Origin of the sequence: Armatimonas sp., assembly GCF_043757465.1 — a bacterium.
Taxonomy (GTDB): Bacteria; Armatimonadota; Armatimonadia; order Armatimonadales; family Armatimonadaceae; genus Armatimonas.
The window spans coordinates 1-55,184 of record NZ_JAYVPL010000025.1; the positions used below are offsets into that span (position 1 = coordinate 1).

Below are 55,184 nucleotides of genomic sequence, written 5' to 3' on the forward strand. Positions count from 1 at the left end.
CCTTCACAGGGTTATGGAGTACAATCCGTATGAAAATGCTTCACTACACATTTTGCAAGGCGGGAATTTTGCCCCCGCTCAACCCATGACTGGAGTTAAGTTATCGAGAGCCGTGAAACCGCCATGTTTTTCGGCGATGATATGGTCTATCTCATGAGAGATATTGGTATCGTCCTCGTGAATAAGACAGTACTCGCAACACCCTTGCGCTCGCTGCCACACTTGCCGACGGTATGCTTGAGAAATGTACGTCCGGCTCACGACTTCACGCCGCTTTTGCGGGAATAGGAGAGGCCCCGGTCTGGATCATTCGTGCACGAATTTTTGCCATTCGTACCAGATGCTCTAGCTGGACAAAGTAGCTCAACTCACTCTCTTCCTCAGGAGTAAGACTACCTTCTCGCTTGCGATCTACAAGCTCATAGGCACGGTGCTGCGTCGCTTCTGAGGGCCGGAACGAAACAACGGTTTCTGGCCCCCCTCCCTGCGCGATGAGCTGAATAAACTCATCATACACCATTCCCTTGGCTCGCCCTTTGTCGTCCATGATCGTATTGTATCGCTCAACACACAGGAACCCCATTTATTGCCCCCGTCCCACGTCAGGTAAGATACGCGCATGAATCTTTATGAGAAACCACGCGGGGTCGAGACGCGCTGGGCGAGCTTTGAGAATTTGACGGCGGGACGAGGCGAGGGTGGCCAGGAGAATCGTGGTGCGAAAGGCCATGCGTTCGACTCGCTGGAGCCGGGCGAGACGAAAACACTGCTGGATATTTCAGGCAGCGGAACACTCACCCGCATCTGGATGACCGTCAGCGACCGGAGCCCGGAGATGCTACGGGCGCTGCGCTTGGAGATGTTCTGGGACGGTGCCAGCACTCCTGCCGTCTCCGTGCCGCTGGGGGATTTCTTCGGCATTGCACTGGGCCGCAAGACACCGTTTGAGTGCGCTCTCTTCTCCGACCCTGAGGGTCGTAGCTTTAATGCTTTTGTACCGATGCCCTTCCGCACGGCGGCGCGGGTGACACTCACCAACACGTCGGAGGCGCGCCTGCCGCACCTGTTCTACGATATTGACCTCCTGCTCGGGGTAACCCACACGCCGGAGACGCTCTACTTCCACGCACAGTTTCGCCGGGAGTCGCCCAATGTACTCGGAGAAGACTTTCTCATCCTTGCCCAGATCTCGGGCAGCGGGCGCTTTCTGGGCTGCAACCTCGGGGTCATCGCCGACGAGCGCTACGAGGGCGCTTGGTGGGGCGAGGGCGAGATGAAAGTCTGGATGGGTGACGATACCCACCCGACACTTTGTGGCACCGGCACGGAGGACTACATTGGCACGGGCTGGGGACAGGGAGCCTACGCCCAGCGTACCCAGGGCTGCCCCATCGCCGATAGCGCCCAGCGCCAGTGGGCGTTTTACCGCTACCATCTGGACGATCCGATCTACTTTGACGGAAGCTGCCGCGTGGCCATCCAGACCATCGGAGGCACGGCAAAAGAAAAAGTGATCGCCCTGCAAGAAAAAAACGTCGCCCTCACCCCTGTCAGCATTGACACGGGCCAGCCCGGCGGCTTCCTCCCGCTCATGGATCTGCCCCAGCCCCTAGAGCTCGCTACCCAGCCCGACGGCTGGTGCAACTTCTGGCGTCAAGATGACTGGTCTGCAACGGCCTACTTCTACCTTGATACCCCAGAATAGGAGCGCAAAAAACAAAAGCCTCCGCAGGATACGGAGGCTCATAGCCCGTGCGGGATTCGAACCCGCGATCTCCTGACTGAGAATCAGGCATCCTGGACCCCTAGACGAACGGGCCACAAGTGTTTTGGAGAAAACACACGGAGATGACGGGGCTCGAACCCGCGACCTCTGCCTTGACAGGGCAGCGCTCTAACCAACTGAGCTACACCTCCACAAACCAGCAAACCCCCATCCACAACACAATGGGCGAGGAGGGATTTGAACCCCCGACCACCTGTTTGTAAGACAGGCGCTCTACCGCTGAGCTACTCGCCCTGAAGCAGACGCGGAGGGTATTTTAACATGGGAGTCTTCTCTTGTCAAGTAGTGTGCTTTGGATTTCTTGACAGCGACCCCGCGAGACAGTACACTCCCCAGTATGCGTCTCTCCGTAATCACCGATGAGATCGCGCAGGATCTGTCCCATGCTCTGGCTGTGATGTCAGAATATGGCCTCAAAGAGGCGGAGCTGCGCAATGTCTATGGTAAGTATATTGTTGATGCCGATGAGGATCTGCTGCGCCGTGTCGAGCAGGATCTCGCGGCCGGTGGGTTTACTGTCCCGTGCATTGATACTCCTCTCTACAAGTGTGATCTGACTGGGCTGGCCGCCGCAACCGGGGCGACCCACAATGCCCAGGAACGCACGCTCGAAGACCAGATCCCACTTCTGGAGCGGAGTATTGCTCTGTGTAAGCGCTTCAATGCTCCTTATATTCGTATCTTTGCCTTCTGGCGACGTGGCCCGCTCACCGACGAGATCGAGGATCGGATCGCGCAGGAGCTAGTGCGCCCGTGCCAGATCGCGGAGGCGGCAGGGGTGACTCTGCTCCTGGAGAACGAGCATGCCTGCTATCTGGGAAGCGGCGTGGAGACCGCACGGATGATTGCGCGGGTGAACTCTCCGGCCTTGAAGATGCTCTGGGATCCGGGCAACGCGCTCCATGCGGGTGAGCTACCTTTCCCCACGGGCTGGGAAGCCGCCCGCCCTTATACCGAGCACATTCATATAAAAGATGCGCGAAGGCTTAGCGAAGATAAGCTAGCTTGGACGGTGGTAGGCGAGGGAGATATTGACTATAAAGGTCAGATCGCGGCACTCAGAGCCAGCAACTACTCCGGTGCCATCGCGCTGGAGACACACTATAAAGCCCCCGACGGCGACTCAGAAACCTCGTCGCGTGCCTGTTTGGAAGGGATGATTCAGCTATGTCGTTGATGGGAATGAAGCAGCATATCCAAAAGTTTTCCTTGCCTATTGTGGCGTTTATTGGTGTCAGTATGCTTGGCACGTCGGTTTACAGTGGGCTGGGGCGCAACTCCGGCAATGCACGTACGCGTAGCGAGGCGAAGGCCGAAGCCACTGTTGCGCAGGTGGGCAGTCAGGCTGTCACCCAGCGCATGCTGGACCGGATCATGGAGCCACAGCTCCAGCAGTTCAAGATGTTCGGAATGCCTCCTCCCCCTGCGGAGGCACTGGATGGCTACCGGCTCCGGGCACTCGACGACATCAAGTCCCAGGAAGCACTGGTTGTCGCCGCCCAAAAAGCGGGCATCACCATTAGCGATGCGGAAATGAAAACAGGCACCGATGAGGTCTGGGAGACACAGGTGCGCAGCAAGATCGCCCAGCAGCTCACGCTGAGCGAGAAGGCGACGGATAAAGAGATCAACGACACCCTTGCAAAGCAAGGAGCCAATATTAGTGTCGCAAGCCTTAAAGAGCAGCTTATTCTTCCTGATTCCCTCAGGATCAAGCTCTTCAACGACAAGCTCACCAAGCAACAGGCAGAAAAGCTTGTCGCACTTGAGACCTATAAAGTGCGGCATATTCTCATCAACTGGGATAGCAAAAAGACCACGGAAGCTGCCGCCAAAGCCAAGGCTGAGAAGCTCCTCGCCGATGTCAAGGCGAATCCTACCAAGTTTGCCGAGCTTGCCAAGGCCAATAGCGACGATCCGGGCTCCAAGGACAAAGGCGGCCTCTACGAGTGGAAAAAAGAAGAGCTGACGGGCCTGGTTCCTGAGTTCAAGGCGGCCATTGCGACTCTCAAGCCCGGTGAGACGACGCCCGCGCTGGTACGTCACGCCGACCCGAAAAGCTATAGTGGTTTTCACATTATCCATCTGGATGCGATCAGCAAGGCCACCCCGGAGAAGCGAGAGGAGCTGGCACGTGGCGAGATCACCAAGCTCGTGGATGCGGCGGCTCCGGGGATCAAGGTCGAGGTGCTAGATCCGGGCATGCGCTCAATGCAGCTCTTCCAGGATGCCTCTAAATATCCCGCGAAGCCGGATGAGAAACTGCTCAACCAGGCAATAGCGGAGCTAGATAAAATCAAAAAAGAGGACGACCGTGCAGGAATTGTTCCCTTGCGCAAGGCCGCGATTCTGGAGAAGCTCAAGCAGCCAGAGAAGGCTATCGTGGCTCTCGAAGACGCGATTCAGTCCAATGGGGACAAGGTTGAGACACGTATTCGCATCACCACGCTTCTGATTGCCAAGGGCGATAAGGCGGGTGCCATCAAGCAGCTCGCCGAGGCGGAGAAGCTCGCCTTGCCTGAGCCCGGTATCTGGGGACAGCTAGGGCAGCTCTACAAGCAGGCGGGCGATACGGTGGGCGAGCGGCGGACACTGGAGAAGAACCAGGCCTACACCCTTCGTCAGCAACAGCTCCAGGCTCAGGAGCAGGCGCTCGCGGCCAAAAATGCGCCGCCGAGTCAAAATGCGCCGCCGAGTCAAAATGCGCCGGGCAAGAGCACAAACGCACCGGGCAAGAGATAAATGCCGCCTCGCGCCGGGGTGCTCTACCTAATCGCCACACCCATTGGCAACCTGGAGGACATCACGGCGCGGGCGCTGCGCCTCTTGCGGGAAGTGGATGTGATTGCTGCCGAGGACACGCGGGTAACCCGTAAGCTCCTGGCGCACTTTGACATCCACACACCGCTGATCTCCTTCCATGCACACTCATCGGCGGGGCGGCAGGATGCCCTCCTAGGCCGACTTCTGGCAGGCGCGGCGGTGGCGCTGGTCTCGGATGCAGGAACACCGTGCGTCTCGGACCCTGGCGCGGATTTAGTGGCGGACGTGGTGTCTGCCGGGGTGCGTGTCGAGCCGATTCCGGGGGCGAGCGCTCTGCTCTGTGCCCTGATTGCCTCCGGGTTGCCCACCGGCCGTTTTGTCTTTGAGGGGTTTCTGCCCCGCACCAAGCCGGACTTTCGGGAGCGTGTCAAACAGCTTGCCCGCGAGGAGCGCACGACCATTCTTTTCGAAGCGCCGCCGCGTCTGATTGAGACCCTGAAGGCGCTGGCGGCAGCGTGCGGCGAGGATCGTCCGGCGAGCGTGGGCCGTGAGCTGACCAAGAAATTCGAGGAGCACGTGCGCGGCTCGCTCGCCGAGATTATCGCGCACTTTCAAGAGACTGCGCCCCGGGGTGAGTGCGTGATTGTGATCGGTAGTGCCCCGCCACAGCCCGACGTGGCTCCTAACCCCGATGCCTTGTTGCTCCAGGCGCTTGCCGAAGGAAGTTCGCCGAAAGATGCCGCCCGAAGTGTCGCCACTACCACAGGGCTTGCCAAGAACGCCCTCTACCAGCGGGTTCTGGAATTACGGGAGCCAACCCCCTAACCCCCGCCGAGCGGGGGAATAGTAGGGACTATTTCACGTAGATCGGGTTGGTGAAGGCCCAGGGGCGCGCTCCGAGAAAGAGCGGCCCGCGCTGTATCCCGACCCGATAGGCTTCAATCCGATAGGCGCCGGGTCTATCAGTGCGGTAGCTCAGGCTCCCTTTGCCCGCCGCCACAATACCCCCTCCGGCCCGGTAGAGCCGCAAGAGCGCCGTCTCCGGCCCCGTCGCCGTAAGCATTGCACCAACGGGCGCACCATCGCCCATGAGAATGGCCCCCTGGCCCCCGCCGGGCGGGGGAGTTGCATGAAAATCTAGCGCGATCTCCCCAAGGCAGTCGTAGGCAAAGAAGCAGTGCCCGGCGCGAATGGCTGTGTGAATGGCTTTGGGGGTGCGTGTCTCGGCAAGAACATGCGTGGTGACAGCGCGGAATGAGTTTTCATAGCTCGGAATCGGGTGCTTTTTCTTGCCGATCTTCAGGAGCGCATGAGCATCGAGTGCGCCCAGACCAATTTGTTTCTTGCCCTGCGCGAGCAAGCGATCCCAGCTCGCCAGCGACGCGTCCGGGCGGGTGCAGAGGGCTTGGAGCACAGTGAGCTCACCTTTGAGCCTCCAGAGTAGCAGGAGCCAGGTGAGCGAGAGCGGGTTGATGTGCTCACGCGCCACGGTCGAGAGATTGAGCGCCTCCAGCCCCGCGCAGCCCGTCGCGTCCCAGGCATCCCAGGGGTGCTTCATGTCATCGGGCAGCGAGACCAGCGGCAGGCCCCCCACGGCCAGAATTGCGTCTATAGCCACTTGCGGCGGCTGGTTGGGAGCAAACTGGAAATCCCCCGGCAGGTCCAGTGCCAGCAGAAACGCCCCGCCTTTGACCGTGATCTCATCGCCAACAATCAGAAACGGGGTCTGCCCGGCGTAGCGCTCCTCTAAACCATCGGCCTTGGGGCGCATCGTGTTGTGATCCGTAAGGAGCACGAAGTCTACGCCCGCCGCTTTGGCCGCGCCCATCACCTCTTCAATCGTGCCCGCGCCATCGGAGTAGGTGCAGGTGTGGACATGGAGCGCGCCGCGAAGCCAGCCCCCCCCGCCCCCGCCCAGCGGGGGGGCCTCCAGAATTCCCCCGCCCGGCGGGGCCCCGGGGGGTGGCTGCCACAAGAAACGCCCGGCGAGCGCGTCCCAGAAGCCACGTGCACCCAGCACGGTGGCGGCGATTCGGAGCCTGGTGCGAAGAGACGAAGCCATACAATCATACAAAACCCCCTCTCGCGCCCGCGAAGCGGGGAAAACGGCGAGAGGGGGTGGCGCGAAGCGCCGGGGGAGTGCCCTAGAACGTCACCGTCTGGCCGGACTTGCTGGAGGCGTAGATGGCTTCCAGAACCTCGGAGACGACGCAGGCTTGCTCGGGAGTGACAATCAGCTTGCCATTGCCGCGCACGGCTTCGATCCAGACGCGGGCCTCGACATCCTCGGCCTTATTGGACGCGCCATCATAAAACGCGACGCCGCCCGCTTCGGTCTGGACTTTGGTGTCGTAGAGGCGCGAGTGGTGCTCGCCGTTGATCCACAGACCGCCGTTCATGTCCGCGCCCGCCTCGGTGCCAAAGAGCGTGCACTTGGCCTCGCCCGCCTCGCGGACATTGAGTGCCCAGCTCGACTCCAAATAGATGGTGGAGCCGTTCTTCATCTTGATAAAACCAAAGGCGCTATCCTCGACGGTGTACTCTTTAGGGTCCCACGGGCCCCAGGCATTGGCGGAGTTCGGTCGGTCAGCCAGCTTGCGGAAGACCGATCCAGTGACAGACGCCACTTCGTAGTTGCCCATCAGCCAGAGCGTCAGGTCCAGTGCGTGGGTGCCGATATCAATCAGCGGCCCGCCACCCTGCTTCTCTTCGTCTAAAAACACGCCCCAGGTGGGGACGGCGCGGCGACGAACCGCGTGGGCCTTGGCCATGTAGATCTCGCCCAGCTCGCCCGCGTCAATGCGCTGCTTGAGAGCCTGGCTATCGGCGCGGTAGCGGGACTGGTAGCCGATGGTGAGCAGCTTGCCGCTCTTCTTAGCCGCCGCGACCATGGCGCGCGCACCGTCGGCAGTCTTGGCCATAGGCTTCTCGCACATCACGTTCAGGCCGGACTCCAGCGCCGCAATCGCGATCTCATGGTGCGAGCTATTGGGGGTGCAGATGTGCACGGCATCCAGTCCGCCCACACTGAGCAGCTCTTTGTAGTCCGTGTAGACTTTAGCGCCCGCTGCGCCGTACTCCTTGGCGGCTTTCTCCGCCTTTCCCCCAACAATGTCGCAGAACGCGACCATCTCGACACCTGGCACGGTCTTGAGGCTGGGCATGTGCTTGCCATTGGCGATTCCGCCGCAGCCGATAATTCCAACTCTGGTAGTGGACATAGATTCTCCCCGACGTATTTCGTGTTTCTACGCGACGGCAACGCCGCGAAAGTTCCCGACTATGTTACCCACAATCGCCCTTGATTGCTATCTTCCCTTGATAGCGCCGAAGGTCATTCCACGCAGGAGATGGTTGCGCATGAGGAACGTGAAGACGGCGGCGGGGAGCAGAAAGACCATGGCCTTGGCGGCGACGGCGTTCCAGGGGATCGAGCCGCCACCGATCACGGCAGTGATGGACGGCGGCGCGGTGAGAGGCTCCAGGCCGGAGAGGAAGTAACCAAAAGCGTACTCGTTCCAGGCGTTGAGGAACACAAAAACGGCAGTGGTGGCCATGCCGGGAAGCACTAGGGGCAGGACGGTTTTCTGCATGGCACGCAGGCGCGAGTAGCGGTCCAGGAGCGCGGCCTCTTCGTACTCCGGCGGGACATCGTTGTGAAGCCCTTCATCAGCCAGGTCGCAAACGCCACCCCGACCGTGGTGTAGAGCAGCCCCAAGCCAAAAAGCGTGTTGAGCATTTTGATGCCCGTTTTTTGCTCGATGAGCTGGTACATCAGGTACACCGGCACGAGCACCACAACGGGCGGGAGCATACGGGTCGAGAGAATAAAAAAGAGCGCATCGCCCTTGGCCTTGATCTTGAAGCGCGAAAACGTGTAGGCCGCGAGCGTTCCCATAAAGACCGCAATCACGGTGGAGACAACGCTCACTAAAAGGCTGTTGCCCATCTGGCCCATGAACTTCTTGCCGTCGTCGGTAGTGAAAATAGCGGAGTAGTTCTCGCCCGTCGGGGAAAAGGTGAACTTGGGCGGCATGGCATTGACATCGGTGTACTGCTTCAGCGAGGTCACAATCATCCAGCCCAGCGGGAAGAGATAGGCAAAGAGCGCGACACCGATCCCGATAAAGGCCAGAACCGACCGAATCTTCCGGGGCACGTAGAATGTCCCGGCGATCAGGGCCACCAGCAAGAGCAACCCGCCGACGAACATCCCGCCCCCGGCCTTGTACGCTCCCCAGAGCAGAAGCAGTCCCAGTGTCGGCGGGGCGGCCTTCTGGAGCCCGACGAGCCACGGAGTCTCGGGGGCGAAGAGCGGGGCGGCATCGAGCTTGGCCTCGCCACGGACGCGGGCCATCATCATTAAGTAGAGATTGGTCAGCCCGATAATCACCAGCAACACAATATAGGCCAAGGCGCAGGCCTTGCCCGTGTTCCAGTTGCGGAGTGCCTCACGGAAGACCTGAATCGAGACAGTCTCCACGGTCGCGCCACGCTCGGTCATGATCCAGGCCAGATCGAACATCTTGAAGCTATCGAGCGTGCGAAAGAGCAGCGCGATCAGCAGCAGCGGCGTGATGAAGGGCATGGTGATGAACCGAAAGCGGAACCACTCGCTTGCCCGATCCACACTCGCCGCTTCGTAGAGTGTTTTAGGGACGCTCGCTAGCCCCGCCAGCGCGATGAGCATCACAAACGGAGCCCACTGCCACGTATCCGCGATCACCACGGACCAGAGCGCATGGTCTTTATCGGTCCAGTTGATCGGCTTCTTCGGATCCATCAGCCCCACGGAGCCCAGCAGCCAGTTGATCACGCCAAAGTTGGTATCCAGCAAGAAGCGCCAGAAAAGCCCTACCACCACGGAGCTCAGCATCATGGGCAGTAAGAAAAGCGTGGTGATGATTCCCTTGAGCTTGAAGCTGCGGTTCAGCAAGATCGCCAGCCCGAAGCCCACGGCAAGCTGCAAGCCCACGGCAAGCAACACAAAAGCCGCCGTGGTTGTAAACGACTGCCAGACCTGCTCCCGGCTCATCATCTCGGTGTAGTTGGCATTACCAATCCACTCCGCGGGCTTGTTGGCATTGGCCTTGAACTTGGTAAAACTCAGGCCCAGTGACCAGAACAGCGGGAAGATATTCATGGCTACCAGCAATAAAATTGTGGGTAGCAGAAAGAGATTCGCGACCGCACGGTCGGTGAGCGCTTTTTTCGGCGCGGGGGAGTCAGTCTTCGGCACGGCTCAGTATACCAAATGTAGATTCGTCGGGAAACGTGTAGACGCCGCCTTTGCGTGTCTTGAGGAAGGTCACCCTCTCACCGATGCGCACGTAGCACTCGCCGCCGTTTAGGGATGTCAGTGTGGCGTGAGTGAGCTGGCTGTCTCGCCACTGGAGGCTGACCAGGTATCCTCCTCGGGCACGCAGGCCAGAAACACTTCCCTCTTTCCACTGCGGCGGCAGAGCGGGCAGGAGATGAATCTCACCGCCGTGGCTCTGGAGCAGCAGCTCACAGATGCCGCTCACGGCGCCAAAGTTGCCGTCAATCTGGAAGGGAGGATGCAGATCAAAGAGATTCGGGGCCGTGCGCTCGGGGGTGAGAAGATTCACCAGAAGTGCGTGCGCCCGCTGGCCGTCGCCAAGCCGCGCCCAGAGGTTGAGCTTCCACGCCAGGCTCCAGCCCGTCGCTAGATCGCCGCGCAGCTCTAAAGACTTGCGGGCAGCGGCGAGCAGCTCTGGTGTCTCCCGCGTGATCTGTGCGCTCGGATAGAGCGCATAGAGGTGCGAGACATGCCGGTGATCGCGCTCCGGGGCGTCTAAGTCCCAGTCCTCCAGCCACTCCTGGAGCTGGCCCGCGCTTCCGATCTGCAGAGGCGGGAGCTGGGCACGCGCCGTGCGAACGCGGGCAACAAACTCGGTGTCGCGCTTGAGAATCTCTGCCGCGCTCGCCAGATTATCAAAGAGATCCCCAATAACCTGGCTGTCCATCGAGGGGCCGGCGCAGAGGCTCACGCCCGGGTGGTGGGCGTTTTCGGGGGAGTTGCTCGGGCAGGTAACCAGCCAACCACTCTTAGGATCGGTCACCAGAGTGTCTAGAAAGAAATCCGCCGCCCCGCGCAGGATCGGGTAGTACAGGGCGAGCGCACGCTTATCGCCGGTGAACTCGTAGTGATCCCAGAAGCTCTTACACAGCCACGCGCCGCCGCAAGGCCACATTCCCCAGAAGGCACCGTCCACGGGAGCGGTTCCCCGCCAGCCATCGGTGTTGTGGTGACAAACCCAGCCGCTCGCTCCGTAGTGTGCCTTCGCGGTGCGCCTCCCCGACTCTGCCAGATCCCCGATCAGCCGAAAAAGCGGCTCGTAGCACTCCATAAGATTCGCGGGCGCGGCGGGCCAGTAGTTCATCTCCGTATTAATATTGACGGTGTACTTGCTGTCCCACGGCGGGGTGAGCGAGTCATTCCAGAGCCCCTGGAGCGTGGCCGCCGAGCCGCCCGGACGGGAGCACGCGATCAGTAAATAGCGTCCGTAAGCAAAGTGCAGCGCCGCCAGCGCGGGATCCGTGCCGGTGGCGAAGTTGCGCACGCGCTCGTCGGTGGGCAGCTCCAGCTCCGGGCCAAGATCCAGTGCCACTCGGGAATAGAGCTTCTGATAGTCCGCGACATGGGTCACCTTAAGACGATCCCAGGACTTCTTCATGGCCTTGGAGAGTGCCTTCACGTTTCGAGTCGCGGAGTCGTCGGAGGTATCCTGCCAGCTTGCGTAGCTGGTGGCCAGGGACAGGAAAATCGTGACACAGCGCGCCCGGACATTCAGCCGCCCTCCCTCGGCGGTTATTGTCCCATTTCCCTCCAGACGCACTTGTGCCCGCGCCTCAAACAGAACCGTATCGCTCATGCCCGAGAGAAGCAGTGTCTTGCCCGAGGCGCGGCTCTCGTGGGCGAGGTGAGGACAGTGCATCCCTAGGCTCAGGCTCATGAGTGCGATGGACGAGAGCCTCATAATAATCAGACCATCGGGCTGGCTGGCGAAGACCTCGCGGGTGAACTCCACGCCGCCCTGGGTGTAGCGCACCCGAGCAACGGCTTCGTCTAGGTCAAGCTCCCGCTCGTAGTCCTGGATCTCTGCGCCTGAGGCAGGCGGCTGGACGCTCAGCAACAGGCTTCCCAGCGCTTGGTAGGGCATCTGGCGCAGTGGCTGACTCAGGAAACGCTCCTGCACCAGCGCCTGGGCATCCTCGTACTCCCCGGCAAAAATCAGCCGACGGATCTCCGGGAGCGCTTTGTGCGCGTCGGCGTTCGCGTAGTCGTGGGGACCACCGGCCCAGAGGTTGCCGTGGTTGAGTGCGAGCCGCTCGTTTTCGACTCCCCCATAGACCATCGCCGCGAGGGTTCCATTGCCCAGAGGGAGTGCCTCCAGCCAGTCCTGTGCGGGCTTGTCATACCAGAGTCTCATGCCATTGTCTCCAACATCTCCAAAGTGACGGCATAGCGAAGGGTTTCCCCTGCTTGCCAGCACTCAAACTCATCGAGGCACCAGTCGGCCATGCGGCGGGTCTCGTCGTTGACGGAGCCCGCGATATGACTGCTGAGCCGCACACTGGGCAGCTCCCAGAGCCCCGAATCTGACGGGCAGGGCTCAGGCCACGTGACATCGAGCAGTGCCGTGAGATCAGGCCGAATTTTAAGCACAGCGACCAGCTCGCTCTCGATTACTGTCTGGCCACGCCCCGTATTGATAAAAACGGCACCGGGCCGAAGTTTTGCAAAGTGTGCCCCCGTCAGCATGGCCACGGTCTGCGGGTTATTGGCCAGGTGATTTGATACCACGAAGCCGCGAGAGAACGCCGCGTCGAGGCTGACTTTCTCCACCCCGAGAGCCACCGCGTCTTCCTCGCTTAAAAACGGATCAAAGACAAGCACTTTCAGCGCAAAGGGCTTCAGTAGCGCGATCACCCGTCGCCCGATGGCCCCCACGCCCAGGAGCGCCACCTCCTCGCCGTAGCTGCCGGGGCCACGAAAAGCCGTACGCGTTTTTACATCGTGGAACTCCCAGGTATTGCGGAAGTAGCCCTTAGTCGCCAAAAGAATCTGCGCCAGTGTGAACTCCGACACCGGCACGGCATTGGCCTGCCACGCGCTCACCACCGTGATTCCCCGCTCTAGCAGAGGTCGGGCAAAGCTCTGCACCGAGCCTGCGGCGTAGAAAACCGCACGCAGGCTTGGCAGCGCATCGAGCTGGCTCTCGGTGAGACACGGCATTCCCCAGGTGGAGAAGATCACCTCCAGCGCACTCAGCTCCGGCAAAATCGCCTCCAGCTGGGCGGGCGCGATGATCTCGGGCCGAAGCTGTGCTAGCCGTGCCAACCTCTTCACACGCGGGGCATCGAAGAGGCGGTGTATAGTATCGGGCGGGGCGAGAAAGGCGGCTAAGGTCACGGAGCCAGCGGATCCAGAGCCACCCAGCGGCGCTCTTCCCAGGACTTCAGGCCCGCCTCGGCAAGCTGGACACCTTTGGCGCCCTCGCGTAGATCGTAGACCCAGGGGGTATCCAGCACGACATGCTTTAAGAACATCTCCCACTGGATTTTAAAACCATTGTCCAGAATCTGGTTGGTCGGAACCGTCATCCAGTTCTCGGCGAAGTCAATCGGCGAGTCAATATCCGGGTTCCAGACCGGTCTTGGTGTCGCACCGTACGGCTGGATCGTGCAGCCACGTAGCCCCGCCACAGCGCTGCCCTGCGTGCCATCCACTTGCAGCGTGAGCAGATCATCACGGCGCACGCGCACGGTCCAGCTAGAGTTAAACTGTGCCACTACGCCGTTTTCCAGCTCGAAAGTGGCGTAGGCCGAGTCGTCGGCGGTGCAGGCATACGGCTTCCCGCTCTCGTCAATGCGCTCTTTCACGTGGGTCGCCCCCAGACACGAGACAGCTTTGACCTCGCCAAAGAGATTGTCCAAAACATAGCGCCAGTGGCAGAGCATGTCCACAATAATCCCGCCACCGTCTTCTTTGCGGTAGTTCCAGCTCGGGCGCTGCACCGGAATTGCATCGTGGCCGGTAAAGACCCAGTAGCCAAACTCGCCGCGCACCGAGAGAATCTCGCCAAAAAAGCCGGAATCTATTAAGTTTTTGAGCTTCACCAGCCCTGGCAGAAACAGCTTATCCTGCACGACCCCTTGCTTGACACCCGCCTTCTTCGCCGCTTCGTAGAGCTCGTACGCCTCCTTGGTGGTCGTCCCCGACGGCTTCTCGCAGTAGATATGCTTACCCGCCGCGATGGCCTTCAGCACCGCCGGGCCGCGCAGCTGCGTGAGTTGGGCATCGAAGTAGATCGGGTAGGCTGGATCGGCTAAGACGCCCTCAAGGTCCGTCGTGTACTTCACGCCTCCCGCACGCGCCGCCAGCTCCGCGAGTTTTTTCTCGTTGCGCCCCACCAGAATTGGGTCGGGGACAATACTCTCGCCGTCGCCGATTTTGACGCCGCCCTGGTCGCGAATCGCCACAATGGAGCGCAGCAAGTGCTGGTTGGTTCCCATGCGCCCTGTGACGCCGTTCATGATCACACCGATCTGCATACAAAAAACCTTCGTTTCAAAAGAATTACGAATGATTGTATCGCAGACCGGTGTTTGATTTAATCAACCGATTTATAAACCCACTCAAAGTTCCAGCGAGTAGACCCGACGAGATCCCAACGCACCGGCCCACCGCACGAGCAAGACCCGCTTACCATCCGGTGACCAGGAGAGAATCCGCCAGGTTGGATCGCCGTCGGGGATATTGGAAACGTCGTCGGTGGCGAGGCAACGGCTTTGTTTTCCCTCGCGTGAAACCAGCCAGAACTCCCGGTGCTTCTCCGAAAAGTTGTGGTTAAAGAGCGCTACCCAGAAATCCTGATATGGGATTGGCTTGTTCTTTACGGTGAAAATCATAAAACGGCTCTTTGTATCGTAGCTCAAAGCCTCGTCAGTGACAGAGGAAGCTAAGGGAGACTCGTATTGGTCCGGAAGGGCTTCACAGGCATCAAAAGAATCGGGATGGCAGAGGACAATGGCATCGAGAAACCCCCTGTGAACCAGACGGCCATCTGCCTGCACTCCCTTGGGGTTTACTTTAATCCGTTGCGATGAGACTCTCTTTCCCGATAAGTCATGTCTGTCCAGCCAGTTTTTATAGCTCGCATCCGAGCCCGCAACGCCTCGGTAGTTGCACCAGAACACGTACCAGCCGCTGCTGTCGGGGAACCAGAAGGTCTTTCGATCCTCGCGATCCTTCTCCGTTGTCGGTGCGGAGAGTCTACGTTTCTCGCTGCCATCGCTGCGAACCAGAAGCCACCCCGTCCGACGGTCCCCTTCGTGATTGGTAATTCCCTCTTCATAGAGAAGCCACTTTCCGTCGGGTGAGGGAATGGGGCCATTTCGGTAGGGACTGTCGAAAACCAGGCCGCCTATCTTAGTTGGCTCAGGCACGACGGGCAAAGGGCGCTCTTGGTTGGTTGCGAGATCAACGATGCGTGGCACGATGTGAGTCGGAGCCGTGTGGCGTGTGGAGCCCACGATCACCTCGTGGTTGGAAAGCCAGTAAAGCTCCTCGTCGCAGTTGTCTAGGCGGGGCACACGGCGGGCGATGCGCTCAATCTTCGGCAGCGGCGCGGCCTGCCAGAGGGCGAGCATGGTGGTTGCGGCGACGAAACCTAGTGCGCCCAGAAGTAGCTTTTTGCGGGTGCCCATGAGGGATTGTACCGCAGATACCTACCGCCGCTTGGGAAACGCCTTGTTCGGATACGGCGGCACAGTTATCTTGGGAATCGGGTTCTTCTCTAGCTCCCTGAGCAAGTGCTGAATCGCCGCGTCGAGCTGGGCGTCTTTACCGTCGTAGGTGGCACGGGGGAGGTTGTCCACGACAATATCCGGCTCGACACCGTGGCCCTCGATCAGCCAGTTGCCCTCGGGGCCGAAGACACCAAACTCTGCCGCGCTGGCGATTCCCCGGTCCACTAGCGTGTTGGAGGATGTCAGCCAGACCTCACCGCCCCAGGTGCGGGTTCCGATCACCTTGCCGAGGCCCAGGCGCTTGAAGCCCTCGGCGAACGCCTCGCCATCGGAGGCGGTGTTTTCATCGCAGAGCACGACCAGCTTCCCACGGAAGGCGTACTGCATGTTCCAGGTGGGAGCGCCCACGGGTGCTTTCCAGAACATCCAGGCCTTGCGCACGAGTTTTTCTAAGATCCAGCTATCAATATTGCCGCCGCCATTGTGGCGCACATCAATAATCAGACCGTCGCGGTTGAAGACCGGGTAGAACTCCCGCTCCCACTGCGCGATATCGCCGTCGCCCATCGCCCGCAGGTGGACATAGCCCAGCTTGCCCGCCCCTGCTTTTTCCACCGCCTGTCGCCGTGAGAGCTCCCAGTTGCTGTAGCGCAGATCCCACTCCTGTCCGCCAGAGATCGCCGTGACAATCACATCCCGCGCTTTAGTCGCATCGCCGCCCGGGTAGAGCCTCAGACGTACTTGCTTGCCCGCTTGTGCCCGCAGAAGCTGCGCGGGATCGTCCACGGAGAGCGTCGGGACACCGTTGAGCTGCGCGATCACATCGCCCTCGCTCGCCTCGACACCGGGTTTGAGCAGAGGCCCGAGCTTCTCGGGGAGATCCGGGTCGGTGCGCCAGAGCCGCGTAATGCGCCAGCCGCCCTTTGCCTCCTCTTTTTCCCACTCCGCCCCCAACCCGGCGACCGTGATCTGATCCGTCCCGCCGCGCTGGTCGCCGCTGCTCACAAACGTATGGAGCACCGAGAGCTCGCCCATGAGCTGCGCCAGTACATCGGAGAGGTCGGCGCGGCAGGCGATGCGTGCGGCCAAGGGGCGGTACTTTTCGCGCAGGGCTTTCCAGTCCACGTTATGCATCTTGGGATCGTAGAAGTAGTCCCGGTGGAGCCGCCAAGCCTCCTCGAACATCTGCCGCCACTCTTCTTTCGGGTCGAGCGAGAAGCTCCAGCGGTCTACAAGCACGACGCGGCTCTTGGCGGGATCGGGGCCACCGCTTGCCTCGAAGACCAGCAGCGCGTTTCCTTGTCGGATAAGCACTTTCTTGCTATCGGCGCTCAGCTCGTAGCTGCTCACATTGCTGGCAACGGGCTCCAGCTTAATGTCCTCGCTGCGAATTGCGAGAGCCACCAAACTCGCGCCACTGTCATTATTTGAGAGTAAAAAGAGCTTCTTGCCATCGGTCTTGAGGCCGCTGTAGTTTCCGGCGGGAACGGGTACCAGGCTCAGGCGCTTGGCAATTCCCTCGGTCAGAATTTCGGGGAGCACTGGATCGGCTTTCTTTTCCTCAGGCTTCTTTGGCTCCGCTTTCTTCTCAGCTTCCAGCTCATCGTCGGGGAGAAACGGCGAGCGGTTGCCGGGCTGGAGGCTCAGCGCGAAGACCTGGGTTTGATTTTCAAAGTAGGGCTCGGGCTGGCGCGGTCCCCACGGCGAGCCCACTTTGGAGTGAAACGAGCGGTCGGAGAGAAAGTAGAGAAACTTGCCGTCGGGGGAGAACGCCGGGTCGGAGCAGTCGTAGCGGTCCGTGGTCAGCTCAGTCGTTTGTCCCGTCTTGGTATCGTAGAGGCGGAGCGGGTTGAACTGGTTGGCGCACGGGTAGGTGAAGGCGATGTAGCGGCTGTCCGGGGAGAAGACAACGCTCCCGATAGTGCCGTCGTCGCTGGTGGCGATAATCTTGGTGATCTTGGCCGTGGCATCGTAGAGGTGCAGGCGGTAGAACTTATCGGTGTGGGCGATCCACTTGCCGTCGGGGGAGGGGGTCGTGTCCCAGCGCAGGACTTCGCCGTCTTTGGTGAGCTGCTCACGCGGCGCGTTCACGTCGCCAGTTGGGGGAAGCTTCCAGAGCTCCACTTCGCCGGACTCATCCGAGAGCGCCACAAGGCCCTTGCCATCGGGTAAAAAGCGTGCCTCACGGTAGCGCACGCCCGGCTTGCGAGTGGCCTCGACAAGCCGACCGGTGTGTGCGGTCGGCACCACAAAGACCTGCCCGCGCGCCGTCAGCACCACTTTATCGCCGCTCGGGGAGAGGTGTGCCGCCGTCACCCACTCCATGGGCTTCGTGATCCAGCGCTCGCGTAGCTGGTCGAAGTCCGAGCTGAGCGAGATTGCAAGCTTAATCGAAGTGCCCGTGGCGGCATCCGCGACCGAGAGATCCGCGCCGTGCTGGTAGATCAGCTTGCCATTGTCCATTTGCGGGTTCTGGACATCAAAGCCCGTCTCGTGAGTGACTTGCTTAAGATTCTTGCCGTTGCTGTCCATGCTCCAGACATTCATCACCCCATCACGATCCGAGAGAAAATAGACTTTCTCTTTCCAGACCATCGGGCTGCGGCTCGTGCCCTTGAAGTCCGCCGTCAGGGAGACCGCTTCGGGCGCATTGGGGGCAAGTTTCCAGAGGTTCTGTGCCGTGCCGCCCTGGTAGCGCTTGGTCTGGCTGCCTTGAAAATCCAGGCGAGTGAAGAAGAGATTCCCAGCCGCATCGTAGACACCGTCGCTGGCCTGGGAAAGAGGAATTCGGGTGCGCTGCTTCGTCTTCGGGTCAAGAGCAACCAGCTGCGTATTGGGCAGTGTGGCGTGCTTTCCCGTGGCGTAGAGCACTCTCCCCTCACCCGTCCAGCCGACAACCGTCCCGCCCGCTCCAAACGTCAACCGCGTCGGTTCGCCGCCGGTGAGCGGCATGATATAGACCTCGCCGGAGCCCTCGTAGGCCGCCGAGAACGCCACCCACTTGCCGTCGGGAGAGATTGCAGGATCCGACTCCTCGCTCGGGTGCGTCGTCAGTCGCGTCGCCAGCCCGCCGCTCGCAGAGACGCGCCACAGATCGCCCTCGGCGGCAAAGACCACGGTATCGCCACGCAGGCTGGGCGTCCGAAAGTAGCCCCGTGTTGTCGGAGCTTGCGCAGGCTGCATGAGGGCGAGAGCCGCCATAAAGAAGGGGGGAAAGAATATCATGCGGAAAATATACCCAATCACCTAGGCTGAATGAAGTCCGGCATAAGAAAGAGACTCTGAGTGGCTATGAACCGACTAATTTTGCGCGATGCGCCCCTCCGAACCGCGCTGGAGCTCTACTTCCGAACCGTCGGAATTAAAAACTACGTCATTGATAACCGTGTGCTTGGGCTTGTTACTGCAACGGGCTCCGTCACGGGCGATGCGTTCCCCACGGCGCTCTTTCCGGGCGTTGCCTACAAAATCGAGAACGGTGTCTGGGTTATCCAAGGGGCGCAGCCTGATGAGCGCTCCCGTGTGCTCCTGCAAAACAAACTGGCCTGCCCGACGTTTTTTGGAGAGCCGCGCCGTGTGGCCGGGGTGGCGCTGCGTTCCCAGGGCAGCCCGCTGGCAATTGTCGAGCATGGCTCGCCGCCCGATTCCGAGATTCGTGTCGTGGCCCGGGGCGATCACTTTGGCGAGGCGCAGGTCAGCGCGATCACGGAGCAGGGGCTGGTTCTGGCAGAGCGAGCACAGCGACTTGAGATTCCCCTCACCGGGCTTGTCCCACGCCCCGACGGCTCCCCTCTGGCGATTCCTGGGGTGGAGCGTGCCGTCTTCTCCGACGCTCCTCTGGCATCCGTGCTGGAGCTTCTCCTCAAGGCGGGCGGGCCGCGTTTCCAGTTCGAAGGCACTGCTGAGGGCTACGTCTCCGGCGAGACCACGCATTCTGTGCTGCCGACCATCTGGGCGTCCCTTCCGATGGCCTTAAGCTACCGTAAAGAGAACGACATCTGGCACGTGACCAAGCGCGGGAATGCCCCACCCCCCGCGCCACGTTTTGTCTCGCAGGAAGATATTCAGCAGGGCCGCGCGCAGCTTCCCGTGATCTTTGGAGCCCCCCGCCGTGTCGCCGCCGTGCTGCTGGGCGAGAAACCGCTGGCGCTGCTAGAGACCGGAAATCCCCCGCAGACAAAGCGCCAGACAGTGACAGAAGGCGATACCTACGAGAGCTTCCGTGTCGAGAAAATCACGCGGGAGGGCATCGTTTTTAACGACGGCACACGGCGCTTTCTGGTGCCACTGACACCGCTCAGCCCTAAGCCGTAGAATAATCACTATTTCCCTAAAGCCCAAACTCTAGCACAGTGACAGAAGCTCCTGAAGCCGTGCGGGCCAATTTTTGAGCTGGAGGCCGTGCTCCGCGAGCAGTGCCAGCGCGAGGCGCTCCATGCCAAAGGCGAGGCAGGCCGTGTGCGCCGCCGCGCCGTCCGGGGTGTGAATTTCAAAAAGACGGCCAAAGTGATCCTGGTGGTAGCTCGACGATATCACGGCTGTCGGACGCTCGTTGGAGGCGACGGGAATGCGCAGCTCGAACTTGCAGGCCTGAGCATCCTGTGGGGCGAGCGTTGCGTTCAGACCGATGCTTGCGAGAAATTCCTGTGCCCGCTCGATCCCGTTATCGCGAAAGTTTAGCGCCTGCTCGGGCGTGCCCGCGTGGACAAACTCCCGCATCCGAAACGAGCGCATTCGCAGGGGATTGAGCGACGGCTCATGGCGGTAGCACCAGTTCTCAACATCGGTCGTCTTGCCTGCCGCAGGAAGGGTCCCCGTGAGATACGGATAAACGTAGTAGCAGGCCGCCGGAGCCATCACCACATCCGAGATTTCCCGGTGCGGCAGCTCGCCCGCGTCCCCCACTGCTATCAGGGCCTCTTGCTCCGCCATCCCCTCGGTGAAACAGCACAGACAGCCCAGAAGCTGCGCACACTTCTCCACAGTACTACGAGGCAGCACAGGGGGGCAGCGCAGTACAAAAGTGCCTTCGGTGCGCCCAAGGCGCGTGATGTGGTGCTCCAGCCCCTCCATGAGCTGGGTAAACGCGACACCACGTGCGTAGATGCCCGGCAGGCTGGTAGGCAGGAGCAGACGTGCCACGAGGAGGCGGTCGAGATAGGCTTCCTCCGCAGTGATAGTGTGAGCAGTGGCCCTAGGAAATTGAGCGTGAGAGTCCTTGCGGAACCGCCCCGGAGCGAGCCGGGAGCGGTTTTGCACCGGCTTGATCCTCACCCGCACGACTGCCAACGACTTCAAGCCCACCTGGCAGGGGTCGGCGTTGAGAGAGAGCGGCTTGGCACCAGCCCCCATACTTTTCATCATGCTAGGACGAATCTGTTCCATCATTGAAATCTCCTGTACAGGGAGAACTTGTGCAACAATCGCGCCAGAACCGAGTGCGAAGCGCTTTTGCCTGGGAACGTGGACAGTGGCTCACGACGTACAGAACCTGATGCTTGATCTTGCCCGTTTTCGTCTGCTTGTCGCTCTCAGTGCGAAACTCACGCTGCGGGGCTACCTCAACAGCAAACCCGCTCTGCTCGGCGCGGCAGTGATACTCTTACTGAGCATTCCAGTGATCCTACAGCTTGCGCTCCGTCTGCAACACTTCTCGCTGAGCGTGATCTTTTTGTGGCTTTTTGTGGATCTCACCGCCACACCGCTCCTGCTCACGTCGCTCCTGCCTGCCTCCGGCGACCCAGCGCGGCTCCTGCACTACCCGATCACGCCTCGAACACTGGCTGCGGCGCTGGCCATGGGTGCGTTTCTCGAACCCGTCGGGCTGCTTATTCTCTCCCCGATTCTGATCGCACTGCCCGCGCACTTTGGGTTGAGCATACTCATTCCCGTCGTGTTACTGATCCTTACTGCACTTCTCTTAGGGCAAGCCCTGCTCTTTCTGGGCGGGGCGCTGGCACGCAACCGCCGGGTGCGAGAAAGTCTCTCGCTGGTGGTTCCACTCCTTGCGGCGGGAGTGTTTTTGCTCTTGGTACGTGCCCCGGCAAAGGCCGCCGTCCCGAGCCTTCCCTCTGGCCCGCCGCCTGTGGTTCTCGCGCTCAGCCCTCCCGGCCTGGCGGCGCAGCGGAGCATTGTCGGCTGTCTGGGCTTGCTGGCCTGGGGGGGCGGAGCGCTGCTACTCGCAGGAAAGCTGGCGGCGGCACGAGCGGGTACAGAAACAGAGCGCAACAACGGGGAGAAAGTGGGTATCTCGCCCCTAAAGTACCTGGCACGTGGCCCCGCGCTGACACTTGCCGCCAAGGAGCTCTCGTACTTCTTGCGCGAGCCACGGCTTCGGGGAACACTCAGTCGCTCCAGTATTGTGATGGTGGTCGTGGGTGTCCTCACACTCTACCCAACCAACGCCCCGCGCCTGCTCTGGGACTCGATTCTCGGCACAGGCACCCTGTTCTACCTACTCTTCTGGCTCCTGGAGCGCGCCTGCAACCAGTGGGGCACGGAGTCGGCGGCGGGGCGGCTGCTCTGGAGCTTTCCAGGGAAGCGCTGGCACTGGATTCTGGGCAAGAATCTCGCCCTTCTGCCGCTGCTCGGGGGCTGCGTCGCCTTCGCCCTCACCGAGTACGGCTTCCTCGCGCATCCCCCGGCAAAAGCCCAGGCGGGCTACTTTCTCACAGGCAGCCTGTGGATCTTCGGGATGCTCGCACTGGGTAACTTTGTCAGCCTTTTCTTATGCTTCCCGGTGCTGGGAAAAGCCACGCACTCCAACACGGGCCAAGACTTCACCACAGCCATTCTCTATGTTATTGTTGGGGTAGCCGCCGCCTACCTCACGACTGAGTTCTGGCTTGCCCCGCTTGCCTGGGCCGTCTCCGTTCCGCTCGCAGGTCGCTTACTTGCGAGGCGTGAGCCACAAATCATCGAGGCACTAGAGTAGCCACAAGAGATCATCGAAGGCTCCCTCGCGCACCAAGGGCTCCACTTCGCTAAAAAAAATAAACGTCTGCCCATGCTGCCCGATCTGGCTGTTGATCCGATAGCTGATGACCAGCTCCCGCAGTCGCCCTTGAATCGCCTCCAGCACCACCGGGTCGCGCGCGTCTGAGCGGCGCGGGGTCGCACGAGAGCTTTCTTTGAGCAGGTCGTATGTGCGCAGTGCTGCCGTCGCGATTTTCAGAGACATGACGCTATTCTACGCCACAGAAGGCTAGCGATGCGCCCCCTGTGCGATCAGCCAGTGAGACAGAAACAGAATCACGTCCACAAGAATAAAGATCGCCTGCTTGACCAGCCCTTGGGCGGCGTTGTGGCGCTCCGATTGAAGCGCAGCGGCAAACGATGCTTCTCGCTCTCGGGTTAGCTCCGTCTCGCTGGGCCGAACACGCTTCAAGTCGTTCTTGGTGGATTCTTTCTCCCAGTAGGCATCGTTGGAGAGGTGCTGGCGAAACTCCCAGCTTCCCAGGGCAAAGAGCGGGCTGAGGAAGCGAACAACGGTGTAGAGCGCGGTTCCCAGCGCGATTGCCAGAGCAATCGCTGCCACAAAACACACCGACAGGCCGTAGATTTCCAGAGGTGAGGCTTTCATGCCTTGCATTGAACCGCTGTGCCACGCCGTGCACCTGAGACGTTTGGCCCATCTCCGGGGCGTTGGCTTCCGGCAGCTAAAGCTGCCCGAGACGCAACGGCTCGTAAATTACCACAGCGTTGCAACGGAATACAGCCAGAAGCAATTTCATTTGTCGCCCAACCAAAATGAGTCTGGTAGTGGGTCGTCAAAGTCAGGAGCGATATACGTCACAGCCCCGCGCTGCTGGCCCAGCAAGCGTCCGGCAAGTTGGAGGGGCAATTTTTCAGTAGGTTTCCCAAGGGGACGATCCGCTGTCACGCTCACGATAGTCTCCAACCACACGCGAGCCGCCGCTAGACTACCGAAAAGCTCCAGAAGCCGCGCCTCCCGCTCTGGGGTAAGTTCGATGGTTATGCTCATGTGGCTATTTTACGGCATGTAATGGCGTTACGTTTCGGGCGGCTAAAGCGGCTCGCTGTTTCGGCAAGCAGGCTAAAGCCCGCTCAGTCGCATTCACCGTAAATGTGCTTGCCACAGGTATCATGCTCAAACATTCGTCGCCCAAGAAATCAGTGAGCCTTTTTCACGAATCGCTTGACTGCCCACAGAACGTGGGCATCACTAGGCGTTCCGCCAAAAAGCCGCTCCGCGACTACCAAATTTCCCATTTCCCCAATCGCGGAGCGATTTCTTAGCCGTCGGCTTAATGACGCCCACGTTCTGTGGGCGGAAAGACTATTCACATCTCTCCTCCAGCTTCCTTACGCCATTGGGTGGCGGTTGTAGGCGGCGTAGCGGCCCGTGATGTGGTGCTCTAGCTGGCGCTCGATGTCGGAGAGAAGCGAGGAGGCTCCGATTCGGTAGCGGTCGGGCTTGGTCCACTCGACGCCGAGCTCCTCTTTCATGAGAATCAGGCCGTCGAGGGATTGTTTCGCGGTGCGGATTCCCCCGGCGGGCTTGAAGCCGACCACAAAGCCCGTGCGCTCGAAGTAGTCACGGATCTGGCGGGCCATGATGAGGCTGTTGCCCAGAGTTGCGTTGGTGGGCTCTTTGCCGGTGCTGGTCTTGATGAAATCCGCGCCCGCCATCATACAAACCAGGCTGGCCCGCGCGACATTGGTGAGCGTGCCGAGCTCGCCGGTTGCCAGAATGGTCTTGAGGTGCGCGTCGCCGCAGGCTTCGCGGAAGGCGCGTACTTCGTCGTAGACGCCTTGCCAGTCGCCGAGCAGCACCTTGCGGCGGGAGAGCACGATGTCAATTTCTTGCGCTCCCGCTTTGACAGACTCTTTAATCTCGGCGATGCGCAGGGGAAACGGGGAGAGCCCGGCGGGAAAACCCGTGGAGACGGCGGCGACGGGAATGCCTGAACCTGCGAGCGCGAGGGCGGCAGGAGCGATCATGTCGTGGTAGACACAGACCGCACCGACGGTGATACTTGGCACTTCGAGCGCGTCTAAAATATCCTGGCGCACGGGCTGGCGGGCCTTGGCGCAGAGGCGGCGGACATTGCCGGGCGTGTCATCGCCCGCAAGCGTGGTCAGATCCATGCAGGTGATGGCCCGCAGGAGCCACGCGGCCTGCCAGTCTTTCTTGACACTGCGGCGGCCTGGGAGAGACGCCACGCGCCTCTCAACCGCCGGACGGTTCACGCGGGTCTCAGCGACCCACTCCAGATCGAGCGGCGCTCCGGGGTTACGACTTTCCATCCCACTCGCTCCAGAGACGATGCGCGTAGGCCGCCGAGGGTGAGGTCGCAGCGCAGGCGATAATCATCCCGATCTCCTCAGGGAGAAACTCGCGCAGGGCCTTTGCTGACTCTTCGTCGTCCACGGGCAGGAGCAGCGCATTGGCCCCACACTCCACAGCCAACCGTACCAGCGACTGACGCTCCAGCGGTTTAAGCTGCTCCCACGGTAGCCAGAGGGTCACTTCCGCGTCGGTGGGCGCGGCGGCATCCACTACCGTCTGTACGGCGTCGGCTACCAGAAGCTCCACGCCCGATTTTAGCGCCGAGAGATTGGGAAACAGAATTAGCTCCGTCGCACCATCAGCCGTTGCCATCGCCGCTTCCACCCCGAGCGCCTGGGAGTTCGCGGCCCCGTGCGGCCAACCGATCACGGTCGCCACTTCAAGCTCACTCTCCAAAACATCGGCGACCCAAGTGGGCAGAACGCACACCGAGTCCGCCATCGGGGCATATTTCTCGCAGAGAGCCATTGCCTCGCGACGTGTCGAATCCGGGCGCAAAAGGGCCACGGTTAGGGGTTGATTACTCACGGGCTATTGTACCAGCCTCGTTTACGAGGGGGCGGAGGTAAAATACGCTCATGCGCTTTCTCTCAGCCTTGCTACCGATGGCGGCTCTTGCAACAGTAGCTCTTAGCCCGACAGTTCCCTCCGATGTGGTGGGCGGTCTTACAGGGCCGGACGTGCGCGAGACTCAGCGCGCCGCCGATGCGTTCGCCTGGGATGAGTTTGTGGCGCTGAACTGGCCCGCACAAACTAATCCGCAGCTGCGCGGGGAGCCAGAGAGCGACAAGCCTTTTGGAGCCGAGGGTCTGCGTGTCTGGGAGACGTGGAAGACCCCCGAGGAGATTTTTTTACCGGGCGGTGTAGAGCCCGCGGAGTGGAACGTGCCTCTGCCACGCGAGCGCCGTCTCACGGACAAGATCCAGGCGGTGCAGAGCGACGGCACGCTGCCTGCCACCCTCACGGATCGCTTTGGGCATATCGTGCGCTACGAAATTCGGGTCAATAAAATTCTCTTTGAGTACCTGCGTCGCCACAAGCTCTACGACAGCCGACAGCAAGTTTTGGCGGAGAGCGTGCAGTATCCCGATGGCGCGATGGTGGTCAAGGCAAGCTGGCGCGAGCTGGAGCCTGGTGAGGAGGCGCAGTTTCTCACCCGCGAGTGCGTGGTCTTTGACACGAAAAACGGAAAGCCGGGCCGCAAGCGACGGCGTAAAATGGGGTTAGTGGGGCTACACATTGTCCAGAAAACGCCCTCGGCCCCGCAGTGGGTGTGGGCGACCTTTGAGCATACGGGCAACACCGAAGGCAGTAATGCATCGTTCTGCCTGCCGTCGGTTCCGGAAGCGCGGGCCAATAAGCAGACCCAGCCGGGAACACCCAATCTCGTACGCCGCGAGAGCCCGCTCCGGGCGCGGCTCCAGCAGCTCAACCGGACGCAGCAGCAGGCGCTCCATGCCACCAGTAGCCCGCTCCAAAACTACGAACTTATTGGGGCGCAGTGGCCCGCACCGGGCAGCCGCGTAGAGCCGACTTACCTTGCCAACACCACCATGGAGAGCTTTGTGCAAGAGAGCTCGTCTTGTTTGGGCTGTCACACGTCGGCCCGCACCCTGCGCTCTGATAAATTTATCGCCTCCGATTTTCTCTTTCTGATCCGCCGTGCCCAGCCCGACATAAAAGAAAAGCCAGTGATTGGTGCGCCAACCAAGCCCGTGACGGAGTGGGACAAACAGAACTGGCGGGCGATCCAGCGCGGCCATGCGATTTCGGAGCGTACCTACGAGCTGCTCCCCAAGTTCGTGGGAAATAAGCTACACTGCGGGAGCTGTCACTTAGACATCGGGCGCAGCCCAAGTTCATCGTGGTGGGTGGGGATGTTTGCAGAGGGCAAGTACGATACCTCCCAGAAGTTTTTTGATCGTATCAACCAGTGCATGCAGCGCAGCATGAACGGCAAGCCTATTCCCACCGATGGGGCAGATATGGCCGCTTTCAATGCCTACTTCCGCTGGCTGGATGAACAAGCCCAGTCCCTCGCGCTGCCGCCCCAGCCCACGGGGATGCCGAAAATAGAGCCCCGCACGGGCAACACCGTGCAAGGGAAGGCGCTCTTTGCCCAGCGCTGCGCTGCCTGTCACGCCACCGATGGTCAAGGGCGCTACGAGAGCAAGACCTACTACCGCCCCGCGCTCTGGGGGCCGAACTCCTTCAATACTCTCGCGGGGCTTGGGGCCAAGCCGGAGAAAATGGCGGGCTTCTTGAAGCACAACATGCCCTTTGGCGCGGGCGGCTCACTGACGCTTCAGGAGTCCTGGGATCTCACGGCTTATATCATCGCGCAACCCCGGCCCAAAATCACACCTTAGGCAGTGCCCACTGCGGTCGGCGCTCGCGGTCGAGCCACTGGTTGGCCTCTTTATCCCCCACAAACTCCCACTTCTTCGGGTCCCACTTCAGGCGACGGCGGTGCCAGTAGGCAAGGTTGGCAAACTGCACCAGCGCCACTGAGCGGCAGCCGATCTCGACATCACAGAGCGGCTTCTCACGGCTCTTAATGCAGTTGATCCAGTTGCGGTGGTGCCCTGGTGAAACAAAGAGATGCGTCTCTTTGTCGCCCAGCGGCGTTTTTGCCAGCTCGGGCGGGTCACTCTTAAGCACACCACGATCCAGATGCAGGGTGCCATTGGTGCCGGTGAAGAAGCAGCCGCTGGGGCCACCATGAATCACCTCAATTCCATCGGCGTAGATCAGCTTTGCCCCCTCCATCGCCATCGGGTCGGTGGGGGGGATGATCTCCACGGGATCCGTACCGTCTTTGCCGAGCGCCCACTGCGCGATATCGTAGTGGTGTGCACCCATGTCGGCGTGGCCCCCGCCGGAGTACTCGCGGTAGCTGCGCCAGGCGGGAAAGTGATTGTGAACACCGCGCGGAGAAAGTGCGGCGTTATACGGGCGTAGCGGGGCGGGGCCAAGCCATAAGTCCCAGTCGAGGCCTGGCTCTGGCATCTCCTCCTTCAGATCGCACCAGATACTGGGCGCAGCAACTCCCACCGTCACGGATTTAATCGTTCCCAGACGACCGCTGCGTACGAACTCGCAGCCCTCACGGAAGCGCCCAAAGACATTGGAGCGCTGCTGGCTGCCGGTCTGCAAGACACGCTTGTACTTGCGCACCGCCTCTATGCAGCGCTTGGATTCTGCCAAGGTGAGCGTGAGCGGCTTCTCACAGTAGACATCTTTCCCCGCCTTGCACGCCTCAATAATTGGGATGGCATGCCAGTGCTCTGGTGTCACAATCACGACCGCATCTATGTCTTTGCGTGCAATGACATCTCTAAAATCATTATAAGCTGAACACGTTCGAGTGGCACGCTCCTCGCCTTCGTACTGCGTCTCGACACGCTTCTTGGCACGCTCCCGCCGGGTCGTGTCCACATCGCACACGGCAAGTATCTGGACGTCCTCAAAGTTAAGTAAAGTGGGCAGATGGAACTCGTTTGCCATCTTCCCACAGCCAATAATGCCCACGGTGATGCGCTCACTCGGCGCGGTGTAGCCCGCCCGTCCCAGCACGGAGCTGGGCAGAAAGAGCGGCGCGGCAGCGGCTCCTTGAATAAATTGTCGTCGGTTCATGCCGTCATTGTAGCGGAAAAACCCGTAGAATAGGCCATGATTCGCATTGCTGCCTGCCGCCTGCGCCTGCAAGACCTGCACCTGCGCCTCCCGTTTCGCTACGGAATTGCCACTGTCACCGACCTCACGCACGCTTTTGTGGAAACCGATGTCGAGATTAATGGAAAAGTCATCACCGGAATCTCCGCTGAGCACCTCTCGCCTAAGTGGCTCTACAAGCGCCCGGACACGTCGCCCGAGGCCGATAACGCCGAGCTGATTGCCCTCATTGAGGCAGTGCTAGAGTGGGCGACAGATCTCTCTGCCGAGACAGCGTTTGGGCTCTGGCAGGCGCTCTACGAAAAGCAGGCTACCTACGCAAAAGAGACGAGCTTGCCAACGCTCTGGACACACTTTCCAGTAACGCTCGTGGAGCGGGCCGTGATCAATGCCCTCGGGAACGCCACGCAGCAACCCTTTCACGCACTCCTCAAGAGTAATGCCTTTGGAATCGAGCTCGCCTCTATTCATCCCGAGCTTTTCGGAACGCAGCCCGCAGATTGGCTCCCTGAAGCGCCTCGCAAACAGATGATTCTGCGCCACACCATCGGGATGGCCGATCCACTCACAGGCCTAGAACGCATGGACGCGCTTCCCAAGACTCTGGAAGATAATATCGCCGCCTACGGCCTGAAGCACTTCAAGCTCAAGCTCGGCGGTAATGTCACGACGGACATCGCGCGCACTACGGAGGTTCTCGCCGTCTGCGCCGCCCATGCGCCTCCGGACTGGGCGTTTACACTGGATGCCAATGAGTCCTACACCGACTTTGCCACCGTCCGCGCCTTCTGGAACGGTCTGCAGGACACTCACAAAGCCCGCTGCCTCTTTATCGAGCAGCCCCTTCACCGAGACCAAGCCCTCACCGATACTGCGGGAGCGGGGCTGGCTGGCTGGGGAGACCATCCCCCTATCCTCATAGATGAGTCCGACGGCGCTTTGGGTGACTTTCCCCGCGCACTGGCACTCGGCTACACGGGAACAAGCCATAAAGGGTGTAAAGGTGTCTTCAAGGGCGTCGCCAACGCCTGCCTGGCGAAAAAACGCGGTGCTCTACTCTCAGGCGAGGATCTCACCTGTGTCGGGCCGGTGTGTTTAGAGCAAGATCTCGCCGTCATGGCCGCCCTTGGCATTGAGAGCGTCGAGCGCAACGGCCACCACTACTTCGCGGGTCTCTCCATGTTCGATACCGCCGCCCAAAACGCCGCTCTGGCCGCGCACCCCGAGCTCTACCACCGCTCGCCAGCGGGCTGGCCGACACTCACGATCACCAACGGGGCGATACAATTTATGGCATGAGAATCACCCATGAGATCGGGCAGTGGATTGGGCTGACAGACGATAATGGCATCGAACGTCTGCGCTACGACTACGCCTCGGCCCCTAAACCTTTCATACACCCTCTGAGGCTCCCCGATGGTACCGTGATTACCGAGCATGAGCCCCCCGACCACACCTGGCACCGTGGCCTCTGGTTCGCCTTCAAGTTTGTCAATGGCATCAACTACTGGGAAGAGCGCGACGAGATTTTTGGACGACAAGAGACAATGAGAACGCCGCAGTGTAGTGCGCTCCCTAACGACTCCTTCCGAATCACGAGTGCAACAAACTGGCGTGATCAAGGGCAGGATCGTGTGCGCGACTATCGTGAGTGGCGCTATCAGATAGACCAATCCGGCACGAGCATGCTTGAGTGTTACACGAAGCTGGAAGCGCTGGAAGACATCACGCTCGATCGAACGCCTTTCACTACCTGGGGTGGCTATGGCGGGCTCTTTGTGCGCCTCAGAAATGATCTGCAGGATGCGAAACTCGTCTTTGACGATGGCACTGTCACGACGCGCTGCACCGGTGAGCGCTACAAGTGGGGCGGAATCGAAGGTACCACGCCGGACGACAAGGACTGCGCCGTTGTCTTTCTGCCCTCGCCCCAGAACACACGCTACCCCGAGCCCTTCTACGGCGCCGCCAAGACTGACTACAACTTCTTCGGCCCCGCGCCGCTTTTCAATGGGCCAATTATCTTGAAGGCAGGCGAGACGCTCACCTACCAAGTCAGAGTGCTTATCGTCCCACGCCGCATCAACCCCGACGAGATCAACACATTCCTAACAGTTCCCCCGTCGGACGGGGGATAGGGGGTTGGTCACAGCCACACGGGACGCACCCCACGCCCGAGAAACTCAACTAAGCCCCAGCCGAGTATTCCACCGAAAATCGTCACCAAGCCAGCGGCAGCTCCGATCAGAGCGGCGTTTTTGAGAGATGGGGCACGCAGGGCAAAGTGGCCCAGTAGCGCCAACCCTGAGCCGATCACGGCCTCCGCAACAATAATGTAGACGGGAGTATGCCCCAACATCAGGCAGTCTTTGTAGCGCCACCAGTGTGCTCCCCAAGCCATTTCCTCGTAAAAGGGAATCAGAAGTGCACCAAAAATACCCGTGAGTAGGGCGCCTTTGAGAAGCCCGAAGCGGTGGATCCCGTAGTCTCCTAAAACTCCCACTTGAACCGCCACCAAAGCCCACGAAAGCGGCATCCACCACGGCGACTCCAGCAGCATTCCCGAGTGCGCCAGCGCGTAATCCAGCGTGCGTGTGCAGCGGACACATAGGAAGTCGGCGAGCAGCTCCACAAGCCCGAAAACGCCCGAGGCAGCAAGCAAACAAGCGAGTGCCTTTTCGCGAGTTTTAGTAGTGTACAAAATAAACAAAGTCAGGTTTAAGAGATTCAAGGCAACGGCACTACAGCCATCGGAGTTTGCCCAATGCGAACAGGCAAACGAAAAACCAACGGAGAGAAACACCGATAAGAGCACTACTCTAAGTATCATTTTATACCTATAACTATTTTTTAATATTATTTATCTTAATACTGAACATCTGTTTACCAGGTTCATGGTACCTGTGTTTTAGGCAGTTTGTACAGGTTCAACGAGTATTGTAAGCTAAAAAGTTTAATGCTAGTATTCACGCGAATTTAACACTCCTGACGCTGGCTACACACAGCAAACGACGGTTTCATGCTCCTTGCGGCTAGCCTCTGTGTGGGCTAGAATCCCCCCGTCTCCTCGCCAGAATTTGCCTGGTGGATTTGGGACGGGGAGCACAAAAAGGACGTGAGCGAGCAACTACAATTTGAAGACGAAGAAATCCCCATCGTCTTGCGGCGCGCCTGGGATCGTGCGCTGCGGATGCTTGCATCCCGGGTAAATAAGCCCACGTTTGAGGCACATATTCGAACTCTGAAGCCACTGGCTCTGAACGAGCTCATGGTCGAGGGGCGGATTATCTGCCAAGTGATACTGGGAGTTCCCTCCGCTTTTACACGTGAATGGGTAGAGAAGCGACATACCCCGCTCATCCAGGGGCTTTTAGAAGAGATTCTGGATCGGGAAGTCAGACTTCAGTTTGCCTTGCTGCAACCGCAGAGCCGCACCTTTGCCGAGCAGTCAGGCCAACCAAAGGCGATCACACCAAGCCTGTTCGAGGCACCGACCGACGGTCATTTCCTCGCTTCGACCGAAGCGCTCAACCGCTCCGAACAGGTTTCCGCACCCAATGGGGCTCTGGTAGCCGCACTACCAGAGCCTCAAGGGGAGCCTTTTGCTTTAGAAGCGGAGATCGTGGTTGTCCCCAGTCCCCGGATTCCACTTGCCCCTCCCAAACCCCGAACCAATACTGTCACTGTCTCGCGCCCGCAGACCAGCGCTTCAGCGGCTCAGACACCCCACCCCGATGCGCCACAGCTCAACCCGCGCTATACGTTCGATGCCTTCGTGACGGGCCGGAGCAACCGGCTTGCGGAGGGTGGTGCCCACGCGGTTGCACATGCCCCGGGGGAGGTCTACAATCCCCTTTTTCTCTACGGGCCTCCTGGAATCGGCAAGACTCACCTGATGCACGCTATTGGCCACGAAGTTGCGGCCCAGCGCGGCGCGGCGCATGTCTGCTACGTCTCCGGTGAGGCCTTCACCACCGCCTATGTCAAAGCAAGCCGCGAAGGCAAGATGGAAGAGTTTCGACGGCGCTGGCGCAATGTGGATGTCTTCCTGCTCGATGATATTCAGTTCATCGCGGGCAAAGACAAGACCAACGAGGAGTTTTTCCATACGTTTAACGCGCTGTATCAGACCGGCAAGCAGATCGTGATCTCGTCGGATCGCAGCCCGCGCGAGCTAAAAATGATGGACGAGCGCCTGCGCTCGCGCTTCGAGTCCGGGCTGATCGCCGATATCGCCCCGCCCGACTTAGAGACGCGCCTGGCGATCCTGCAGAAAAAAGCGGAGCTTGAGCGCATGCGCATCCCCGATGATGTGCTGCTCTACATGGCGCGGCTGGTGCAGAGTAATATCCGCACGCTGGAGGGCGCACTCGTCAAGCTGGTCGCCTACGCCTCGCTGGTGAACTCTCCTGTCACGGAAGAGCTGGCCTCAGATATTTTAGAGCGCTACTTTGCCTCGGCTGGAATAAGCCTTCCAGGCGATCCCCAAGGCGGCCCTGTAGCCCTCCTAGAAGCCGCACAAGCAGCGTCTGCGGGGCCACGAGGCCGCATTACTGCGGACATTATCCAACAGGTCGTGGCGCGCCGCTACGGACTCGATCCAGAAGTGCTCAAGGGTAAGAAACGCGACAAGGAGACGGCCCGTGCCCGGCAAGTGGCAATGCTGCTCATGCGCGAGCTCACGGAGACCAGCCTTCCCGGCATTGGTCAGTTCTTCGGAGGCCGCGACCACACGACCGTCATGCACGCCTGCACAAGCCTCCGTGAGCAGCTCACAGGCGATGACACGCTCCGTGAGCTTGTCACGGAACTAACCGGCCAAATTCGTCACGAGTCCAGCTCTTAAACCTCTCTCCGAGCTCTATACATCTTTTCTCTCCAGCAGATCGGCTAATCGCAGCCCGATCTGCTTTTGCATGCCTCTACAGTTCTTTAGAGACTTCTGCATTTATGAGATTGTCTCCTATTTGTCTCAAATTAAATCCTAAAGAAATCAGCTCATTTCACCAATCTCTTAAAAAAAAGTTATCCACATAGCCTGTGGATAACCTGTGGATAACCTGTGGATAACTTGGCCAGCCTGTGGATAACTTTTAGCAAACGCCCATTTGCCTGTGGATAACCTGTGGATAACTTTTAGCTAGCCTGTGGATAACTGCCGAGTTATCCACAGGCTAGAGGGAGTTATCCACAGGCCTGTGGATAACTCTGTTTGCCAAAAAAATTTATTTAGTATGCTAATATTTTTTAAATGTTCTATCTTTGTTTGCTATTTTAGTCTGATTTTTTAACTTTGTATTTCAAAGTGTTTGCCGTATTTTAGGGAGTTATCCACAGGCTAGCCTCTCCCCTACTACTACTATAAGAGTAATAAAAAAAAAGAGATAGCAGAAATAAGAAAAGAGACGCGAAGCGAAAAACGAGGCTCTCTTTTTTCCTTGACAGTCCCCTAAAAGTCATGGCATACTGGAAAGCGTCCCACCCAAGATTTTTAGTACTCGAAAGGAACCTCTCTTGCCCAAAGTCACTGTTACCGTCACGCTCAAGCCTTCCCTCCTGGATGCTCAAGGTCGCACCATTCAGGAAGCGCTCCACAGCCTGGGCTACACCGATGTGAAAAATGTCCGTGTGGGAAAAGTGATCGAGCTGGAGACCCAGACTCCGGCAGACGCCACAGCGATGTGTGAGAAGCTGCTGGCAAACCCCGTGATGGAGTCGTATCGCATTGAGGTAGCTGAGGTGGAGGGGTGAGCGTGTTTACCGCAGGGGTTATTGTCTTCCCTGGCTCTAACTGCGACCGCGATGCCGCAAACGCCTGGCAGGAACTAGGCTGTGGCTCGGCAAAGCTCCTCTGGCACCGCGACACGGATCTGCAAGGCGTGGATATGGTGATCGTCCCGGGCGGATTCTCCTACGGTGATGCTTTAAGAGCGGGAGCAATTGCGCGCTTCGCGCCGATCATGGACACAGTGGCGAAGTTCGCCCAAGACGGTGGTCTCGTCATGGGAATCTGCAACGGCTTCCAGATTGTCTGTGAGGCGGGGCTCTTACCTGGAGCACTGGCTCGCAACGAAGGGCTGAAGTTTGCTTGCAAGCACGTGGATCTGCGTGTCGAGACAGTGAACTCACCGTTCACCCGGGCGTGCGAGAGAAACGCAACTCTCTCGATCCCCATTGCACATGGCGAAGGGCGCTATGTCTGCGACGAAGCGACTCACGCGCAGCTTATTGCGGACGATCAGATTCTATTTCGTTATGCCAATGGGAATCCCAACGGCTCTCAGGATGATATTGCGGGGATTGTGGGGGGGCCTAATCGCAACGTGATGGGGATGATGCCTCACCCGGAGCGGGCTACCCGAGTGGGTTTGGGCTCCGCAGGGGGCGCTTGTCTGTTTCGAGGGATCGTTGCGACCCTGACTGAAGATCAGGTATAACAGGCACATGATGCTAGCAAAGGCACTGGGGGCGGTTCCGCTCTTTTCCGGGCTCACCGATGAGCAGCTGGAGTATGTCGCAAAACACCTGAAGCGGCAAAGCTACGCCGAGCGCGATGTGATCGTCCGGCGCGACAGCCCAGGAGATGCCTTGTTCATTCTGACATCGGGGAAAGCGAAGTGTGCCTACCTCGACTCTGAGGACGAGACCATTATCGCAATCTATCGCCCAGGGGACTTCTTTGGCGAGCTCTCGGTCTTGGATGGTGAGGAGCGCTCCGCCGATGTGGTTGCCCTGGAGCCCACGGAAGTGCTGGTACTGCCTGCTGATGATTTTCATGCCTGTTTGCATGCTGTGCCTGCAATTGCGGTTGAGCTTTTGAAGCAGCTTGCGGGCCGCCTGCGCCGCGCGACAAGCTGGATTCGCTCCCTCTCCAGCCAGGATGTCTATGGGCGCATCGCCAGCCAGCTCCTGCACCTCTCGAAGACCCACGGCACCGATGTCGCCGGGGGCCGTCTGATAGGGCTGCGGCTCACACAAAACGACATGGCAAGCCTGGTGGGGGCATCGCGGGAGTCCGTGAACAAGGCAATGGGCTACTTCAAGCAAAAGGGCTACATCACCGTGGACACGACCTACCATATCACTGTTTACAACCACGACGCCCTGGCCAAGCGCGCACAATAAGTAAGCGCAATCTCAGAGCTGGCGACGAAGCAGAGACGCAAAAAACGGTGCGCCCAAGAGTGCGGTCACAACTCCGATAGGCAAAAGAGTACCCGGGACAATGCTTCGAGAGAGCTGATCCGCCAGCACTAAGAGCGCCGCACCGAGCAGCGCGGCCACGGGCACCAGCGGGCGGTGCGGCGGCCCTAGGAGCGCTCGGGCAAGATGCGGAACGACCAGTCCGACAAACCCGATCACCCCAGAGACCGCTACCGCGCACGCCGTGAGGAGCGCGATCAGGGCAAGCACCCCGAGCTTGAAGCGCTCTACTTCCACACCCACCGAGCGCGCCGTCGCCTCCCCAAACGCCATCGCATCCAGGCCCTTGCCGCAGAGAGAAAGCACCACGGCCCCGACCACGGTGACGGGCGCGAGAATCGCGATTTGTTGCCAGCCCGCGTCGTCCAGATAGCCCATGAGCCGTCGCAGGATCAGGCTCTGGTCTTTTCCAGCAAGGCTGAGCAAGAGATTGACTAGCGCGGCCAAAAAAGTTCCAACGACTATCCCGGCCAGAAGAAATCCTGAGAGGGAGAGCTGCCTGCCTGAGCGAGCGAGTGTGAAGACGAGCCCGGTTGCCAGCAAGGCGCAGGCCAGTGCCAGAAGTGAGAGTAGTGGCTGGCCCGGCGTGTCGGCGATTCCCAGCAGCACCCCCATACCCACGCCGAGCGAGGCTCCCGAAGCAACTCCGACAAGATAAGGATCAGCCAGGGGGTTTCCCGTGAGCCCCTGCAAGCCGACTCCCGCCACTGCCAGCGCCGCACCCACAAAGGCTGCGGCGATAATGCGTGGCAGACGAAACTCCCAGACAATCCTCCCGTGATGAAGAAGCTCCTGCCACGCCGCAGACAAACTCAGAGTTCTCTCTCCAATGAGCGCCGCGAGAACAATGCTCCCGAGGCAAAGCAGGAGCACTCCTGACACCACTGGCCAAAACGGTAGACGCTTCACGGTAAAAGCGCCTGCACCGCCGCCCAGAGCTGAGTAAATACCTCGTCCACCGCCACGGCTAAGTAGCCCTCCCGAACCCACGCACGGCTGGCCGCAAAGAGCAATAACTGGCGCACTTGCTCGCCCACAAAATCGCCTCCTGGCTCTCTCGTGCGAACTGTCTCGTAGCCACGCTCAGCCAGCGCCATCTCAAGACGAGCGATCTGCGTCGTCTTGCCTGTGCCATCTGGTCTCTCAAATGTAAAAAAAATCCCGCGCGTGCTTTCCACGGCGGGATTGTAGCAGATTAACGTCTCCTCTGGAGACTACTTGCCAAAACCAGTAGCCCCTTTGTTAAGGTCTTCCATTTTTTTCGACTTCTCCGCTTCGGAGAGTCCAGGAGCATCGGCTATGTTCTGCGCGGCTTGCTCTTTTGCATCTCCAGCAGCCTCAGGAGGAGCGGTTTCCGGTGCACAACCCAGAGCTCCCGTACCTACCAGTGCGAGAAGAAGTAGAGGGATTTTTCGGATACGGAGCACGCCTTAGTCCTCCCAATAGGTGACATAAGCATTGCGCATTTGCCCGATTGAGGAGCGCTTGACATGTCCATCGCACCAGAGAGCGTTGAATCCATTGTGGTGTGCTTCGTCCCAGTGTCCCCGTGAGGTGGACCAGACATTACAGGCAGGAGTTGTACTGTTGTGCTCCCACATCAGCATGGTGTCTGTGGCATTAATTGCGGAGAGGTTGCGGGTCAGCGGGCCTACATACCCTCCACCATCCGGGGCAATGATACTGGGGCGCAGGTTAGGGAGCTGGTTGACAGAGTATTGCGGATAGCGGCTGGTGGCTCCTTCGCGGCGCTCACTAGGGCAGGCGAGAACCCCTTTACTCTTGAGATAGGGCTCCAGAAGATAGGGGACATTCTGGTTGGTGCTTGAGCGAGCAACGGTCCAGTGGACTAGCATGGAAGCGCCGGTTATGGGATTCCGACCGAGAAAGTAGTTATCGAAGAAAACCTCATCATAGTCCTGAACATACATGAGGCTGGCAGTTCCGATCTGCTTCATATTGGACATACAGACAGTTTGTCGGGCTTTGGCATGTGCCTGAGCAAAGACAGGAAAGAGAATGGCGGCAAGGATTGCAATAATGGCAATCACTACGAGAAGTTCAATGAGCGTAAAGGCGCGACGGTTCATAAATAAAAACCTCCAAACTAAGATGAGTTAATTCTAATATGAAATTTCATCTTATTTTAACATTCACTGAACTATTTTTTTGTCTCTACTTCTGTGGTATTCTCTGGCTCATGGCAACACGAAAAGCACTAGTCGTCTGGGGCGGCTGGGACGGGCATCAGCCCAAGGAAGTGGGAGAGTTATTTGCGGAGGCTCTGCGGGGCAAGGGCTTCGAAGTAACTATCGAGAATACGCTCGATGCGTATATTACCCACGATCTTTCGACATTTAATCTTATCGTCCCTGTCTGGACGATGGGGCAGATCACAGGTGAGCAAGAAAAAGCTCTGGTCAGTGCGGTGAAGTCCGGGGTCGGGATCGCGGGCTGTCACGGCGGCATGTGCGATAGCTTTCGCAACAGCACCGAGTACCAGTTCATGACCGGTGGGCAGTGGGTCTCCCACCCGGGCAACTCTGAGGTGGAGTATACGGTAGATATCCGCGACCCGGATCACTTCATCACGCAGGGCATTCCCACCCCCCTTCACATAAAATCGGAGCAGTACTATCTGCACGTTGATCCCGCGGTTCGCGTCCTCGGCACGACGCGCTTTCCCGTTGCCGATGGTCCCCACGTGAAAAACGGTATTGTGGACATGCCGACGATCTGGACGAAGTACTACGGCGAGGGGCGGGTCTTCTATAACGCACTAGGGCACCGCGCCAGCGATCTCGCTCAGCCTGATGTTCTGGAGCTTTGTGTCCGAGGCTGCCTCTGGGCCGCACATGCCGAGGATGCAGCTTAACCCCATCCCCACTCAGACAGAATTGTCGCACTGGGGGGAGCTGCCCTTCACAGAGTGCGGCGAGCCGCTGGTGACCCTCACGGAGACGCCTCGCTTGCGCCTGAGGCCTGTCTACGCCGCGCTCGGCCTCCGTGGGGCGTCGCCGACCATGCAACTGCGGAGTGGGGCTCTCACGCGGCTGGAGCGGGCAGTTTCTCTGCTGCCTGAAGCTCTGGGCATCATTGTTTTGGATGTCTTTCGGCCTCTGGAAGTGCAGCAGGCGCTCTGGGACTGGCAGTGGCAAGAAGTGAGACAGAGCTCTCCGCACTTCACCGACACCGAGATCTATGAGAAAGTGCGCCACTTTGTGGCGGAGCCAAACGCGGATCCGACCAAGCCCACGCCCCATCGAACCGGCGGCGCAGTGGACTTGACGCTCTTTGCACTCGCCACGGGGGAGGAGCTTCCGATGGGCACTGCCTTCGATGAGGCCACGGACGCCACGGTGACGGACTGGTTTGAGCGTCACCCTAAGCTTCCTTTTACGAGTAATCGCCGAATTCTTTACGGCGCCATGACCGAAGCGGGTTTTGTGAACTATCCCAATGAGTGGTGGCACTTTGAGTTTGGCACACGGCGCTGGGCCGGTTGCCGGGGCATGGAAGTTGCACTCTACGGATCCGCGGAGTAGTAAGCCATGGAAGACACTCAAGAAATCAAGGAACTCGTGGTCTTTTTTTCCTACGAGAATGAAGAGCGTCCCCGACGGCTCGCGGAAGCGATGCTGGCGGAGCTGAAAATCCCGCACCTTGCGCTGGGAGTGGATGCCCTCACGGGGGGCTGCGAGCTGCGGCTCTACTACCACAAAGAGACTTTGAGGCTCGTACGAGAGTATTTTTGTAGAAATACTATTGTGCACAATATCACGTATCTTTAAATACCCAAAATACCCATGCAGATCCTAATCGTTGACGATGACACGTCGGCACGTAAAGTCTTAGCGGGGCAGCTTGCTCAGCTTGGCCATCGTGTTCGCACGGCTGCTAGTGCGGATGAAGCGACCTGTAGCTACCAGCGCCTTGGAGCGGATGTGATCATCACAGACTGGAAGATGCCCGGCACCGATGGCCTGGCACTCTGCCGCCGATTGCGTGAGACGCGTAGTGACGCCTCGCCCTACCCCTACATCATCTTGCTCACCGCCCACGACGGCCCCGATTGTTTTTTGCGTGGGATGGAGGCGGGTGCCGATGACTACTTAGTCAAGCCACTAGACATTCGCCATCTCCAAGCTCGCCTAATCGCTGCCGAGCGTGTCACAACCCTCCACCGACGGCTTTTTGAGGCATCGCGCACCGATGCGCTCACGGGGCTTTCCAATCGCCTGCGCCTCAATGAGCGCCTGGCGGTTCTGCGCGAGCAAGTGGAAAATACCGGCATGGGGGTCACCCTGGCACTCTGCGATATTGACTACTTCAAGCGCTACAACGACCGCTACGGCCACCTGGAGGGGGATCTGGCGCTCTGGCGCGTCGCTGAGGTTCTCCGAAATGGCGTGGAAGGTGTCGGACAAGCGTTTCGCTTTGGCGGCGAGGAGTTCTGCCTCATCATCGAGAGCCTCCCCCCGCCTGCCACCGACACGCTGGAGACGATCCGTCAGACCCTGGAAAGCGCCGCCATTCCCCACGAGGCTAGTGAGCTAGACGTTCTCACTCTCTCTATCGGTGCCTCCACGCTTCGCCCCGGTGATGGCAAGTCCGGCGATCAGCTTCTCTCCGAGGCAGATACTGCGCTCTACCAAGCCAAGTCATTTGGGCGCAACCAGCTCGCCCCCAAAGCCTTCGAGCGCCTCTCCCAGCGGCAAAACACCGGGTAGAATAGGGTGTGCTCCACCGAATTCGTAATTTTCTCTGGCTCGATGATAACCTTGGCACTTCTGGGGTGGTGCGCCCTGAGCAGCTTGATTGGATCGCCGATGCGGGCTTTGTGTGTGTGATCAACCTGCTCCCCGACGAGTCCGATGCCTGGTTTCCTGAGGAGCCTGACCGGGTGGCGACACTGGGCATGGAGTTTGTGCGCATCCCTGTGATCTGGCTCGCACCCACGCGCGAGAACTTCGATGACTTCTGCACCGCCATGAACGAGCGTAAAGATAAAAAGCTCTTTGTGCACTGCGCCGCCAACATGCGCGCCTCCGCGTTTCTCTACCTTTGGCGCTTGCGCAACGGCTACGACGAAACCGCCGCGCTAGACGATCTGCACGACATCTGGGAGCCCGACGGGGTCTGGGCGGAGTTTATTGAAACAAACCGTCCGTGAGTACGCGCTGACGCTCTTCGATGAGGTTGGGTTTACATCGCCCGCGGCGCCTGGTCATACCGCCTTTGTGGATGCGTGGCTGGAGGCGGGCTACCACGGCGAGATGAGCTACCTCAAAACCCGCAAGCGCCTACGCGGCGGCCCGCTCAACTCCCAAAAACTCCTCGGAAAAGCCCGAAGCGTGATTGTTGTCGCGCAGAGCTATGATTTCCGGGAAGCCTACCCCCTAGCCCCCGCTGGGCGGGGGATGGGGGGGCAAGGTCTTATTGCCCGCTACGCGCGAGGCGAGGACTACCACCAAGTGATGTGGGACAAGCTCAATACCCTGCGCGACTGGCTGGCCGACGAGTTTCCGGGGACGGTCAGCCGGGGCTACACGGACTCGGGGCCGATCCGTGAGCGGGAGCTGGCGGTGCGAGCGGGGCTGGGGTGGCAGGGGAAACACACGAACCTCATCTCGCTGAAGCTGGGGAATTTCTTCTTTCTGGGCGCACTGCTCACGTCACTGAAGCTGGAGCCCGACCCCCCCTTTGAGAGCCATCACTGCGGCACGTGTACGCGCTGCCTCTCCGCCTGCCCAACCGGAGCCATTGTGGCCCCAATGACGCTCGATGCCCGGCGCTGCATTTCGTATCTCACCATTGAGCTTCATGGCAGCATCCCAGAGGAGCTGCGCCCCCTCATGGGCGATCATATCTTCGGCTGCGATGATTGTCTTGCCGCCTGCCCCTGGAACGACAAAGCGCAGACGGCTAGTGAGGCTAAGCTCTATGGTGGCGATGGGCGGGTGGATTTAGTAGAAATACTAGCACTACTCGCCACGGATGAGGCCTTTGAGGCACGCTTTGCGGGAAGCCCGATTCTACGTACAGGGCGAATAGGCCTGCGGCGCAATGTCTGTGTGGCGCTGGGAAATGTCGGAGGACAAGAAGCCATCGCTCCGCTAGAGCAGGTTGCCACCACAGACCCCTCTGAGCTTGTGCGGGAGCATGCGCTCTGGGCGATTCACCGATTGACCGCCGGTTGAAACCGGCGTCTGCAATGGCACGCAGTGCCATTGCAGACGCCCAATTTTATTGGGCGGCTACTCGATCCAGGCATGCGTGGCATCGTTATGGTTGCTGACCAGCCCGTTCTTACCTGTGTAGAGATAGCCGCTCACTGTTTCCGTGACGTTTCCGCTGTCCACTTGAGTGGGCGTCTACGCGTACTTCGCCGAGACGGCACGGCCTTTTTGGGCGCTCTGCACGGCCAGATCGAGGATATGCACCGGGCGCCGTGCCCACTGTGGGGTGATAATCAGCTCCGCAGTGCCCTCCAGTGTCGCCGCGATATTGTTGTAGAACTTCTGGCCCTCGCTGGGGACATTTTTCCCCTCGCGGATCACTAGCTCACTGCCTTCGTGCTTGCGGATGATAAACCGATCGAAGTGCATGATGTAGGTGCCCGTCGTTCCAGTGATCTCCAAAACACCTCGCTCATTTTTCGGGTGACTATCCAGGTGCGAGACATTGAGCGAGAGCCAGCGGCCACCCTCGAAACGCGCCACGAGCTGCGCTTCGTCCTCATTGACATCCTCGCCGTAGGGAAGCTGATCCTGCCAAAAGCCAGTCTTGGCGTAGCCGCTCACTTCAATAAGTGCCGAGGGCTGAAGAATCTGAAGGGCGTATTCTAACAGATGCACGCCCCAGTCGTAGAGAATGCCGCCGGAGATGCTGCGCTGCGTGCGCCACCACTCGCCTGGTTTGCCCCAGCCGCCGATGTGCGCCTCGATCTTGTAAACCTCCCCAATCTCGCCGCTGTGAATAATTTCGAGGGCTTTGAGAATATGCCCATCCCAGTGCCGGTTGTGGTAGGTCGAGAGGAGAACGCCCTGCTTCTCGGACTCCGCGATCAGCCGGTCGCACTGCGCCGTGGTCACGGTCATGGGTTTCTCGATCACCACGGCGCGCCCCGCCTTGAGGCACTGGAGCGCGAGCGGGGTGTGGGTCGCATGGGGCGTAATCACCGTCACTAAATCCACATCGGTCTTGCTGAGCAGCGCCGCCGCCCGGGTGTAGGTCTTGATACCGGGGAAATCCTGTCGCGCCGCCTTGAGCCGCTCTTTGTCCAGGTCGCACACGGCGGTCGGGATCATCCCCGCCCGCTCCATCTCACGTAGGTGGTGACGGCCCATGTTGAACGCCGCCCCATAGCCGATCACCGCAACTTTCTTTGCCATACGCGTATTTTACCCGTGTTGCCGCCAGTAGCGCTCGCAGTGGGGACGATAGTCGCAGTCGGGGCAGTGGTCATTGAGCACGGGTAGCACGGAGTCCCAGTCTTTGTTTTTGAGAGTTTCCGCCGTCTCCAAGCAATCCGCGAGGAGCCACTCGCGCTCGTCCTCGGTCTGCTCGTGCGAGGCTTGCGAGCCGGTGCGCAGGGCGATAATCGTGGCGAAGACCCGGCGATCTTGGTGATGGTGCTTGAGGAGTGCCTGGTAGATACTCATGGCCAGCGCCCTAGCGACATGCTCCGGCTCGACCACGTCCCGGCCACTCTTGTAGTCCACGATCTCCAGGGCACCATCGTGGTGTTCGTCCACACGGTCCACGCGCCCGGAGAGCACGATCTCCGGTGAGAGCGGGGCATTGAGTGTTTTTTCGGCGTAGAGCAGCGTGGGAATCTCGGTGACGGGCATTTCCACGGCGCGTTGGTGATACGCCTCTAAGATCTTCACCGCCTCGGCTTTGTAGGCCTGCTCCTGCTGTGCGTCTTTATAGCCCTGCGTCTGCCACTTGGCCGCCAGAGTCTCGGTGAGCGTCTCGACAGTCACGCTCTCTGCGCCGCCTTGCGCATGGAACTGCTCCAGCACGTTGTGCAGCGATGCCCCAAACGAGAAACCCGCGCGTGGCTTACGGTAAAACCGCCCGAGCTTCTCGATGTACTCCAGCTTGTACTTGGCCGGGCACTGGTAAAACGTGCGCAGCTTGGTCGGGCTCACCGTGAACTTACGCATCTTCCCACCCCCTAACCCCCGCCGCGCGGGGGGAATATAAGGAAAATTCTGCTTTTTCCCCCCGCCGGGCGGGGGTTAGGGGGCAGGCCATTAAGGAATCTCCAGCAATTTATGTGTCTGTAGGCTCAGCCGGAAGCGCTGCGGGTGCGCCTGCACGGCGGCGATGCAGAGCGGGGTCGCGGCGGGATTGAGGGCGTTGGGCTGGAGGTAGATTATGCCGGGAAAGAGTGAGTTCTTAGCGCGGAGAATATCAGCGTCGTCGTCCACAACATACTTGAACTCGGTGGCGTGCGAAAAATACCAGGGCTTGATGTGGCCGCCCTCGGTCTCTTTGGGCGAGACAGTGACATGATCCAACCGCCACTCGGGGCGCGGGTGCATGCCGTTGGTCTCGACTTGTAAGAAAAATCCCGCCGCGTGCAGCGCGTCGCAGAGGGGCTGAAGATCGAAGAGGGTCGGCTCGCCGCCGGTGAGGCAGACCCACTGGCAGCCGAAGCTTGCTACTTCGGTGATAATCTCCTCGATGCTCAGTGCACGCTTCACCCGAAAATCCGTGTCGCAGAACGAGCAGGCCAGCGAGCAGCCCGCCAGCCGTACAAACACGGTCGCTTGCCCGACCCGCCCGCCCTCGCCCTGGAGGGAGTAGAAGATCTCAACGAGGGGGATCTTGCCCGTTTTCCAAACCGTGACGGCGTCTTTGGTGGCGGCGTGCGGGTCGGGGGTCTGGCCCTGGTAGGTGGGAAGCGGGAAACTCACGGAGTTAGTTTATCGCGTGGCGGCTTTAAGCGCGGCAATATAGTCTTTGACGAGTGTCAGCGCGTCGGGGTTGTCGCGGTTCGTATCCAGAAGCTGGACAAGCGAGCTGCCCACCACAGCACCATCGGCGAAGGCGCAGATCGCGGCTACTTGTTCAGGGGTCTTGATGCCAAAGCCCACACAGACGGGTGTGCTTGCCGCGTGCTCCCGAATGGCGGCCACCAGACCCGGAAGCTCGCTCGGAACCACTTCCTTAGTGCCCGTGATGCCCGTCATGGAGACGCAGTACACAAACCCCGCTGCGAGCTTTCCAACGGCTGCCATGCGCTCCGGGGTAGATGTCGGGGCGAGCAGGAAAATTGTCGCCAGCCCCGCCGCATCGGCAATCGGCTTCCAGGTGTCGGCTTCCTCGGGGATGACATCGGTGATAATCGCGCCATCGGCTCCAGCGGCCACGGCGTCTTGAGCGAATTTCTCCAGGCCGTACTGGAGAACCGGGTTGTAGGCTCCCATCAAGACAATTGGCACCGTAACGCCCCGCGCCCGCGCCTCGTGGACGGCATCCAGCACCTTGGGCGGTGTCATTCCGCCTTGCAGTGCCCGAAAGCTTGCGGCCTGGATGGTCGGCCCATCGGCAAGGGGATCCGAGAACGGGACACCGATCTCGATCACATCGGCTCCGGCCTCCGCCAGTGCGCAGACCACCTCGGCAGTGCCCCCCGGGTACGGGTCGCCCGCCGTAACAAAAGCGACGAGAGCGCCCTCGCCGCGTGATTTCAGCTCCGCAAAACGTGCATCAAGACGGTTCATAGTTGGGTTTTAGGATACCACGAGCGTCCAGTCTCACGAGTGCGGCGAGAATGGCCTCCACGCAGTCTGTAAGATCTGTCTGCGACGTGTCCACTTCAATGTCGTAGGGGGCGTGGGTGTGGACGCGCTCAAACTGGCGCTTGGCGGTGCCGGGCGTGCGGTCGCCGCGTGCCTTTTCGCGCTCTTCCAGAACATCGAGGGCGCAGTGGACTCCGACAAACAGGACGCGGTAGGGGCGCAGGAGCCGGGCGCACTCTAAAAGCGCGTCATTGTCATCAGCGACGGTATCCACGATAAGAAAATTCCCACGCTCTGCCAGGGCGGCGATGCAGCTCAAAAAGCCGTAGTAGAGCCGGTAGCGCACCTCGAAGGGATAGTCCCTCTCCGGGAGCTTTGACCAGAAGTCGTCCTCCGCGAGATAGACATAGGGCGTCTCCAGTCGCGACTGGAGCGCCTTTGCCAGCGTGCTCTTGCCCGAGCTCGATGCCCCATTGAGAAGAATAATCTGAATTTCGTCTCTCTCGTGCATAAAAAGACTACTTTGTCCGCGCGACGATCCACTCGCTGATTAACTTGAGAGCTTCGGGCGAAAAGGTCTCTTCAAGTTGACCATACTCGCTTGGGCCGCCGGTTTTGGCGTGCTGGAAAAGATGGTTCAGACCGGGAAGCGAGATGGCCGTGACCTCTTTATTGCCCGCGTCTTTGAGCAGCTTCTCGATCACGGGAAGGTTTTGCGTGACGAGCACCTGGGTGTCCTTTTCGCCATTGAGTGCCAGCACCGGACAGGTCACTCTGGCAATATTGGGAGCGGGGTCGTAGCGGAGAAAATAACGCATCCAGGGATTGGTGAGCTGCTGGAGCTGGGCAACCGCTGAGGCAGGAAGCGCTTTAGAGTCGGCGAGGCCTAGGGCTTTTGCCATTGCATCGAGGGCTTTTTGTGGGTTGGGTTCGGTCTTGGCAATGGGTAAAAGCTTCGCCTGATTGGCACGTGCCTGGGCAGCGACGGCTTCTCCCATGCCTGCTGCTTTGATCACGGCGGCACCCTGCTCGATGAGAACCTGGTCACCGGGGACACCCGGACCGGCGAGCATCACGATAAAGGCGATTCCGTTTTCTGCCTTAGCCGCGACCATTGGGGCAATCAAGCCGCCCTCGCTATGGCCGATCAGCCCGATTTTTTTGGCGTTCACTTCGGGGCGGGTCTTGAGAAAGGCAACTGTGGCCTCGATATCCGTGGCGAAGCTGGCACTGGTCGCCTTGGTGATGTCGCCCGTGGACTTGCCCACCATGCGATCATCGCAGCGCAGGCTCGCGATCCCTTGCCGCGCCAGATCATCCGCGATCACGGCGAAGGGCTTGTGCTGAAAGAGGGTCTCGTCGCGGTCTTGTTGCCCGGAGCCCGTGATAAAGACCGCGCAAGGGAACGGCCCGTTGCCCGTGGGAATATTGAGTGTCCCCGCGAGAGTCACTCCCACTTCGGTGGGGTTGGGGAAGCTGACCTCGGTGGTTTTGTAGGGAAACGGCGCTTTGGGAGTTTGTGGGCGGCGGAGTGTACTGACCTGCGCCACTTTCTTCAGGCTCATCTCCAACGAGGCTCCCCCTTGCTCAAAAGCCCCCGTGAGGCTCGTTCCGTCGGTGGATCGCTTGCCCGTGAAGCGCCACGGTGGGGTCGCCGAGGTCACCGTCACGTTTGCCCCCGTTGCCAGCGCACTTGCGAGCTTGAGGCCCCGTGCACTCTGATCCGGACTGTCCCAGGTGCCCGCGCCCTTGCCATCGAAGTGAAAGGCCATACGAAGTTTGAGGGTGTTGGGGAGCGTGATCGCGCCCTCGTAGATCCCGGTCAGAGGAACCCCGGCAGCGGGCTTGACTTTCGGTGTCGGCTTCGGCTGAGGCTTGGTTTTGGCCTTAGGCTTCTGTGCCAGCGCCGCAGGGAGACACGCGGCGGCGAGACTGAGAATCAAAATGCGTTTCATAGGAAGATTGTACCGCCCTGATAGGTCGCCCCGGTTCATGGGGGCGATAGCGAACGGGGGCGATACGGTAAAATAGGACAAATGCGTCTTTTTATTGCAGCTCTGCTGAGTGTTGCCACGGCGGCGCTCGCAAGTGCTCCCAAAAGCCTAGATGTGGCGACGGAGTATCTCACAGCCACGATGGACGATCCCATTGCGCGGCTGCAAAAGCGGCTGGCGAGCGGCGATGTCAAGCTGCGCTACGAGCCGCAGGGGGGCTATCTTAAGTCGCTGTTGCGGGAGCTGAATATTCTCAGCACGTCCCAGATGCTTGTTTTCTCCAAGACCAGCCTGCAGTTTGATCTTATCGCGCCGCAGACACCCCGTGCGCTGTACTTCAACGAGAGCTGCTGGGTGGGATTTGTGCAGGGCGGGCGTGTGCTGGAGCTGATGGCGCAGGATCCGGTCTACGGCGCGGTTTTCTACACGCTGGCACAGAACCCAAACCAGCTCAAATTCACCCGTCAGACCTACGAGTGCCTTCAGTGCCACCAGTCGCCGCTGACCCAGGGAGTGCCTGGGCACGTGATGCGCTCGCTGTATGTCCGCGCCGATGGTCGCCCGGATCTATCGGCGGGCTCGAAAGTTACCACGGATGAGAGCCCGTTTGAGGAGCGCTGGGGCGGTTGGTATGTTACGGGGACACACGGCAAGCAGCGGCACCTGGGCAATGAGATCGCACGGGGCGGTGACGGGGAGGCGCGGCTGGATACCGAGGCGGGGGCCAATATCACCGATCTGCACGCCAAGTTCGACACAACGGCGTACCTCACGCCAAACTCTGACATTGTCGCCCTGCTGGTTGCCGAGCACCAGGGGCACCTGCAAAATCTGATGACTCGCGCCAGCTATCTGGTACGAGACTCCCTGAGTGACGAAGAACAGCTCAATGCCGCGCTCAAAGAGACCGGTCGCCGCGAGAGCACGACCCGCCGAATCCACTCCGCCTGCGAGCCGCTGGTGAAGGGCCTGTTCTACTCCGGCGAAGCGCCGCTCAAAGCTAAAGTCACCGGCACGACCCCGTTTGCACGGCAGTTCCCGCTGCAAGGCCCTCTGGACAGCAACGGACGCTCTCTGCGCGATCTGGACCTGAAAACCCGCCTCGCCCGCTACCCACTGAGCTGGACCATCTACTCGCCCTCGTTCGATGCGCTCCCCAAAGAGGCACGAGACTATGTCGCACGGCGGCTGGGTGAGGTTCTCTCTGGCAAGGACACCACACCCGAGTTTGCCCATCTGACGGCAGACGACCGGAAGAATATTCGCGAGATTCTGGCGGCCACGAAACCAGGGCTGACGATACAATAGGGGCGCTATGAAGAAGAAGACAATTGCGGATGTGGATGTGGCGGGCAAGCGGGTGTTGGTTCGTGTGGACTTCAATGTGCCTCAGGACGACTCCGGGGCCATTACCGATGACCGACGGATCGAGGCGGCGCTCCCGACCCTCAAGGCACTTTTAGACGCGGGCGCGGCGCTGACCGTGATGAGCCACCTGGGGCGGCCCAAGGGCAAGATTAGTGGAAAATATAGTTTAAAGCCCGTGGCGGAGCGGCTGGCACAGCTCACGAGAATCACAGTGAATTTGGCGACGGCATCGGAGAGCGATCCTCTGGGCATTGGCACGGTGTCGCCTGTCGCCGGGCAGATTGCGCTGCTGGAGAACACGCGCTTCACCGATGCTGAGGAAGCCAATGATCCCGCACTGAGCCAGAAACTCGCCGCGCTCGCCGATGTCTATGTCAACGACGCTTTTGGAGCGGCGCACCGGGCGCATGCTTCCACGGAGGGGGTCGCGACGGTCTGCAAGGCGCAGGGCAAGCCGTGTGTCAGTGGCCTTCTCATGCAAAAAGAGCTGGACTATCTGGGCGGCGCCGTCATCAATCCCGCGCGGCCTTTTGTGGCGATTCTGGGCGGTAAGAAAGTCGCGGATAAGATTCCGGTGATCGAGAACCTGCTTCCCCAGGTAGACACGCTGATTATCGGCGGCGGCATGGGCTACACGTTTGTGAAGGCGGCGGGCTTCGAGATCGGGAAGTCGCTTCTGGACGCCGACTCGCTGGAGTTCTGCAATACACTCCTTGGCAACGCAAAAATCGCGCTCCCCACCGACTGCGTGGTGGTCTCGGAGTTCTCCAACGATGCCGAGCGCACGACCGTGAGTGTCGAGGCGATCCCCGCCGATCAAGAGGGCCTGGACATTGGCCCGGAGTCGGCAGTGAAATTTGCGGTAATTATCGCGAGCGCCAAGACCGTCGTCTGGAACGGCCCGATGGGAGTCTTTGAGTTCCCCAACTTCGCGGCGGGCACAAAGGCCGTCGCCGAGGCAATGGCAGCGGCAACGGCAAACGGTGCCACGACCATCGTGGGCGGCGGCGACTCCGCAGCGGCGGTGGAACTCCTGGGCTTTGCCGACCAGATGAGCCATATCTCCACCGGCGGCGGCGCGAGCCTGGAGTTTTTAGAGGGCAAGAAGCTCCCCGGCGTCGAGGCACTCGACGACAAATAGAGCAGGAGGAACGAAAAAAGCAAGATAAAAAGCAAAATAAGGAGGCTTGTCCTCCTTATTTTTGTAAATACAGTTATAATCCAACCAACTAAACGTCGGAGGTGTAAAGCAATGTCTTCGGTAAAATCAGTGCTGGCTGTAATGGTGCGGCCGCGTTCTCTGGTGGGTTTGGTGCTGCTGTTTCTCGTTGCGCTTGGCTGTGGTGGCGGCGGCTCCAGTAGGGTGAAGCTTGTCTCTGAGGTGGTATGGACTCTCCCAGAAGCAGTTTGGAACGAGATTCCTGCGGGAGATCGCCAGGATATGCTCAAACGGGGGATTCAGTTTGAGAACCCAACCCGAACCCTGCGCTTCCCTCAGACTCGGTTCCACACCCTCCTGCGTGTCGGTGAGCGGCTCTATCCTGTCCCCGCAAATGGGGAGATTGACCTGCCGGAGATTCCGGCAGGTGTCACGGAAGCATCAGTGATCAGCTCCCCCAGCAACCCCACGCCCTTGCACACTTTCCCTATCGCGCAGCTTGTTGCGGGGGTGACCATAGTAGTCCCGATCAACTACCACGGACCCTTGGGGATGAATAGTCCCGACGACACGGTTCCCGGAGGGCGGCACCTCCACTCGCGCGATGAAGACAATGGCACTACCACCTGTCCGCCAGGAACTAAGTCGCCCTGCTGCGAGGATCAAAACGGAGCTCTGGGGGATGGAAGGCGCTACAACAACGGCTGGAAGCGCTACAGGAACTTTATTGGCAGTACGTGTTTTCAGTGGGTGCTGGCGGGCTGCTGTGCCAACGAGGGTGCGGAGATCATTCCCGCTCTTTTTGGTTCCTATATTAGCTGCTACGACAACCACAAATCACGTAACTGCCAGGATCTAAAAGACGATGACTTTGCCGTTAGCGCCACGGAAATTGTCGTGCAGTGCGGTCAGCAAGCGCGGCTCACGGTGACCAATGGCACCTGTAGCAATGAGTCTATTGTGCTGACACTGAGCAATTTTGTCGGGCAGGTGAAGGGAGACGAGGACTACGGGCCGGGCTCCCAGCTCATTCGCCACTACGACAGTGCGACGCCTCGGGTGAACCACCTGCGCGACCGTGAGTTTTTCTACATCGCGCCTGTAGCACTGCCTGAGGGAGTTACGGAGCTAAAGACATCGTTTATGTGTGTTACGGCAGGGCAGGTGCGGGTTGTGGATGTCACCGTGCGTTGCGTGCCCCAGCCCACTCCAACCCCGGCCCCGACTCCCACTCCGCAGCCCAACCGCGCCCCTCGCCTCCTGCGCTTCACCAATACCTTCCTGCCTGATCTCCACTCCAATGCCTTCAAGACGGAGGCAGAAGACCCGGAGGGCGACACACTAACCTACACCTGGAGCTGGTCTGGCCCGGCGACATCCTGTGGGCGCGACTCTGGAGCCGGTGCCGACGGAACGCGTTCGCGGGTTTACAACCACGATGGTTGCTCGGGAACACAAGAGGCAACGACTAAAGTGAAGGTGGTGGTGCGTGATAGCAAGGGAGCAGAGGCAACCTACGAGCATCTCCTGCGAAACGAAGGGAGTTTTGATCTGAACTTTTAGAGGCTCTCCTCTCCCTGGATGGTGTGATAGGATAGTCCTAATTATTGGGGAGGCGATTGTTTTGGAGATAGTTCTGGGCGGGCGTCGGAAAGCGCGACGGGCATACGGGTTTGACGAGGTGGCACTGGCTCCGGGGCCGCTGGTGATTGATGCGCGGGACGTGGACGTTTCCTGGGAGCTGGCGGGCCGACGGATCGAGATTCCTATCCTGGCATCCGCGCTCGACGGAGCAGTGAACCCGCGCCTGGCCGCCGAGTTCAGCAAACAGGGCGGCCTCGCAGTGCTCAACCTCGATGGTATCCAGACACGCTACGACAACGCCGAGGAAATTCTTCAGAGCATCGCCGACCATGAGGGTGAGGGCGTCATTGCCTATATCCAGAGCCTCTACAACGCCGCACCCGTGCGGGCAGACCTGATCACCAAGCGGATTTCGGAGATCAAGGCTGCCGGGGGAATCGCCGCTGTGGCTGCCGCGCCGCACTCCGCGCAGAAAGCCGCCGAGGCCGCGATCCCTGCGGGTGCTGACTTTTTCTTTATTCAGAGTACCGTGGGCAGCGTGAGCTTTGAGTCCTCCGTCGTGCCGGAGTTCCCGGTCGCGGAGTTCTGCAAGAGCTGCCCCATTCCGGTGATTGTTGGTAACACGGTGGGCTACCAGGCCACGCTGGAGCTGATGGAAGCCGGAGCCGCTGCGGTCTTAGTTGGCGTTGGGCCGGGCCATATCTGCACGAGCCGAAAAGTCCTGGGAATCGGCGTGCCGCAGATCACCGCGACGGCGGACTGCGCCGCCGCCCGCGACGACTACTTCGCACAAACGGGCCGCTACGTCCCGATCATCACCGATGGAGGCATCCGTAACGGCGGGGATATCGCCAAGGCGATTGCTGCGGGTGCCGATGCCGTGATGCTAGGGTCCACCATCGCTGCCGCTGCGGAAGCGCCTGCACCGGGCTATTCCTGGGGCATGGCCGCCATGAGTCCCGACCTGCCGCGCGGCACGCGCATCAAGGTAGGAGTCTCCGGGACGCTGAAAGATATTTTGCACGGCCCTGCGCACAAAGACGATGGCACGATGAACCTGGTGGGGGCGCTCAAGCTCTCCATGGGCTCGCTGGGGGCGCACAATATCAAAGAGATGCAGCACGTCGAGATGTTCGTCGCCCCAAGCCTCGCTACGGAGGGCAAGTCGCTCCAACGCGCCCAAGGCGTCGGTTAGGCCGCCCTCACGATTTCTGGACGATCAGGTAAAGATGCAGCTCGGGGTGCTGGTCGTATTCGAGATGGCGGCAGGTGCAACCGAAGCGGTCTATTAGGCGCAGCAGTTCGGGGATTCCGAGCGCGGCATGATACAGCGGCTGCCCATGACATGGATTGGCGACTTCGTCGGGCACGTCCACGCCGCCGCTGGTGAAGATCAGAACTCCGCCGGGGGCGAGCGCGGCACAGAGTTTTTCCAGAACCGCCGCGTGGTGCTCCAGTGGGACGTGCCAGATGCTGTCCCAGGCGGAGATAAAGTCGTAGGCGTGGGGAAACTGCCAGGTGCAGATGTCGGCGTGGTGAAAGACCGTGTTGGGGTGCTTTTGCCTTGCCAGCGCTAGCATCTCCACCGAAAAATCCAGCCCCTCCGTGTCGTAGCCGCGTTTCTGCAAGAGCGCGATAATCCGTCCACTGCTCCCACAGCCGACATCCAGCGCCCGCCCCGATGCCGGCGCAAAGCGCAAGGCCCGCTTGTGTTGCGCAATGCCATTCTCGTGATTAAACGACTCCTCGGCCCAGTGCGAGGCAATCTGGTCGTAGCTAGCGGCAGTCTGCGTCGTGGTCATTTTTGCCCCCTAACCCCCGCCCAGCGGGGGGACAATGCGGTAAAGCACGTGGCGCGTGAGGGGATGGCCGACGGGCAGAAGCGGGTGATCGAAGTCGTCGCTTTCGGAGTGGGTCATGCCGAGCTTTTCTATGACGTTGCGCGAGCGCTGGTTGTCAACGGCGGTCATGGCGACGACTTCGGGGAGCTTGAGAGTGTTGAAGGCAAAGATGAGGGCGGCTTTTGCGCCCTCGGTGGCGTAGCCGTGGCCCCAGTGCTCATACGCGAGCCGCCAGCCGATCTCGATACAGGGGGTAAAGTGCGCTGTAAAGCGCGGGGTGGAGAGGCCGATGAAGCCGATAAATGCCGCGACTTCGGGGACTTCTACCGCCCAGAGACCGAAGCCTTTCTCATCGAAGTGCGCCTCGATACGGCCCACCATGGCGTCGCTCTCGGCAGGGGTGAGGGTGCTGGGGAAGAACTCCATCACGCGCGGGTCGGCGTTGAGGGCGGCAAAGGGCACGGCATCGCTTGGAAGCCAGCGGCGCAGGAGTAGGCGGTTGGTTTTGATCATGGTACTTGCGATATTTTATCGCCCGTTTTGGCCGGACATTTTAGCCGCGACGGAGATCGTCGGGCTATGGGGCGGACAAGCCGCCGCGCTTCGCGACCAGACCAACGGCACGCACCCAAATACCGACGAGGCACGAGGAGGCGGCCAAAGGCCCCATAGCCGCACGATTTCCGTGCTGGCTTACCATCGTGTTGACAACATGGCACTGCTCTGCCAGGTGCTCTCCAAGCCAGGGGAGGATTTATGGTGACGATGATAGACCGTAATGTCGGGGAGCTGATGGCGCTCCTCAAAGAGCTGAAGCTCGATAAAAACACGCTCTTCTTGTTCAGCGGCGATAATGGTGGCAACGATTATTTTGTTACCAAAGACGCGCCGCGCGGGGTGCACAGCGCGAATAAAAACCCCAAAACGGGAGTGGAGTTTCGCGGCATTAAGGGCCAGCTCTACGAGGGCGGCCTGCGGATTCCCGCGTTGGCTTGGTGGCCCGGCAAGCTCGCGCGGGGCCGCACCAGTGAGCACCTCTGGTACTTTCCCGATGTGTTGCCCACGCTCGCCGCGCTCGCCGGTGCGACCGCTCCCAAAGACACCGATGGTGTCAGTTTTCTGCCGGAGCTATACGGAAAGCCACAAAAGCCACACGAGTTTCTCTACTGGGAGATTGCGGGAAAGACGGCGGTACGGCAGGGCGACTGGAAGGCGATACAGCCCGGCAAGAGCACTCCGTGGGAGCTCTACGACTTGGCGAGCGATGTGAGCGAGGCGCACAACTGCGCCGAGGATAAACCTGAGATTCTCGCCCGGCTCCGTGCGGTTGCGGCGCAAGCGCATACGCCCGCACGCGTTGGCACCTACAGCCGAACGGATCTGCACGCGCGAGACCGTGCCGCCAAGTTTGGCAATAAACCCGTCGAAAAGAACACGAACTGGCCCGTGCCAGGGCTGATCTCTAGTAAAGACTGGAAGCTGGTGCGGGTGAGTAGCGAGAATGTGGATAATCAGAAGTTTGGACGCAATGCCTTTGACAACGACCCGAGTACGCTCTGGCACACCCTGTTCACCGGTGGCACGGTTCCGCCACCCCATGAGCTGGTGATTGATCTGGGCCGCGAGATCACCATCCAGAGCTTTGTCTGTCTGGTGCGCCAGGACGCGAGCTGGAACGGGGCCATTAAAGACCTTGAGCTGTGTGTCAGCGACTCGCCGGAGCGCTTCGGCCCTCCCGTGGTGAAGGCGACTCTGAAGAAGACCAAAGCGGCGCAGGAAGTCTCCTGCCCGCCGATGACTAAGGGCCGATATATCTTGCTACGAGCGCTCTCGGAGCTCAATGGTAATGCTTTCGCCTCGCTGGCGGAGCTGGGAATCAAGGCGGAGAGGGTATAGTGTTCCAACCTATAAAGTAAAAGAGTAACGACTCATTCATGAAGATTGCGATTGATCTCGAAGGCACCCTA

General features: G+C 59.9%; 57 protein-coding genes and 3 tRNA genes (1 of these 60 running past the window's edge). 26 read left to right on the top strand and 34 right to left on the bottom strand.

Annotated elements, in window-relative coordinates; genetic code table 11:
* Nucleotides 1-78 precede the first annotated feature (78 nt).
* Nucleotides 79-261, bottom strand: coding sequence for an HNH endonuclease (locus tag ACH2ED_RS03490; RefSeq protein ID WP_395088824.1), 183 nt, complete (start codon nt 259-261; stop codon nt 79-81).
* A gap of 4 nt (nt 262-265) precedes the next feature.
* Nucleotides 266-547 carry a hypothetical protein gene (locus ACH2ED_RS03495; RefSeq protein ID WP_395088825.1) on the bottom strand — a complete coding sequence of 94 codons (282 nt, stop codon included), beginning with the start codon at nt 545-547 and terminating at the stop codon, nt 266-268.
* Between the two features lie 72 nt (nt 548-619).
* Between ACH2ED_RS03495 and ACH2ED_RS03500 the strand changes: the two genes are divergently transcribed.
* The gene (locus ACH2ED_RS03500; protein ID WP_395088826.1) at nt 620-1,705 is read left to right on the top strand and encodes a glycoside hydrolase family 172 protein; all 1,086 of its coding nucleotides are present in this window, start codon (nt 620-622) and stop codon (nt 1,703-1,705) included.
* A gap of 41 nt (nt 1,706-1,746) precedes the next feature.
* Here the strand turns inward: ACH2ED_RS03500 and ACH2ED_RS03505 are convergent.
* The 3 genes from ACH2ED_RS03505 to ACH2ED_RS03515 form a co-directional block, all read right to left on the bottom strand.
* Nucleotides 1,747-1,820 (bottom strand) — tRNA-Glu (locus tag ACH2ED_RS03505).
* A 23-nt stretch (nt 1,821-1,843) separates the two neighbouring features.
* Nucleotides 1,844-1,917, bottom strand: a tRNA-Asp gene (locus tag ACH2ED_RS03510).
* A 31-nt stretch (nt 1,918-1,948) separates the two neighbouring features.
* Nucleotides 1,949-2,020 (bottom strand) — tRNA-Val (locus ACH2ED_RS03515).
* 103 nt (nt 2,021-2,123) lie between these two features.
* On the opposite strand from ACH2ED_RS03515, the gene ACH2ED_RS03520 reads away from it, so the two are divergent.
* Genes ACH2ED_RS03520 through rsmI form a run of 3 tightly spaced genes read left to right on the top strand, consistent with a single transcriptional unit; the run spans nt 2,124 to nt 5,374 of the window.
* On the top strand, nt 2,124-2,963 hold the full coding sequence (locus tag ACH2ED_RS03520; protein WP_395088827.1) for a sugar phosphate isomerase/epimerase family protein: 840 nt from the start codon (nt 2,124-2,126) through the stop codon (nt 2,961-2,963).
* The gene (locus ACH2ED_RS03525; protein ID WP_395088828.1) at nt 2,954-4,528 is read left to right on the top strand and encodes a peptidylprolyl isomerase; all 1,575 of its coding nucleotides are present in this window, start codon (nt 2,954-2,956) and stop codon (nt 4,526-4,528) included. Before ACH2ED_RS03520 ends, ACH2ED_RS03525 begins: the two co-directional genes overlap by 10 nt.
* Nucleotides 4,529-5,374, top strand: a complete 846-nt coding sequence (gene rsmI / locus ACH2ED_RS03530; protein WP_395088829.1) for a 16S rRNA (cytidine(1402)-2'-O)-methyltransferase — start codon at nt 4,529-4,531, stop codon at nt 5,372-5,374.
* A gap of 28 nt (nt 5,375-5,402) precedes the next feature.
* On the opposite strand, the gene ACH2ED_RS03535 is transcribed toward rsmI, so the two are convergent.
* From ACH2ED_RS03535 to ACH2ED_RS03575, 9 genes are all read right to left on the bottom strand, one after another.
* Entirely contained in the window at nt 5,403-6,611 is a 1,209-nt protein-coding gene (locus ACH2ED_RS03535; RefSeq protein ID WP_395088830.1) for a CehA/McbA family metallohydrolase, read from the bottom strand.
* 82 nt (nt 6,612-6,693) lie between these two features.
* Complete coding sequence (locus tag ACH2ED_RS03540) at nt 6,694-7,770, bottom strand: Gfo/Idh/MocA family protein (protein ID WP_395088831.1); 1,077 nt, start codon at nt 7,768-7,770, stop codon at nt 6,694-6,696.
* Nucleotides 7,771-7,857: 87 nt separating this feature from the next.
* Entirely contained in the window at nt 7,858-8,142 is a 285-nt protein-coding gene (locus tag ACH2ED_RS03545; protein ID WP_395088832.1) for a hypothetical protein, read from the bottom strand.
* Nucleotides 8,118-9,788 (bottom strand): ABC transporter permease subunit, encoded by a 1,671-nt coding sequence (locus ACH2ED_RS03550; protein WP_395088833.1) that lies wholly within the window; start codon nt 9,786-9,788, stop codon nt 8,118-8,120. The genes ACH2ED_RS03545 and ACH2ED_RS03550 overlap by 25 nt, the downstream gene beginning before the upstream one ends.
* Complete coding sequence (locus ACH2ED_RS03555; protein WP_395088834.1) at nt 9,775-12,003, bottom strand: glycosyl hydrolase family 95 catalytic domain-containing protein; 2,229 nt, start codon at nt 12,001-12,003, stop codon at nt 9,775-9,777. Before ACH2ED_RS03555 ends, ACH2ED_RS03550 begins: the two co-directional genes overlap by 14 nt.
* A complete protein-coding gene (locus ACH2ED_RS03560; RefSeq protein WP_395088835.1) occupies nt 12,000-12,986 on the bottom strand; it encodes a hydroxyacid dehydrogenase in 987 nt (328 codons plus the stop codon). Before ACH2ED_RS03560 ends, ACH2ED_RS03555 begins: the two co-directional genes overlap by 4 nt.
* On the bottom strand, nt 12,983-14,128 hold the full coding sequence (locus ACH2ED_RS03565; protein WP_395088836.1) for a Gfo/Idh/MocA family protein: 1,146 nt from the start codon (nt 14,126-14,128) through the stop codon (nt 12,983-12,985). The genes ACH2ED_RS03560 and ACH2ED_RS03565 overlap by 4 nt, the downstream gene beginning before the upstream one ends.
* A gap of 84 nt (nt 14,129-14,212) precedes the next feature.
* The gene (locus tag ACH2ED_RS03570) at nt 14,213-15,283 is read right to left on the bottom strand and encodes a hypothetical protein (protein WP_395088837.1); all 1,071 of its coding nucleotides are present in this window, start codon (nt 15,281-15,283) and stop codon (nt 14,213-14,215) included.
* Between the two features lie 21 nt (nt 15,284-15,304).
* Nucleotides 15,305-18,550 carry a S41 family peptidase gene (locus ACH2ED_RS03575; RefSeq protein WP_395088838.1) on the bottom strand — a complete coding sequence of 1,082 codons (3,246 nt, stop codon included), beginning with the start codon at nt 18,548-18,550 and terminating at the stop codon, nt 15,305-15,307.
* A gap of 66 nt (nt 18,551-18,616) precedes the next feature.
* Here ACH2ED_RS03575 and ACH2ED_RS03580 point away from each other — a divergent pair, with 66 nt between their 5' ends.
* Complete coding sequence (locus ACH2ED_RS03580) at nt 18,617-19,639, top strand: hypothetical protein (protein ID WP_395088839.1); 1,023 nt, start codon at nt 18,617-18,619, stop codon at nt 19,637-19,639.
* A 30-nt stretch (nt 19,640-19,669) separates the two neighbouring features.
* On the opposite strand, the gene ACH2ED_RS03585 is transcribed toward ACH2ED_RS03580, so the two are convergent.
* Nucleotides 19,670-20,713 (bottom strand): hypothetical protein, encoded by a 1,044-nt coding sequence (locus ACH2ED_RS03585; RefSeq protein ID WP_395088840.1) that lies wholly within the window; start codon nt 20,711-20,713, stop codon nt 19,670-19,672.
* 82 nt (nt 20,714-20,795) lie between these two features.
* On the opposite strand from ACH2ED_RS03585, the gene ACH2ED_RS03590 reads away from it, so the two are divergent.
* Nucleotides 20,796-22,259, top strand: coding sequence for a hypothetical protein (locus ACH2ED_RS03590; protein ID WP_395088841.1), 1,464 nt, complete (start codon nt 20,796-20,798; stop codon nt 22,257-22,259).
* Here ACH2ED_RS03590 and ACH2ED_RS03595 read toward each other — a convergent pair.
* The 5 genes from ACH2ED_RS03595 to ACH2ED_RS03615 all read right to left on the bottom strand — a co-directional run bounded on the left by ACH2ED_RS03595 (nt 22,251) and on the right by ACH2ED_RS03615 (nt 25,166).
* Complete coding sequence (locus ACH2ED_RS03595; RefSeq protein ID WP_395088842.1) at nt 22,251-22,505, bottom strand: hypothetical protein; 255 nt, start codon at nt 22,503-22,505, stop codon at nt 22,251-22,253. The genes ACH2ED_RS03590 and ACH2ED_RS03595 overlap by 9 nt on opposite strands.
* A gap of 24 nt (nt 22,506-22,529) precedes the next feature.
* Nucleotides 22,530-22,907 (bottom strand): hypothetical protein, encoded by a 378-nt coding sequence (locus tag ACH2ED_RS03600; RefSeq protein ID WP_395088843.1) that lies wholly within the window; start codon nt 22,905-22,907, stop codon nt 22,530-22,532.
* 147 nt (nt 22,908-23,054) lie between these two features.
* A complete protein-coding gene (locus ACH2ED_RS03605) occupies nt 23,055-23,309 on the bottom strand; it encodes a hypothetical protein (protein WP_395088844.1) in 255 nt (84 codons plus the stop codon).
* A gap of 341 nt (nt 23,310-23,650) precedes the next feature.
* Entirely contained in the window at nt 23,651-24,595 is a 945-nt protein-coding gene (deoC, locus tag ACH2ED_RS03610) for a deoxyribose-phosphate aldolase (RefSeq protein ID WP_395088845.1), read from the bottom strand.
* A complete protein-coding gene (locus tag ACH2ED_RS03615; protein WP_395088846.1) occupies nt 24,582-25,166 on the bottom strand; it encodes a hypothetical protein in 585 nt (194 codons plus the stop codon). Before ACH2ED_RS03615 ends, deoC begins: the two co-directional genes overlap by 14 nt.
* Before the next feature lie 50 nt (nt 25,167-25,216).
* Between ACH2ED_RS03615 and ACH2ED_RS03620 the strand changes: the two genes are divergently transcribed.
* Nucleotides 25,217-27,007, top strand: coding sequence for a c-type cytochrome (locus tag ACH2ED_RS03620; protein ID WP_395088847.1), 1,791 nt, complete (start codon nt 25,217-25,219; stop codon nt 27,005-27,007).
* Here the strand turns inward: ACH2ED_RS03620 and ACH2ED_RS03625 are convergent.
* Nucleotides 26,997-28,274, bottom strand: coding sequence for a Gfo/Idh/MocA family protein (locus ACH2ED_RS03625; protein WP_395088848.1), 1,278 nt, complete (start codon nt 28,272-28,274; stop codon nt 26,997-26,999). The two genes, ACH2ED_RS03620 and ACH2ED_RS03625, sit on opposite strands and share 11 nt — an antisense overlap.
* A 36-nt stretch (nt 28,275-28,310) precedes the next feature.
* On the opposite strand from ACH2ED_RS03625, the gene ACH2ED_RS03630 reads away from it, so the two are divergent.
* The gene (locus tag ACH2ED_RS03630) at nt 28,311-29,612 is read left to right on the top strand and encodes an enolase C-terminal domain-like protein (protein ID WP_395088849.1); all 1,302 of its coding nucleotides are present in this window, start codon (nt 28,311-28,313) and stop codon (nt 29,610-29,612) included.
* Nucleotides 29,609-30,451, top strand: a complete 843-nt coding sequence (locus ACH2ED_RS03635; protein ID WP_395088850.1) for a DUF6807 family protein — start codon at nt 29,609-29,611, stop codon at nt 30,449-30,451. Before ACH2ED_RS03630 ends, ACH2ED_RS03635 begins: the two co-directional genes overlap by 4 nt.
* A gap of 8 nt (nt 30,452-30,459) precedes the next feature.
* Here ACH2ED_RS03635 and ACH2ED_RS03640 read toward each other — a convergent pair whose 3' ends face one another.
* Nucleotides 30,460-31,143 (bottom strand): DUF6989 domain-containing protein, encoded by a 684-nt coding sequence (locus ACH2ED_RS03640; RefSeq protein WP_395088851.1) that lies wholly within the window; start codon nt 31,141-31,143, stop codon nt 30,460-30,462.
* Nucleotides 31,144-31,428: 285 nt separating this feature from the next.
* Between ACH2ED_RS03640 and dnaA the strand changes: the two genes are divergently transcribed.
* The 4 genes from dnaA to ACH2ED_RS03660 all read left to right on the top strand — a co-directional run bounded on the left by dnaA (nt 31,429) and on the right by ACH2ED_RS03660 (nt 35,438).
* Entirely contained in the window at nt 31,429-33,159 is a 1,731-nt protein-coding gene (dnaA, locus tag ACH2ED_RS03645) for a chromosomal replication initiator protein DnaA (protein WP_395088852.1), read from the top strand.
* A gap of 668 nt (nt 33,160-33,827) precedes the next feature.
* Nucleotides 33,828-34,064, top strand: coding sequence for a phosphoribosylformylglycinamidine synthase subunit PurS (gene purS / locus ACH2ED_RS03650; RefSeq protein ID WP_309692796.1), 237 nt, complete (start codon nt 33,828-33,830; stop codon nt 34,062-34,064).
* A gap of 2 nt (nt 34,065-34,066) precedes the next feature.
* Complete coding sequence (purQ, locus tag ACH2ED_RS03655; protein ID WP_395088853.1) at nt 34,067-34,750, top strand: phosphoribosylformylglycinamidine synthase subunit PurQ; 684 nt, start codon at nt 34,067-34,069, stop codon at nt 34,748-34,750.
* A 7-nt stretch (nt 34,751-34,757) separates the two neighbouring features.
* Nucleotides 34,758-35,438: a Crp/Fnr family transcriptional regulator gene (locus ACH2ED_RS03660; RefSeq protein WP_395088854.1), complete on the top strand. Its 681-nt coding sequence runs from the start codon at nt 34,758-34,760 to the stop codon at nt 35,436-35,438.
* A gap of 12 nt (nt 35,439-35,450) precedes the next feature.
* Here the strand turns inward: ACH2ED_RS03660 and ACH2ED_RS03665 are convergent, their stop codons facing one another.
* Genes ACH2ED_RS03665 through ACH2ED_RS03680 form a run of 4 tightly spaced genes read right to left on the bottom strand, consistent with a single transcriptional unit; the run spans nt 35,451 to nt 37,606 of the window.
* Nucleotides 35,451-36,425, bottom strand: a complete 975-nt coding sequence (locus tag ACH2ED_RS03665; RefSeq protein WP_395088855.1) for a FecCD family ABC transporter permease — start codon at nt 36,423-36,425, stop codon at nt 35,451-35,453.
* On the bottom strand, nt 36,422-36,694 hold the full coding sequence (locus ACH2ED_RS03670; RefSeq protein ID WP_395088856.1) for a dTMP kinase: 273 nt from the start codon (nt 36,692-36,694) through the stop codon (nt 36,422-36,424). Before ACH2ED_RS03670 ends, ACH2ED_RS03665 begins: the two co-directional genes overlap by 4 nt.
* Before the next feature lie 36 nt (nt 36,695-36,730).
* Nucleotides 36,731-36,943, bottom strand: a complete 213-nt coding sequence (locus tag ACH2ED_RS03675; protein WP_395088857.1) for a hypothetical protein — start codon at nt 36,941-36,943, stop codon at nt 36,731-36,733.
* Between the two features lie 3 nt (nt 36,944-36,946).
* Nucleotides 36,947-37,606, bottom strand: coding sequence for a prepilin-type N-terminal cleavage/methylation domain-containing protein (locus ACH2ED_RS03680; protein WP_395088858.1), 660 nt, complete (start codon nt 37,604-37,606; stop codon nt 36,947-36,949).
* 110 nt (nt 37,607-37,716) lie between these two features.
* Here ACH2ED_RS03680 and ACH2ED_RS03685 point away from each other — a divergent pair, with 110 nt between their 5' ends.
* Genes ACH2ED_RS03685 through queG form a run of 6 tightly spaced genes read left to right on the top strand, consistent with a single transcriptional unit; the run spans nt 37,717 to nt 41,716 of the window.
* Nucleotides 37,717-38,391, top strand: a complete 675-nt coding sequence (locus tag ACH2ED_RS03685; RefSeq protein ID WP_395088859.1) for a ThuA domain-containing protein — start codon at nt 37,717-37,719, stop codon at nt 38,389-38,391.
* Nucleotides 38,381-39,061, top strand: a complete 681-nt coding sequence (locus ACH2ED_RS03690; protein WP_395088860.1) for a M15 family metallopeptidase — start codon at nt 38,381-38,383, stop codon at nt 39,059-39,061. The genes ACH2ED_RS03685 and ACH2ED_RS03690 overlap by 11 nt, the downstream gene beginning before the upstream one ends.
* A 6-nt stretch (nt 39,062-39,067) precedes the next feature.
* Nucleotides 39,068-39,307 (top strand): hypothetical protein, encoded by a 240-nt coding sequence (locus tag ACH2ED_RS03695; RefSeq protein ID WP_395088861.1) that lies wholly within the window; start codon nt 39,068-39,070, stop codon nt 39,305-39,307.
* A gap of 15 nt (nt 39,308-39,322) precedes the next feature.
* Nucleotides 39,323-40,246: a diguanylate cyclase domain-containing protein gene (locus tag ACH2ED_RS03700; protein ID WP_395088862.1), complete on the top strand. Its 924-nt coding sequence runs from the start codon at nt 39,323-39,325 to the stop codon at nt 40,244-40,246.
* Nucleotides 40,247-40,254: 8 nt separating this feature from the next.
* A complete protein-coding gene (locus ACH2ED_RS03705) occupies nt 40,255-40,689 on the top strand; it encodes a protein tyrosine phosphatase family protein (RefSeq protein ID WP_395088863.1) in 435 nt (144 codons plus the stop codon).
* Nucleotides 40,670-41,716 carry a tRNA epoxyqueuosine(34) reductase QueG gene (gene queG, locus ACH2ED_RS03710; protein WP_395088864.1) on the top strand — a complete coding sequence of 349 codons (1,047 nt, stop codon included), beginning with the start codon at nt 40,670-40,672 and terminating at the stop codon, nt 41,714-41,716. Before ACH2ED_RS03705 ends, queG begins: the two co-directional genes overlap by 20 nt.
* A 174-nt stretch (nt 41,717-41,890) precedes the next feature.
* Here queG and ACH2ED_RS03715 read toward each other — a convergent pair whose 3' ends face one another.
* From ACH2ED_RS03715 to ACH2ED_RS03740, 6 genes are all read right to left on the bottom strand, one after another.
* Nucleotides 41,891-42,910, bottom strand: coding sequence for a Gfo/Idh/MocA family protein (locus tag ACH2ED_RS03715; RefSeq protein WP_395088865.1), 1,020 nt, complete (start codon nt 42,908-42,910; stop codon nt 41,891-41,893).
* 9 nt (nt 42,911-42,919) lie between these two features.
* Nucleotides 42,920-43,687, bottom strand: coding sequence for a RecB family exonuclease (locus ACH2ED_RS03720; protein ID WP_395088866.1), 768 nt, complete (start codon nt 43,685-43,687; stop codon nt 42,920-42,922).
* A 90-nt stretch (nt 43,688-43,777) separates the two neighbouring features.
* Nucleotides 43,778-44,443, bottom strand: a complete 666-nt coding sequence (locus ACH2ED_RS03725; RefSeq protein ID WP_395088867.1) for a 7-carboxy-7-deazaguanine synthase QueE — start codon at nt 44,441-44,443, stop codon at nt 43,778-43,780.
* A gap of 9 nt (nt 44,444-44,452) precedes the next feature.
* Nucleotides 44,453-45,253 (bottom strand): tryptophan synthase subunit alpha, encoded by an 801-nt coding sequence (gene trpA / locus ACH2ED_RS03730; RefSeq protein WP_395088868.1) that lies wholly within the window; start codon nt 45,251-45,253, stop codon nt 44,453-44,455.
* Nucleotides 45,240-45,782: a chloramphenicol phosphotransferase CPT family protein gene (locus ACH2ED_RS03735; protein ID WP_395088869.1), complete on the bottom strand. Its 543-nt coding sequence runs from the start codon at nt 45,780-45,782 to the stop codon at nt 45,240-45,242. Before ACH2ED_RS03735 ends, trpA begins: the two co-directional genes overlap by 14 nt.
* A gap of 7 nt (nt 45,783-45,789) precedes the next feature.
* Nucleotides 45,790-47,226 (bottom strand): alpha/beta hydrolase family protein, encoded by a 1,437-nt coding sequence (locus tag ACH2ED_RS03740; RefSeq protein ID WP_395088870.1) that lies wholly within the window; start codon nt 47,224-47,226, stop codon nt 45,790-45,792.
* An 81-nt stretch (nt 47,227-47,307) separates the two neighbouring features.
* On the opposite strand from ACH2ED_RS03740, the gene ACH2ED_RS03745 reads away from it, so the two are divergent.
* The 4 genes from ACH2ED_RS03745 (at nt 47,308) to ACH2ED_RS03760 (ending at nt 52,571) form a co-directional block, all read left to right on the top strand.
* Nucleotides 47,308-48,573 (top strand): hypothetical protein, encoded by a 1,266-nt coding sequence (locus ACH2ED_RS03745; RefSeq protein WP_395088871.1) that lies wholly within the window; start codon nt 47,308-47,310, stop codon nt 48,571-48,573.
* A 7-nt stretch (nt 48,574-48,580) separates the two neighbouring features.
* Nucleotides 48,581-49,774: a phosphoglycerate kinase gene (locus tag ACH2ED_RS03750; RefSeq protein WP_395088872.1), complete on the top strand. Its 1,194-nt coding sequence runs from the start codon at nt 48,581-48,583 to the stop codon at nt 49,772-49,774.
* A gap of 141 nt (nt 49,775-49,915) precedes the next feature.
* Nucleotides 49,916-51,355, top strand: coding sequence for a hypothetical protein (locus ACH2ED_RS03755; protein WP_395088873.1), 1,440 nt, complete (start codon nt 49,916-49,918; stop codon nt 51,353-51,355).
* Nucleotides 51,356-51,416: 61 nt separating this feature from the next.
* The gene (locus ACH2ED_RS03760) at nt 51,417-52,571 is read left to right on the top strand and encodes a GuaB3 family IMP dehydrogenase-related protein (RefSeq protein WP_395088874.1); all 1,155 of its coding nucleotides are present in this window, start codon (nt 51,417-51,419) and stop codon (nt 52,569-52,571) included.
* A gap of 7 nt (nt 52,572-52,578) precedes the next feature.
* On the opposite strand, the gene ACH2ED_RS03765 is transcribed toward ACH2ED_RS03760, so the two are convergent.
* Entirely contained in the window at nt 52,579-53,178 is a 600-nt protein-coding gene (locus tag ACH2ED_RS03765; RefSeq protein WP_395088875.1) for a class I SAM-dependent methyltransferase, read from the bottom strand.
* Nucleotides 53,179-53,187: 9 nt separating this feature from the next.
* The gene (locus ACH2ED_RS03770) at nt 53,188-53,730 is read right to left on the bottom strand and encodes a GNAT family N-acetyltransferase (protein ID WP_395088876.1); all 543 of its coding nucleotides are present in this window, start codon (nt 53,728-53,730) and stop codon (nt 53,188-53,190) included.
* Between ACH2ED_RS03770 and ACH2ED_RS03775 the strand changes: the two genes are divergently transcribed.
* The 3 genes in view from ACH2ED_RS03775 to ACH2ED_RS03785 are tightly spaced (at most 38 nt apart) and all read left to right on the top strand, a layout consistent with a single transcriptional unit that may run on beyond the window.
* Nucleotides 53,729-53,980 (top strand): hypothetical protein, encoded by a 252-nt coding sequence (locus tag ACH2ED_RS03775; protein WP_395088877.1) that lies wholly within the window; start codon nt 53,729-53,731, stop codon nt 53,978-53,980. The genes ACH2ED_RS03770 and ACH2ED_RS03775 overlap by 2 nt on opposite strands.
* 2 nt (nt 53,981-53,982) lie before the next feature.
* Nucleotides 53,983-55,113 carry a discoidin domain-containing protein gene (locus ACH2ED_RS03780; protein ID WP_395088878.1) on the top strand — a complete coding sequence of 377 codons (1,131 nt, stop codon included), beginning with the start codon at nt 53,983-53,985 and terminating at the stop codon, nt 55,111-55,113.
* A gap of 38 nt (nt 55,114-55,151) precedes the next feature.
* Nucleotides 55,152-55,184: the start of a hypothetical protein gene (locus tag ACH2ED_RS03785; protein WP_395088879.1), read on the top strand. Its footprint extends 504 nt past the window's final position; 33 of the gene's 537 nt are visible here — the first part of the coding sequence; the start codon lies at nt 55,152-55,154; the stop codon falls past the right edge of the window.

Excerpts from the sequence above, each read along its gene's own strand:
- ACH2ED_RS03495 (WP_395088825.1), bottom strand. The coding sequence starts at position 547 with ATGGACGACAAAGGGCGAGCCAAGGGAATGGTGTATGATGAGTTTATT.
- ACH2ED_RS03500 (WP_395088826.1), top strand. The coding sequence starts at position 620 with ATGAATCTTTATGAGAAACCACGCGGGGTCGAGACGCGCTGGGCGAGC.
- ACH2ED_RS03520 (WP_395088827.1), top strand. The coding sequence starts at position 2,124 with ATGCGTCTCTCCGTAATCACCGATGAGATCGCGCAGGATCTGTCCCAT.
- ACH2ED_RS03525 (WP_395088828.1), top strand. The coding sequence starts at position 2,954 with ATGTCGTTGATGGGAATGAAGCAGCATATCCAAAAGTTTTCCTTGCCT.
- rsmI (WP_395088829.1), top strand. The coding sequence starts at position 4,529 with ATGCCGCCTCGCGCCGGGGTGCTCTACCTAATCGCCACACCCATTGGC.
- ACH2ED_RS03535 (WP_395088830.1), bottom strand. The coding sequence starts at position 6,611 with ATGGCTTCGTCTCTTCGCACCAGGCTCCGAATCGCCGCCACCGTGCTG.
- ACH2ED_RS03540 (WP_395088831.1), bottom strand. The coding sequence starts at position 7,770 with ATGTCCACTACCAGAGTTGGAATTATCGGCTGCGGCGGAATCGCCAAT.
- ACH2ED_RS03545 (WP_395088832.1), bottom strand. The coding sequence starts at position 8,142 with ATGCAGAAAACCGTCCTGCCCCTAGTGCTTCCCGGCATGGCCACCACT.
- ACH2ED_RS03555 (WP_395088834.1), bottom strand. The coding sequence starts at position 12,003 with ATGAGACTCTGGTATGACAAGCCCGCACAGGACTGGCTGGAGGCACTC.
- ACH2ED_RS03565 (WP_395088836.1), bottom strand. The coding sequence starts at position 14,128 with ATGCAGATCGGTGTGATCATGAACGGCGTCACAGGGCGCATGGGAACC.
- ACH2ED_RS03570 (WP_395088837.1), bottom strand. The coding sequence starts at position 15,283 with ATGGGCACCCGCAAAAAGCTACTTCTGGGCGCACTAGGTTTCGTCGCC.
- ACH2ED_RS03575 (WP_395088838.1), bottom strand. The coding sequence starts at position 18,550 with ATGATATTCTTTCCCCCCTTCTTTATGGCGGCTCTCGCCCTCATGCAG.
- ACH2ED_RS03580 (WP_395088839.1), top strand. The coding sequence starts at position 18,617 with ATGAACCGACTAATTTTGCGCGATGCGCCCCTCCGAACCGCGCTGGAG.
- ACH2ED_RS03585 (WP_395088840.1), bottom strand. The coding sequence starts at position 20,713 with ATGATGGAACAGATTCGTCCTAGCATGATGAAAAGTATGGGGGCTGGT.
- ACH2ED_RS03595 (WP_395088842.1), bottom strand. The coding sequence starts at position 22,505 with ATGTCTCTGAAAATCGCGACGGCAGCACTGCGCACATACGACCTGCTC.
- ACH2ED_RS03600 (WP_395088843.1), bottom strand. The coding sequence starts at position 22,907 with ATGAAAGCCTCACCTCTGGAAATCTACGGCCTGTCGGTGTGTTTTGTG.
- ACH2ED_RS03605 (WP_395088844.1), bottom strand. The coding sequence starts at position 23,309 with ATGAGCATAACCATCGAACTTACCCCAGAGCGGGAGGCGCGGCTTCTG.
- deoC (WP_395088845.1), bottom strand. The coding sequence starts at position 24,595 with ATGGAAAGTCGTAACCCCGGAGCGCCGCTCGATCTGGAGTGGGTCGCT.
- ACH2ED_RS03620 (WP_395088847.1), top strand. The coding sequence starts at position 25,217 with ATGCGCTTTCTCTCAGCCTTGCTACCGATGGCGGCTCTTGCAACAGTA.
- ACH2ED_RS03625 (WP_395088848.1), bottom strand. The coding sequence starts at position 28,274 with ATGAACCGACGACAATTTATTCAAGGAGCCGCTGCCGCGCCGCTCTTT.
- ACH2ED_RS03630 (WP_395088849.1), top strand. The coding sequence starts at position 28,311 with ATGATTCGCATTGCTGCCTGCCGCCTGCGCCTGCAAGACCTGCACCTG.
- ACH2ED_RS03635 (WP_395088850.1), top strand. The coding sequence starts at position 29,609 with ATGAGAATCACCCATGAGATCGGGCAGTGGATTGGGCTGACAGACGAT.
- ACH2ED_RS03640 (WP_395088851.1), bottom strand. The coding sequence starts at position 31,143 with ATGATACTTAGAGTAGTGCTCTTATCGGTGTTTCTCTCCGTTGGTTTT.
- ACH2ED_RS03660 (WP_395088854.1), top strand. The coding sequence starts at position 34,758 with ATGATGCTAGCAAAGGCACTGGGGGCGGTTCCGCTCTTTTCCGGGCTC.
- ACH2ED_RS03680 (WP_395088858.1), bottom strand. The coding sequence starts at position 37,606 with ATGAACCGTCGCGCCTTTACGCTCATTGAACTTCTCGTAGTGATTGCC.
- ACH2ED_RS03685 (WP_395088859.1), top strand. The coding sequence starts at position 37,717 with ATGGCAACACGAAAAGCACTAGTCGTCTGGGGCGGCTGGGACGGGCAT.
- ACH2ED_RS03690 (WP_395088860.1), top strand. The coding sequence starts at position 38,381 with ATGCAGCTTAACCCCATCCCCACTCAGACAGAATTGTCGCACTGGGGG.
- ACH2ED_RS03695 (WP_395088861.1), top strand. The coding sequence starts at position 39,068 with ATGGAAGACACTCAAGAAATCAAGGAACTCGTGGTCTTTTTTTCCTAC.
- ACH2ED_RS03700 (WP_395088862.1), top strand. The coding sequence starts at position 39,323 with ATGCAGATCCTAATCGTTGACGATGACACGTCGGCACGTAAAGTCTTA.
- ACH2ED_RS03715 (WP_395088865.1), bottom strand. The coding sequence starts at position 42,910 with ATGGCAAAGAAAGTTGCGGTGATCGGCTATGGGGCGGCGTTCAACATG.
- ACH2ED_RS03720 (WP_395088866.1), bottom strand. The coding sequence starts at position 43,687 with ATGCGTAAGTTCACGGTGAGCCCGACCAAGCTGCGCACGTTTTACCAG.
- trpA (WP_395088868.1), bottom strand. The coding sequence starts at position 45,253 with ATGAACCGTCTTGATGCACGTTTTGCGGAGCTGAAATCACGCGGCGAG.
- ACH2ED_RS03735 (WP_395088869.1), bottom strand. The coding sequence starts at position 45,782 with ATGCACGAGAGAGACGAAATTCAGATTATTCTTCTCAATGGGGCATCG.
- ACH2ED_RS03740 (WP_395088870.1), bottom strand. The coding sequence starts at position 47,226 with ATGAAACGCATTTTGATTCTCAGTCTCGCCGCCGCGTGTCTCCCTGCG.
- ACH2ED_RS03745 (WP_395088871.1), top strand. The coding sequence starts at position 47,308 with ATGCGTCTTTTTATTGCAGCTCTGCTGAGTGTTGCCACGGCGGCGCTC.
- ACH2ED_RS03750 (WP_395088872.1), top strand. The coding sequence starts at position 48,581 with ATGAAGAAGAAGACAATTGCGGATGTGGATGTGGCGGGCAAGCGGGTG.
- ACH2ED_RS03755 (WP_395088873.1), top strand. The coding sequence starts at position 49,916 with ATGGTGCGGCCGCGTTCTCTGGTGGGTTTGGTGCTGCTGTTTCTCGTT.
- ACH2ED_RS03765 (WP_395088875.1), bottom strand. The coding sequence starts at position 53,178 with ATGACCACGACGCAGACTGCCGCTAGCTACGACCAGATTGCCTCGCAC.
- ACH2ED_RS03775 (WP_395088877.1), top strand. The coding sequence starts at position 53,729 with ATGGTACTTGCGATATTTTATCGCCCGTTTTGGCCGGACATTTTAGCC.
- ACH2ED_RS03770 (WP_395088876.1), bottom strand. The coding sequence starts at position 53,730 with ATGATCAAAACCAACCGCCTACTCCTGCGCCGCTGGCTTCCAAGCGAT.
- ACH2ED_RS03780 (WP_395088878.1), top strand. The coding sequence starts at position 53,983 with ATGATAGACCGTAATGTCGGGGAGCTGATGGCGCTCCTCAAAGAGCTG.